Source organism: Arenibacter catalasegens (assembly GCF_002909235.1).
GTDB lineage: Bacteria > Bacteroidota > Bacteroidia > Flavobacteriales > Flavobacteriaceae > Arenibacter > Arenibacter catalasegens.
In genome coordinates this window covers 57672-115342 of record NZ_PHQQ01000003.1, presented here as the reverse complement: position 1 = coordinate 115342, position 57671 = coordinate 57672, and the positions used below count along the sequence as shown (strand labels likewise).

Genomic DNA, 57671 nt, shown 5'->3' with positions numbered 1-57671 from the left:
TAATATGGTTTTACAATCTCTGATTTATGGGAATACCAACTAGCCCTATCGTCTTCGGTAAATCTTGTTTTTCCGGTAAGCGGCATGATAGCAAACTGGCCATAATCGTTCATCCATGGTGAGGGTTGGTGGGTTTGTTTAAACCCCCTTAGTTTATCCGCTGCGTAGGTATAGGCCCAGCCATCTCCCATTTTACCAGTTTGTGGTGTCCAAAAATTCATGCCCCAAGGCATGGCTATAGCAGGGTATGTATTTCCATTGGACATGCTTGGTTTAGAATCCGTCCCCACCAATGGGTTTACATAATCCACAGGTTCCTGTGCGCTTGTTACCCATGCAAACAGTACCAATAGAGATAATACTTGATTTTTAATATTGATGTAGTTGATCATAATTAATAAATTAGAGTAATGCCTGTTGCTCATTCCATTATAAAAACAAGCCCAATGGCATCTGTTGAGTTTAGTTTTTGTTGAGGCTTCGAAATTAGCCCTTTTGACCTTGGCAAGAAAAAATATAAATACGATTTTCCACTGAATTAGCAAATCCAATTAGGTGAAATTTGTAAAATCTAACTAAAATGAAAGAAGGTCTAACATTTTGTGTCTTATCTTTGAATAGATTGCTTTTTTGAATTTTGGGACCGCCGTTTTGCAGGTGAGGGCAATTGCTGATAATCCCATGGAATAAGAATAACACCGTAGGACATATGGAAAGGAATGAATTATACCCTGTTTTTTTAAAGGTATCCCAACTCAATATTTTGATTGTGGGGGGAGGTAATGTTGGTTTGGAAAAACTGACCTTTATGCTTAAATCCAGTCCTCATGCCCAAGTGGAAATGGTGGCCCCAGAATTTTTGGAGGAAATCTTGAAACTTGCCAAGAACCATCAAGTAAAGATAACCAAGGATTTTTATAATAAAACTTACTTGGAAGGACGCCATATAGTTATTGCCACCACGGATAAAGTTGCTGTAAACGAACAAGTATATCACGATTGCCGGGAAAGGCATATCCTGGTGAATGTAGCGGATAATCCTCCTTTTTGTGATTTTTACATGGGCGGGATCGTTACCAAAGGCAACGTAAAAGTAGCCATCTCCACGAATGGTAAGTCGCCCACAACGGCCAAGCGCCTACGTCAATTCTTTGAAGACGTAATACCTGAGAATATAGATGATCTGGTGCAGAATTTAAACGAATTCCGAAAAACCATAAAAGGTGACTTTGAGGAGAAAGTAGAAACATTGAACGAGTTTACCAAAGGATTGGTAAGCAAGAAAAAGGAATGATTTTACTAGTAGGTTGAAATATAATCGGATAGAATTGGTAGTTGAATATCTACTTAGGTTCCTTAATTCTACGAAAGCGTTTTCGGAAAGTTTCGTGATGTTGCGAAAAAATTATAGCTGCTTGATTTTTAGTTGATTACACAATAAGCTTCCTAGATATTTTTATCGGTCCCTACTTTCGTTTATTGATTCCCTGTAGGTCAAAATGCTGGACATGATATAGATTTTAATATATTTGATTATATCTTCTAGGATTCTCATATTGGGAATAAATCCTATAAAATTTTGAGACATATGTATTATTTGGGTTTGGATATTGGCAGCTCTTCAATTAAGGTGGCCTTGGTGGAGGTGGCCACAGGAAAAAGTGTTGGGGTGGTACAGGAACCGGAAACGGAAATGGAAATGATTGCCTTAAAAAATGGATGGGCAGAACAAGACCCCAAAGAGTGGTGGGGATATGTCTGTAACGGCATAAAAAAAATTAAACAAAAACACGGGGTAGAGGAAGATCAAATAAAGGGAGTGGGTATTGCCTACCAGATGCACGGTTTGGTATTGGTGGATAAGCAGGGAGAGCCCGTTCGGAAATCCATTATTTGGTGCGATAGTCGTGCTGTTGAAATAGGTCGGGAAGCGTATGGTGATATAGGTGAGGAAATATGTAAGGCCCATTTATTGAATTCCCCAGCAAACTTTACAGCTTCTAAATTAAAATGGGTAAAGGAAAACGAACCGGAACTCTACCAGTTGGCGGATAAGTTGATGTTGCCGGGAGATTATATTGCCTATCGTTTTTCAAATGTGATCAATACCACTATTTCTGGATTATCAGAGGGTATCCTATGGGATTTTAAGCAGGATTCGGTGGCCGATCTTTTATTGGAGCATTATGGTATTCCCAAATCTTTTATTCCGGATATTGTAGATACGTTTGGCCTTCAATCCAAAATAGATAAACAGGGTGCAGCAGAAAGTGGCTTGGCGCCGGGAACTCCTATACTTTATAGGGCGGGGGATCAACCCAATAATGCCTTGTCCCTTAACGTGTTTAATCCAGGAGAGGTGGCGGCAACTGGTGGTACTTCAGGCGTGGTATATGCGGTTACGGATAATCTTTCTGGTAAGGAGAGCACTAGGGTGAATAATTTTGCACACGTCAATTATACTCAAAAAACTCCAAGAGTTGGCAAATTATTAAACATCAATGGAGCTGGAATTCAATACCGCTGGCTGTTGAATAATTTGGATGTGGACTCTTATGAAGAAATGAATACGTTGGCTTCAGAAATTTTGGTAGGCTCGGACGGCGTATGTCTAATACCTTTTGGTAACGGAGCTGAACGCATGTTGAATAATAGGGAGGTAGGAACCAGACTGGTGAACATCAATCTAAATAACCATAGCAAGGCACATATTTGTAGGGCCGCTCTGGAAGGCATAGCCTTTTCTTTTGTCTATGGCATGGAAATCTTGAAATCGGACGGAATATCCATACAGGTAATGCGAGCAGGAAACGACAATTTATTTCGATCCGAAATTTTCTCCAATACCATAGCAACCCTAGTATCACAGGAAATTGAAATTTACAATACTACAGGGGCAATTGGTGCTGCACGTGCCGCTGGGATCCAAGAAGGCGGATTTGAGAAATTTGGAAGGTATATAACCAATAACGACCATGTTAAGACCTTTAAACCATTGAAGGATAAAAGTGCTTATCAAAAGGCTTATGAAAATTGGAAGAAAGAATTGGAACTAATCATTAAATAATAAAAACAAAGACATGGCAATAATAGGAAACAAAGAATACTTTAAGGGTATCGGAGACATTAAATTTGAAGGAAAGGAATCTGATAATCCTTTGGCATTTAAATATTACAATCCGAAGCAAGTGATTGCTGGTAAAACTATGTCCGAACATTTTAAGTTCGCCATTGCCTATTGGCATACCTTCTGTGGACAGGGGTCGGATCCGTTTGGGCCAGGGACACAAAATTTTGCTTGGGACCAAGCCTCGGATCCAGTACAGGCAGCAAAGGATAAGGCAGATGCCGCTTTTGAATTTATCAGCAAAATGGGCTTTAATTATTTTTGTTTCCATGATTTTGATCTTATCCAGGAGGGGGCTACTTTCGCCGAATCTGAAAAACGATTGTCGATAATTACCGATTATCTAAAACAGAAGAAAGCGGATTCCGGCATTAAATTGCTATGGGGGACAGCCAATTGTTTTTCAAATCCGCGTTATATGAACGGGGCAGCTACCAACCCAGATTTTAATGTGGTGGCAAGAGCAGGAGGGCAGATAAAATTGGCCTTGGATGCCACCATTGCCCTAGGCGGCGAGAATTATGTTTTCTGGGGAGGAAGGGAAGGTTATATGTCCCTACTAAATACCGATATGGGCCGTGAGTTGGACCATATGGCACAATTCTTAGGAATGGCAAGGGATTATGCAAGAGCCCAGGGTTTTAAAGGGACCTTCTTTATAGAACCCAAACCTATGGAGCCTACCAAGCATCAATACGATTTTGACACGGCAACCGCCATAGGATTCCTTCGTGAATATGGCTTGGAGAAGGATTTCAAAATAAATATAGAGGTAAATCACGCTACTTTGGCACAGCATACGTTTCAGCACGAATTGGCGGTTGCCGCAAAAGCTGGGATGTTGGGCAGTATAGATGCTAATAGAGGGGATTACCAAAATGGATGGGATACCGACCAATTTCCGAACAATATTCAAGAAACTACCGAAGCCATGTTGGTCTTCTTAAAAGCAGGAGGACTTCAAGGTGGTGGAGTAAACTTTGATGCCAAAATCAGAAGAAACTCTACGGATTTGGACGACGTTTTCCATGCACATATTGGAGGGGCAGATACCTTTGCTAGGGCATTGATTACTGCCGATAAAATTATTTCTTCCTCAACGTATGAAAAGATGCTTGCGGATAGATATAGCTCTTTCAATTCCGGAAAAGGAAAAGACTTCGAGAACGGGAAACTTAATTTGGAGGCCCTGTACAAGATGGCCCAAGAGAATGGGGAATTGCAACTAAAGAGCGGAAAGCAAGAGTTGTTTGAAAACATAATCAATCAATACATATAACAATATAAGCTAGTTCAACAAATATTATATTTGAAGTAAAAATATTATTTTGCATATATAGTCATTTTGTTAATTTTTGCTCCTCCCTTTATTTAAAGGGAGGTGGATTCGCTTTAGCGAAGACGGAGGGATCAAGATGTTATATTTTAGTGGATAAACCTGTACTGAATTTAATGTTCAGGTTTAGTCGCTTTATCTCCCCGTCCAACGCGTTGGACACCCCTCTTTAGTAAAGAGGGGAGCTTTTATAAGAGCTAAATATGAAGAAGATGTGTATCCATAACAGGAAAGATCTAATTGAATCCAGAAAGGAATTAAGAAAGAACCTAACGCCGGCAGAGGCATTTCTTTGGAAGCATATTAAGGCAAAACAATTTGATGATAAAAAATTTGTAAAGCAGCATAGTATTGGAAACTATATTGTAGATTTTTATTTGGCATCCGACAAATTGATCGTTGAGGTTGATGGGGCAGTACATCAAAATCCAACGGCTATGGAATATGATGAAAAAAGAACTCTATTTTTGAACGAATTAGGTTTTTCAGTCATTAGATTTGAGAATAAAATGGTGTTTGAAAACTTACCATCTGTTTTAACAGAAATAAGAGAGAATTTTAAAGAAAAATAAATATTGTAATATTTAAAGGAGACGATTTACCTTGATGAATATACAGCTATTGACGGATCTAATTATTGCTCTAGTTTAAAAGGCATGAACCGATTTCTTTGATAGCATTACCATAATTCTGGCCATTTTTTAGATTTATGAAAAAAATAACCTTAAAGGAGATTGCCCAATTTTTTGATGTTTCCATTTCAACGGTTTCCAAGGCCATCAATGATAGCCATGAAATAAGCCAGGAGTTAAAGTTTAAGATTCAAACTTACGCTAAGGAACATAAATATAGGCCCAATAAGGTAGCCTTAAGTTTACTGCAGAAAAAGACTAAAACCATTGGGGTAGTGGTGCCCAATATTCTCAATTATTTTTTTACACAGGTGTTTTCAGGAATAGAAAAAGTAGCTAACGAACGTGGCTATATTTTACTTAGCTGCATTAGTGATGAATCCTATGAAAAGGAGGTGGCAACTTTGGAATTTCTAGGAGGGGGTACTGTTGATGGTCTAATAGTGTCCATGGCAGAGGAAACTCAGTTTAAAAATCAGCTAGGCCATTTTCAGAATATATTGGATGAACAGGTTCCTTTGGTAATGTTCGATAGGGTTTCGGATGAAATCTTATGTGATAAGGTTGTGGTAGATGATTTTGAGGCGGGCTATAAAACCACCAAATATTTTTTAAATCTCGGTTGCAAAACGGTTGCATTGGTTTCAGCTATTGATCACTCCAGCGTTGGTAGATTGCGGGTAGATGGGTATAAAAAAGCTTTGAAGGAAGCAGATATCCCTTATGATGATCAATTAATACTTAGGGTTGGCAAGAAAGACGAACTGGAGGTCCTATTGACCTTTATGTTGAATTATAAGCCTATTGACGGTATTATGGCTTTGGATGAAATTACGGCCGTAGAGGTCTTAAGATTGATCAAGGCAAGGGGATATAGAGTACCGGAGGACATCTCTGTTGTTGGATTTACCAATGGCAAATTATCCCGTTACGTAACACCGGCACTAACTGCGGTAAGTCAGCATGGAACCTTTATTGGTGAAACGGCGGCAAAAGTGCTCATTGAAAGGATTGAGAGCAATAAAACCTATGAAAGCACCACTCAAGTGATTAAAACCAGTCTAATTGTACGGGATTCCACCAAAAAGGTTTAATTCTTACCTTCATCCCAAAAAAAAATAATTAATCTATGGGTGTTAAGCCCTCTTTCACTACTTGAGTCATATACCCTATTTCTTTAAGTGCTTTATTGGTGAAATCGAACAAACTAAGACAACGGTCCAAATTCTGATTTTCATAGGATACCTTGTAATACTTATTGTCGTTCAAATAGTCTGTTAGGGCCCTTAATCCATGTATAAATGGCATAAATATAGCTCCCCAGGCTAGCAGGTCTATTTCTTCCTTATATAAAAAAGCACCGTTACTATCCAAGCCTTTTACAAAGGCTTCAAACAAAGGCTTTTCAAAAGTGATTTTGCTATGATCTTGTTCATCTTCAGCTGCTGTATTGGCAACAGTTCTAATGGCATCGCCAAAATCATAATAAAAATACCCTTTCATAATAGTGTCCAGATCTATAAGACAGAGGGCCTTATTTTCTTCCTTGGAGAAAAGGATGTTGTTTAATTTGGTGTCATTGTGGCATACTCGCAATGGCAACTTGGAGTTGTCCAATATTTTTAATTTTTCGAGTGTTTCCTTGGCAAAAGCTATAGCCCCTTTAGACGTTTCCAATTTTTCCTTTTTAGCGGATAAAAGGGATTCCTCAAATTGATTTTGTCGCAACCTAAGATCATGGAATTGAGGTATGGTGTCCACATAATTGTCCAATGGAGCGTCTGCCAACAATTGGTGAAATTTCCCGACTAACTTACCGGCTTGGAATGCAATTTCAGTATCAGTGGCATTGTCATAGGCAATGGTGTTGTTAATAAAGGTCATCAATCTCCAATACCCTGTTTTTTCCTGTTTATAATAGGAACTGGCCGTTTTGGTTTTTAATAGATCGATGGCCGTATAGTCTTTGTCCTGTAAATATTCAAATGCGTTTGCAATATTGCCCATTATGCCATGTACATCCTTAAAAACGTTATGGTTTACCCGTTGAAGAATATACAAGGGGTAATTGTTGTCCAAAACTAAATAAGTGTCGTTAATATAGCCTTGAGTAATCTCTTGGAATTGATATTTTTTCCCTTCAATGGTGAAATTCTCCAAAAGCTCGTTGAGCTCAACCGATTTATTATTAATCATGAATTTGCCTTTCTAATCATTATTCCAAAGAGGGGAGGTGTAGCCATTGTCGTCGGTCATACGCTGTAATTCGGAAACAGCTATTTCCTTATCGCTGGCGTAGGTTACTCCAAACCATTGACTTGCTGAAGGAATTACATCTACATCTATCAAGTTCTGGATGATCATTTCTTTTATGGCAAAAGGCAGGTAAATTTCTCCCTTGGCAATATTGTCTTTATTGCCAATAAAATCCTTGAGATAATTTGTAATGAACGGAAAAATAGAAGGTTGGCAAACCCAAAAGTTCATGCTAACCAATTCTTGGCCAGTGAACTCGGTGTCTGAATCAGTATCTATAATCACATTATCTTGAGCTTCTATTTTAGTATGTTCATGTATGGAGGTAAGTTTTCCATTTGCTGATTTACAAACGCCCCTAGAAACTGAACCGTGTTCTGATAAAGTATTCTTAAGTACATAGGCAATAAGTCCAAAGGTCTCTTTGCTACCATTATTTCTTATAAAGCTGGCGGCACTTTCAAAGGCATTTTTCCCGTAATAATCATCGGCATTGATTATGGCGAATGGGCCATTAATGACATTTCTGGCTGTCCAAACAGCATGTGCTGTACCCCAAGGTTTTGCTCTTTCTCCAGTAAAAGTTACACCTTCGGGAAGATCGGAGATTTCTTGCGCCAAAACATCCAATTTTACATTTTTTGGCAATCTACTGGATAAGTGATCCTTTAAGAATTCTACATTTTCCTTTTTCGTAATGGCAACGATATGGTCAAAACCATTTTTCAGGGCATCATAGATGCCGAATTCCATTAGAAATTCGTTCTTAGGACCCAAATCATCGAATTGTTTAAGTTTTCCATATCGGCTACCGCTACCGGCAGCCATTAAAAGTAATGTCATAATTGGTTGTTTTTTAAGATTACAAAAATATAGATTTTATCATAAAGGGACTTCTAGAACGTATTATTTAAAAAATTAGTTTCGAATTGTGGGTTTTTAACGTATTTCTCGCTTATGGGCCATTCAAATGTCTGAGTGAAAGAAGTTTATTTAGGCCTTTAAAGTGAGTAAAAGTAGCGCAAAATATTTTTGACCGATTAGGAAACCTGATAAGTGTCATATTTTAACTGGACATGTCATAGTATTTTTGTTGCCATCTCAAACAAAACTGCTTATGTCCACTTTGGTGCAAAAATATAATATTCCTGGTCCCCGTTATACCAGTTACCCTACTGTTCCCTATTGGGATTTGGATACTTTCTCTGGGCATCAATGGAAGTCTACATTAATCAGAAATTTTAATGAAAGCAACGAGGAGGAAGGGATAAGCCTGTATATTCATTTGCCTTTCTGTGAAAGCCTTTGTACTTTTTGTGGTTGCCATAAGAGAATTACCAAACGGCATGAGGTTGAAAATCCGTATATAAGTAATGTTTTAAAGGAGTGGAAGCTTTACTGTGATTTGTTGGAATCAAAACCAAAAATAAAGGAACTTCATCTGGGGGGAGGAACCCCAACATTTTTCTCCCCTGAAAATTTGACCCGACTTATCAATGGAATTTTTAAGACTGCCATCCATGCGGAGAATTACGAATTTAGTTTTGAAGGACATCCGAACAACACTACCAAAGAACACTTACAATCCCTTTACGATGTAGGTTTTAGGAGAGTGAGTTATGGCGTTCAGGATTATAATAAAAAAGTTCAGCTTGCCATTCATAGGATGCAACCTTTTGTAAACGTGAAAAATGTTACCGAATGGGCCAGAGAAATTGGATATACTTCGGTAGGGCATGATATTATTTTTGGTTTGCCCTTCCAGTCCATAGACGATGTTGCCGAAACAATTTTAAAGACCAAGGAGTTAATGCCGGACCGTTTGGCCTTCTACAGTTATGCACATGTTCCTTGGTTAAAGGGAAATGGACAACGAGGTTATAAAGATTCAGATTTGCCTAAGGCTGAGGTGAAGCGGGAGCAGTATGAGATGGGAAAGGCCTTGTTGGGCGAGGTTGGTTATTCCGAAATTGGAATGGATCATTTCTCGCTTAAGACCGATTCGCTTTATAGCGCCATGAAGAATGGCACCTTACATAGGAATTTTATGGGATATACAGCCTCCAAAACCCGTGTCATGATAGGTTTGGGAGTTTCCAGTATAAGTGATAGTTGGGACAGCTTTGCCCAAAATGTAAAAAATTTGGAAGAGTATGGTCACCTTGTTGAAAATAATATTATTCCCATTTATAGAGGACACATTTTAACGAATGAAGACAAGATTATTCGAAAGCATATCTTAAATTTAATGTGCAGATTTAGGACCAACTGGGAAAATCCAGAAGACAGGTTTAACGAATTGCCCGAGGTAAAGCACAAACTAAACGAAATGGCGATGGATGGTTTGGTGGAAATAACTTCAGATAGTATTTATGTTACCGAAAAAGGCAGGCCATTTGTGCGTAATGTATGCATGGCATTCGATTTGTTCTTGCATCGTAAAGCGCCGGATACAAGATTGTTCTCAATGACAATCTAAGCACTGGGTAAAATACGGAGTGGGAATGTATAGCAATTGCAATTGTAATGGGTTTTAAGTCATTTGTTTTCAAATATATAATAGATTTAATCTTATGAAATGAATAATTTATTAACCGTATGCCACCCTTGGTGTGCAGTGAAAACCTACATCCGACTAATAAAAATTAATTAAATACAAACAGATGAAAAAAATTATAGTACCCGTAGATTTTTCAGAACAATCCGAAAATGCACTAAAAACGGCAGCTTCAATTGCTACAAAATACGGCTCTGAGATATTCGTGCTGCATATGTTGGAATTGTCCGAGGCCCTTATTTCATCTAATGAACAGGCACATTACCAGCAGGCTGTTTTTTTAATAAAATTAGCGGAAAAAAGATTTGAAACATTTCTAGAAAAACCATATTTAAAGGGAATCAAAATTACACCTATTGTTAAACACCACAAGGTGTTTAGCGAAGTCAATTCCATAGCGGAAAAGCACGAGGCTGATCTAATAATTATGGGGTCTCATGGGACCGATGGAATCAAAGAGATTTTTGTAGGTTCCAATGCTGAAAAAATGGTAAGAAATTCTAATATTCCGGTGTTGGTAATCAAGGATTATATAGAGGGTTTCGAAGTAAAGAGATTTGTTTTTGCCTGTGATTTTGAAGAGGAAAATCTAGATGCCTTTCATAAGGCCAAGAAATTGGCCGATAAACTTGCCGCAGAATTGATTTTGGTAAACATTAATACTCCAGGTGATAATTTCTTGAGCACAAAAGATGCCTTTAAGAAAATAAATAAGTTCCTGCATTTAGCGAAAGCGAGTTTGGAGGTCGAGATTTATAATGACTATTCTGTAGAAAGGGGAATACTTGGTTTTAGTGAAGGTAGGAATGCCGATTTAATTGGTTTACCGACTCATGGCAGAAAAGGACTTTCCCACTTTCTTATGGGCAGTATTGGGGAGGATGTGACCAATCATTCCAAAATACCCGTTATCACTTTTAAAATTTAACGGCTTTTAGAGAGCTCTTGATGCTAATTAAGCGCTGAATCCAATTTGGCCATTTCGTTGTGTTCCAATAACTGGTTAAATCGAGGATGATAATTAAGGCTTAAATCGTTATATTTGAGGGGCATGGGTTTGTCGATACTAACAATTCTAAAAAATCCTCTATATGAAAATTTATACCATCATTTTTTTGTCCGTTGCCTTTATCTCTACCACAGTTAAAGCACAAGAAGATATTTTATTGAAGGATTACGATCCAGTATCCATTTATAATATTCCCAAGACCAAAATAGCCAAAGCTAAATTTCCGGTCGTGGATTTTCATTCGCATCCCAACCCACAGTCAGAACAGGAAATAAGGGAATGGGTAAAGACAATGGACAAATTTGGGGTTGCAAAATCCATAATACTTACATACCAAACCGGGAAGTCCTTTGATAGTATTGTAAACCTTTATTCTAAATATGGAGACCGTTTTGAACTTTGGTGCGGTTTCGATTTTACCGGTTATAATGAAAAGGGGTGGAGCAAACGTGCTGTGAAGGAATTGGAAAGATGCTATAAGATGGGAGCTAGGGGAGTAGGGGAATTGGGAGATAAAGGCCTTGGCTTTTTTTACTCCAAACCCACACCAACACAGGGAATGCATGCAGATGATGAGAGGATGAAGCCTCTGTGGGAAAAATGCAGTGAACTGGGTATGCCGGTGAGCATACATGTTGCGGATCCCATGTGGATGTACGAACCCATGGATGTCCATAATGATGGGTTAATGAATGCTTACAAATGGCGCATAGACACTAAAAAGGAAGGGCTATTGACCCATGGAGAATTAATTGCCACCTTGGAAAATGCTGTTAGGGAACATCCAAAGACTACTTTTATAGCCTGTCACTTTGCGAATTGTAGCCATGATTTGGAAATTCTTGGTAGTCTATTGGGTAAATATGACAATATGTATGCCGATATATCGGCAAGATTTGCAGAGACGGCTGCTGTTCCCCGTTATACAAAACGCTTTTATGAAAAGTATCAGGACAAATTGGTATATGGTACTGATATGGGCAATGATCCCGAAATGTACGAATTAACATTTCGTATTTTGGAAAGCGAGGATGAGCATTTTTACGATAAGACTATTTCTTCCTATCACTGGTCTTTTAACGGTTTGGGCCTTAGTGATGAGGTTTTGAGAAAAGTGTATAACGAAAATGCCAAAAAAATACTGGACTAGTCATATATTACTATAGACAATTTTTAGACTATTTGTTAAGCATGGGAAAAAGAACCTTGATTTCTTCATCGGTAGGTTGTTTACCGTACTCGCATATTTCAAATCCTTCTATATGTTTAGCGCTGTAAGCTTCCTTGCCGTACCATTTTTCAGCACATTTCAAGAGCGCTTCCTTGGGAGCTTGTGATCTCCAATTGGACAACATTTCAAGTCTTCCCTTATCATCCTTGGGTACTTTTTCCAAATTACCGGCGGTCCAGGGAAGCCATTCAAAGAACTGTGACTTATGTGCCGACATGGCGTAAATTTTTTGATCAAAAACAGCATCGATAATTACGGCGATATCCGGTTCGAATGGACTAGGTTTTTGAAAGCCATCTTCGGAGTATAGGAAAACTGGATTTTTTTGGAGCGGGGGTACCTCTGGGGCTACATTGGGAACAATGACCATATAGGCTGCGTCTTGTACTAAAACGCCAGTGTACCTGTGGTCTGGGTGGTAGTCATTAGGTCTTGGGGCAATAACCACATCGGCATTCCATTTTCTAATTTCACGTATCACCTTTAGACGATTTTCCAAAGTAGGCATCAATTCCCCATCATGGTTATCCAATACTGCATAATCTACCCCAAATCTTTTACCTGCTTCCTTGGCCTCGGCAATCCTTACTTTGGCAAGTTCCCCTCCGCCCATGGCATAATGCCCCGCGTCACCATTGGTAAGGGATACAAACTTTACATTGTGACCCATTTTGGCCAATAATATGGCAGTACCACCTGCGTCTATATCACAATCATCTGGATGTGCTCCAAAAACTATTACGTTGAGCTTTTCACTTTGGGAAAATAAAAGGCTCGCATTTAAAATAAGATACCAGATAAGTATAGCTCTCTTCATTGTATGTTGTTTAGTGTTTAATTGAGTCTGTCCATGGTCTAGTTGAATGCTTTAAGTCCAGAAACTTAGAGCTTCAATGCACTAGAAAATTACACTATTTTTACGTGTACTACAAATCTGTATTGAGATTGTTTTAAGTAGGGTAATGGTAGTGGTGTTAATGACAATCCATGCTGTTGCCAACAACATCCATGACCGGTTCCGGGGAAATATAGGGTATACCAAGTCCCAACCCCCTTAAAATGAACAGTAGCCCTATTATAATTACGAAAACCGGAATTAAGCGCTGTACCGATTTTTTTGCTGTGCCCTTCAACATACTACCAAAATAAACGGCGGAGGTCATTAGGGGGATTGTTCCTAGTCCAAATAATACCATAAAGAGTGCTCCAAGCCATGGACTAGCTGTGGCGATACTGCCAAAAAGTGCCATGTATACGAGCCCACAGGGCAGTAGGCCATTAAGAAGGCCTATAGTTAAAAAGGTGTCGGGGCTTTTTTTCTGTAACTCTTTTCCAAGTCGGTTTTTTACTTTGGTCAAAAGGGAATATATAGGTCTGGAGAAATTGTATTTGCTAAAGGTTTTAGAGGGTATAAGAATTACCACAATCATAATGATTCCAATCATGATGGAAAGCCTTTGTTGCATTCCAAAAACATAAAGTCCCTTGCCCAAAAACCCAAAAACCAGCCCTAGAATGCTGTAGGAGGTGAGCCTGCCCATATGGTAAAGAAAAACCTGCAATAATTTTTTTGCGGGTTTGTTGTGGTCTACCGGTAACATAAAGGCAATGGGGCCACACATTCCAACGCAGTGGAAGCTTCCCATTAGTCCCATAATTAAGGCAGATAACAACATAGTTTTGTGTGGTACTTTAGTTTCTTATTTATTGTCGTGATAGGTTATTTTTTTCTTGAACATATAGATTTCTCCTTGATATTCCCATAAAACTTTAATGTCCCAGCGACCATCCAACAAACGATTGTCAGGTATGAGCAAATAGTCTTGGGCTAGACTTAAAGGCAAGTCAAAATCCAAGTTTTTGTTAGATGGTCTGTACAGGGACACTGTACCTTTAACATCTTTTAAAATCAAGTTTTCTGGGAATAGTAATTTTAAACCTGTATCAGTAGTTTCCAATGTAAGGTCCACTTCATTGGCATGGGCATTGTTTTCGGCATCAATTTCATTCTGATACCCCAATTCGGCCTTATAGTAATTTTCGGTTACCAGATCATGATTCGCCTTGTGGTCCATGCTCATGCGGACTACAAAAAATAGAATAAAACTTATAAATGCAATAAAGGCAATTACAATTCCGGTTCCCCAATTAATTTTCATAGCTTTTGCTTCTAGTTGTGTTTTCCATAGGGTAATCCCTTAGGTTTTATTGTTTAGTGTCTACTGTTTTAATTTACTTATAGCTTCTTGGGGCCAAAAATTGGACTGTGGCCGTTTCAATTAATTTTTCACTACTATATACCCCAATTCTTAATTTGTTCTTATCTCCCTCCAGAGCTGAATTATTTATCTCTATAAATAGGGTTCCTTCGGCCCTTTCTTGGGCAGGTACAATAAAATTTTCATGTCTAACCAGGTTGATGGTGCCTTTGTGCGACAATAACTTAAAGCTCACGTCGGTAATATCCGTGGTAGTTTTGTTTACCAGCTTATAAGTGAAAACATTACTAATTATATTACCATCCTTGTGCTCGTACAGTTGTCCGGGAAGTCTTAAGATGTTTGCTTCTACTTCATTTCTCAAAAACAACATTCCAACCAAAATTCCAGTAAGAATCACAAGTACTGCAGTGTACCCTTTTAGTCTGGGTGTAAATTTAAACTTGGATTTTTTCTCAATGTTATCCTCACTGGCATAACGTATAAGTCCTTTCGGCAGGTTTACCTTTTCCATGATAGTATCGCATTCATCAATACATGCGGTACAATTTACACATTCCAGCTGTGTCCCATTTCTAATGTCTATCCCAGTTGGACAAACGTTTACACATTGGAAACAGTCTATACAGTCTCCATGTCCAAGAGCGGTTCTATCTTCTCCTTTGCGAAACTTTTTTCTGCCATTTTCCGCTTCGCCACGTTTATGGTCATAGGCTACAACAATAGATTTGTTATCGAGCAGTACACCCTGCATCCTTCCATAAGGGCAGGCTATGATACACACCTGCTCCCTGAACCAGGCAAATACAAAATAGAATACCGCCGTAAATATTAAAAGTGAGATAAGCGTGCTTACATGTTGTAAAGGACCATCAGTGATATATTGTAATAAACGGTCACTTCCTATTAAATAGGCCAGAAAAACATTGGCGATCAAAAAAGAAATAATAAAGAAAACAATCAATTTTAGGCCTCGTTTTCTAATTTTTTCCGCATTCCAAGGCTGTTTGCTGAGACGTATTTGTGCACCACGGTCGCCATCTATCCAAAACTCGATCCTTCTAAAGACCATCTCCATGAATATGGTTTGAGGGCACATCCAACCACAAAAAATACGGCCGAAAGCAACGGTAAACAGGGCTATGAAAATCACCCCGATAATCATCGAAATTACAAATAGATGAAAATCTTGTGGCCAAAATGGAAACCCAAAAATGTTGAAACGCCTTTCGAGAACATTGAACATTATAAACTGGTTGCCATTAAATTTTACAAAGGGGGCCAGTAACAGAAATGCCAAAAGGATATAACTTACATATTTGCGATATTCATAAAACTTTCCAATGGGTTTTTTAGGGAATATCCATGCTCTTTTCCCGTCGTCATTTATCGTGCCTATGGAATCCCTAAAATTATCCTGGTCCTGTGCCATTACTTTGATGTACTTTAAATTATGTTCTAGTGAGGTGTTTTTTGGTTATTTACTCCCCAGTCCAGATATCTCCTTCTGCCGCCTTCGGATTGGCAGGGGACTTGCCAGTTATTTCACTTAGAATATAGCTGGCCACTTGCGCTATTTCGGCTGGTTTAAGCGTTTGTTTCCAAGCTATCATGCCTTTTCCATCCCTACCGCCTTCAGATATAGTATGGAAAACATTTTTGATTCCACCTCCCAAGATCCAATGTTCGTCCGTAAGATTTGGACCTATGCCTCCACCGCCATCCGGCATATGGCATGCTACACAATTGGTGTTGTAGATAGCTCCTCCCGCTTTAATATCGGAGGCTTCGGTTAAAAGTTCTACGGTGTTGGCGTCAACCAAACCTTTGGCTGTTTTTTTATACGCTTCAATGGCTATCTGTGCCTCGGCCACTTCCTGGTCATATTCCATGTTCTGGGTGTAACCATCAAATACGTGAAAACGGGCTAGATAAACTACAGCGAAAACAATGGTAGCATAGAACATATACACCCACCAAGGCGGAAGATTATTGTCCAATTCACGGATGCCGTCGTAATTGTGGTCTAGGATAATCTCCTTTTCTTCTTCGACAGGTTTGTTATCGGTAATTTTTTGCCAGAATGCCTTGCCCCATTCCCACTCCCATTGCTTCGATTTGGTTTCTAAGTAGCGCTTTTGTGCTTCAGGGGATAGGGTTTGGAACATTACGTTCTCGACCGATTTTAGAATCAATTCAATGCCTATCAATATGAACAATACCATCAACATAAAAAGAAGAGTGATAGGGTATTCAATAAATGCAGGTTTGTCCCCGGAGTCAATAAAATACTCCATCAATCCGAAGATTAGGAAAAAGATTACGGGGACTCTTATCCACCAAGGTGACATATTTCTCATAATAATTCTTCTTTAGGTTGGTTTTCTGTTTCTAATGGTATTTCGCTAACTTCCTTGATATGTTCTTTAGAGGCGGTAAAAACCCACCAGAAAAGAATGGTAAAAAAGAAAAAGAAGATGAGCAGTGATAACATGGGATAGGTAGCAACACCATCTATACTTTCCATATAACCTTTTACAAATTTTAGCATGACTTATTTGTTTTGTGAAATTATTTCGTCCGTTTCCTTTATTTTTATATCAGTACCTAAACGTTGCAGGTAAGCTATCATAGCTACAATCTCCCTATCCTTCATTTCTATGAATTCTTCTCCGTTTTCTGCGGCATATTTTTTGTCCTCTTCATATCCTTTCGCAAAATCTGGATCCGAATATAGATTCTTTTCTATTTTGGTAGCTTGATTATCCATGGATTGTTTTGCATTTGCAATCTCCTCCTCGGAATATGGTACTCCTAGGGTAACCATGGTCTCCATTTTTGTCTGAATATTACCTCTATCGTGCCTATCGCGTACTAACCATGAATAGGATGGCATAATAGATCCAGAGGAGGTGCTTTGTGGGTCGTACATATGGTTCAAATGCCAGTTGTCCGAATATTTACCACCTATCCTCATAAGATCGGGACCTGTACGTTTACTTCCCCATAAGAAAGGATGGTCATATACGTATTCTCCAGCTTTGGAGTATTCGCCATAGCGCTCTACCTCACTTCGGAAAGGCCTTACCATTTGAGAGTGACAGCCAACACAGCCCTCCCGGATATAAAGATCTCTCCCCTCCAATTCTAGAGGTGTATAGGGTTTAACACTTGTTATTGTAGGAATGTTCGATTTTACCAGAATGGTGGGTACAATCTGTAGAACTCCTCCTATCAAAATGGCCAATGTAGCTAGAATGGTCAATTGAATAGGCTTGCGTTCCAACCAAGTGTGAAAAGTTTCTCCGATAGTTCTTTTCTTTGATACAGTAGTCAAGGCAGCCGCTTCGGCTAATTCATCCTCGACTTGGGTACCATGCTTAATTGTAATTACTACGTTGTAAATCATGACTATCGCACCAATAATGTACATGGTGCCTCCAATGGCACGCATCCAATACATGGGGATAATTTCATTTACGGTCTCCAAAAAGTTGCCATAAGCCAAAGTTCCGTCCGGATTAAATTCTTTCCACATTAAGGCCTGTGTAAAGCCCGCAACATACATTGGAAGAGCATAAAGTATTATTCCCAACGTACCTATCCAAAAGTGAAAATTGGCAAGTGGTAGGGAGTGTAACCTTGTCTTGAACATTTTAGGAACCATCCAATAGATCATCCCGAAGGTCAAGAATCCGTTCCAAGCCAAGGCTCCTACGTGTACGTGTGCAATAATCCAATCGCTAAAATGCGCTATGGCATTTACATTTTTGAGCGAAAGCATTGGGCCTTCAAAAGTGGCCATGCCGTAACCCGTAATCGCAACAACCATAAACTTCAAAACAGGGTCTGTCCTTACTTTGTCCCAAGCCCCACGTAAGGTTAATAGTCCGTTGATCATACCACCCCAAGATGGTGCTATCAGCATTATAGAAAAGGCAACCCCCAAATTTTGGGCCCATTCAGGTAAAGTGGAATACAACAAATGGTGAGGTCCGGCCCAGATATAAATAAATATCAATGACCAAAAATGTACAATGGATAACCTATAGGAATATACAGGTCTATTGGCTGCTTTAGGGACAAAGTAGTACATTAATCCCAAGAAAGGTGTGGTAAGAAAGAATGCCACGGCATTGTGTCCGTACCACCATTGCACCAAGGCGTCCTGAACCCCGGCGTATACCGAATAACTTTTAAAAGCGCTTACAGGTAGGGCTAAGCTATTAAAAATATGAAGGACCGCTACCGTTACAAATGTTGCCAGATAGAACCAAATGGCCACGTACAAATGCCGCTGTCTTCTTTTAAGCATTGTACCTATAAGGTTCCAGCCAAAGGCTACCCAGACCACCGCAATGGCTAAGTCTATTGGCCATTCCAGTTCCGCATATTCTTTGGATGAGGTGTATCCCAAAGGTAGGGTAATGGCCGCTGCTACTATGATGGCCTGCCACCCCCAAAAGTTAAACTTACTCAGTGCATCACTGAACATTCTGGCCTTTAACAAACGTTGGGTTGAATAATAAACGCCGGCAAAGATGGCATTGCCCACAAAGGCAAAAATAACTGCATTGGTGTGCAAGGGTCTCAAACGACCGAAACTCAACCATGATATTCCATCAGTTAAATTTGGAAAAAGAAACATTAAGGCAAGCAATAAGCCTACCGACATTCCCACAATTCCCCAAAACATAGTTGCATAAAGGAATTTTTTTACGATTTTATTATCGTAATAAAACTGTTGTACTTCCATAATTACAATTTTTGACTTTCACTTTTTTGGTTAGATATTTTTTTGGTGTCCGCTTTAGAATCTTTTACGAGTTCATCTTCGAAAAGCATGCGAACGGATGGGGTATAGGAATCATCATATTGACCATTCTTGGTGGCAATAATAAAAGCCGCAAAAAAGATGACGGCTATAACAATACTCAATGTCAGCAATAAATAAATTACACTCATACCTACCTGAATTAGGGCGTAAAACTAAACATGGGGATTATGGAATAATATGACATTTGTCAGCTTTTGATAAAATATTGAAAGTTCTTATACTCAAGAGTATATTTATCTTCCCCCTCTTTTCAAATATCCCATTTTTTATTGTAATCTTTCATTGAAATCTATAATAATATGAAGGTTATTATGATATCTCTTCAAAAGTTTGATAGATGGCGAAGTGTAGGGGTAAACCCAAAATATTGTGTTTATTGCCCGAATAATTCAATTTAAACAAGAAATTATGCGAAAGATTTTTAGTTTTGCCCAGCTCTCTTGAAAATTCGGGAATACTTACCCTACATTTTCAATCTAGATGGTAATTATAAATTTTAACTTAATTGGATATGTTTAAAAAGGCAGGCTTTATTTTATTTTCAAGTTTGAGTATTTTAAGTTGCAAACATGAGGAGGCCCCATGTACTTTAAGTACTGAGGTAATAAATTATCCTGCGTCAGATTCTTTGGCTCAGGTTTTAAACTGGCCAAAGGATTTAAAAATAACTGGATTTGCCGGTCCTGACCTAACGCCAAGTCCGGCCTGTATGGCTGTAGCTGCAACTGGGGAAGTCTTTGTAGGGGTAGACATGATGGGTTCCCTAGGTAAAGAAATGAATAAGGGATTTATAAAGCGTTTGGTAGACTGTAACCATGACGGGATTATGGATTATCATACGGAATTTGCCCAGGTAGATAACCCTCGAGGTATTTTAGCTATTGGAGATCAGGTTTTTGTGTTGCACACAACTTTTTCTCTAGAAACGGGAAAGGCCTTTAATATGGATTTGGTAGTATTTGAGGATTTGGACAAGGATGGGGTGGCCGATGGCCCCGCCAAAGTTTTGATAAAGAACTTGAGCAATTCCAAATACCTACAGGAGAGAGGGACCGATCATGCCACCAATGGCATTCAAATGGGAATAGACGGATGGATATATATTGCCGTAGGTGACTTTGGTTTCCATAATGCAACAGATCGCGATGGTACACAATTGACTATGTTGGGGGGAGGTGTTGTTAGGGTACGTCCAGATGGAACCGAAATGGAAGTGTATACCCATGGATTACGGAATATTTACGATGTAGCAATTGATCCGTTTATGAATATCTACACTAGGGGCAACACCAATGATGGTGGTGGATGGAACATTAGATTTATACATCAGATACAATCTGGGGAATATGGATACCCTGTTTTGTTCAAGCATTTTACTGAAGAGATTCTTCCTGCATTAGTAGATGTAGGTGGAGGTTCTGGAACCGGATCGCTTTATATGAACGATAGCCGTTGGCCAGAAAAATACAACAATGTTCCTATGATGGCAGATTGGGGTAGAAGCTATCTTTATTTCCATAGGCTTACTGAAAATAAAGCTAGTTTTATACAGGATGAAGAGGAGTTTATCCAGCTTCCACAAATTACCGATGTGGATGTGGATGCCGCTGGTGCCATGTATCTTTCTGCTTGGGATGGTGCTGGGTATTCTGGAAGTCCCGATAAGGGTTATGTAGTTAGGGTTGTGCCTGAAGACTATACTTACGAGCCATTCCCTAATCTTCAAGATTTTTATTGGACAGGAAGTTTGGTAGATTTATTAAAGGCAGATAATGCCAAAACGCGTTTAAGTGCCCAATACGAATTGATTAAGAGAGGAAAAGGGGCCGATAAAGTTTGGCAATTGGTAGAAGATAGCACTTTACCATTGGAAGTCCGTGCTGCGGGTATATTCACCTTTGCCCAATTGGCAGGTGCTGGTGGAATAGACCGCTTGGTGTCCTTGACAGGAGATCCACTGGTCCAGGAATTTGCCTTGAGAGCTTTATCTGACCGTTTAGGTGACATTGATAATGTGCCTTCAGAGCCATTTGTAAATGCACTTAAATCAGATTCTGATAGGGTGAAAGCCGCTGCAATTGTTGGTTTGGGTAGGTTGGGCAATAAGGAAGTCGCCCAAGCCTTATTGGAAATTCCGGTTCCAAATTCCTTTAAAGCCCCTGGAATGGGTACAGAAGGACCTCATGCCAAACCCAATGCCGAAATTATAATTCCTCATTTGGCAGTCAAGACTTTGGTAAAATTAGACGCAGTGGATGCATGTATAAATGCCTTGAATACCGATCAAAAGGATTTGGCGTTGTGGGCAATGCGCTACATGCATAGTTCTGAAGCTGTAGACGGACTTATAAAAGCTTATGAACAAACTGATGATTCCGTTTTCAAGAATAAAATCATAAATACCCTAGCGCGTATTTATCATAAAGAGGCGCCTTACGATACTTCTTGGTGGTGGAGTACCCGTCCGGATACACATGGCCCATACTATAAAACAGTTGAATGGGATTATACGCCAGTAATCCGTTCCTTTTTAAAAGGGGAATGGGAAAAAACTTCAGGGGATGAAAAAGAATTATATGCAGAATTGAACAGTAAGTACCGATTGGCGATAGATGATTTTGGCACTGTGGAAATAACTGCTCCCAAGGAAGATATGCCGGCTGTGGATCTTGAAAAGATCAAAAATAAAAAGGGACAGATTGGTGAGGCCTCCATTGAGGATATTATGATTGCACTTAAAAGCATTGAGGGCGACCCAGAAAAAGGTAAGGAAATATTTAAAACGCAGGCTTGTTTTACTTGTCATAGTGTAGCTTCAGGAGAAGTAATGAAAGGTCCGTTTATGGGGCAAATAGGTTCTATAATGAACAGGGAGCAGATTGCCGAATCTATTTTGAAACCAAATGCTTCTATTTCCCAAGGGTTTTCAACAGTGCAGATAAAGACAAATGAAGGTGATAATTATGTTGGGTTTGTTACCCAAGAATCCGCCACCGACCTCACCATAAGAAATATTGTAGGTTCGGCAACCCAACTTAAGAAATCCGATATTTCTGAAAGAAAGGAACTCGAAACCTCTATGATGCCTTCTGGGCTGGTAAATGCCCTTAGTTATGAGGAAATGGCTTCGTTGGTAGCGTATTTGGAGCAACAGAAATAAGAGATGCAACTTTCTTTGACTTAAGCAAATTAAATAACTAAAAGGCAACTGTTTTTATACAGTTGCCTTTTTATTTGTTGAAATTTGATTATAAGCTATGTTTAGACTGCCACAGTTCAATTGTGTATTATTCGTTTCCCAGCTTACGTCCCAATCTGTTCGTGGCAAGTGTAGTGAACAGTACAATACTTATAGAACTCAAGGGCATCAGGATGGCAGCAATAACCGGCTCTAATTGTCCGGTTACCGCAAAATACAATCCGACCACGTTATATAGTAAGGAAAGTATAAAGCTTAGTTTTATAATCTTAATAGCTTTCCTTGAGGCTAAAATATACTGGTATAGGAATTTGAAATTTTTAGCGTCCAGAATGCCATCGCAGGCTGGGGAAAAAACATTTACATTTTCTGATATGGCTATACCTACATTGCTTTGCGCCAAGGCTCCGGCATCGTTTAGACCATCACCTACCATCATTACTTTTTTGTTTTGATCTTGGAGCGACTTTATGAATTGGAGTTTGCTGTCCGGTTTTTGATTAAAATATAAAGGGGTACCTGCTGGCAATAATTTTGTCAGGTTTGATTTTTCACCAGTGTTGTCGCCAGAAAGGATGGCCAATTCCAAGTCTTGGGACATTGTTTTGAAGGTTTCCGATACCCCATCCCGATAGTGGTTCTGAAAAATAAAACAGCCTTTGTATTCATCGTTGGAGCTGAGATGTACAGAGGTATTTTCCGTAGTGTTTGTTTGGGTTTTGCCGACAAAGGCAGCCGAACCAATTTTAACACTATCCGTAATGGTTGAGCCTTTTATTCCCTGGCCTAAATACTCTTCATATTCTTCCAAGGGTACAATGTTTTGTTCTGCCAACATATCATAAAGCTTTCTGCTCAACGGGTGATTGGACGAACGTAAGGTGTTTTTTAATAAAGACTCTTCTTCGTTGGTCAATTCAATTCCTTCATAATATACATGTCCCTTTTCTGCAGTGGTAATAGTGCCCGTTTTGTCGAAAATAGCGGTATCTATCTGCGCCAATTGTTCAATGGTCTGGGTATCCCTTAAATAAAATTTATGACGACCAAAAATTCGAAGCATATTGCCTAAGGTAAAAGGGGCGGCCAAGGCAATGGCACAAGGGCATGCAATAATGAGTACTGCGGTAAAGACATTTACCGTTTTGCTGGGATCTATAGTTAACCATATAATGGCTGAGACAAAGGCTATCGTTAAGACGGCAATCGTAAATCTTTTGCCTATACTATCGGTCAAGGTTTGAAAACTTCCCGATTTATCGTGTTGAAAAACAGCATTGCTCCAAAGCTGTGTAAGATAGCTTTGGGATACAGACTTTATGGTCTCAATTTCAATTGCACTGCTAAGTTGGCGACCCCCGGCATAAACTTTATCGCCGGATTTTTTGTCTACAGGTTCCGATTCGCCAGTAACAAAACTGTAATCGATTCTTGCATTTCCATGGATTATAATGGCATCCACAGGAATTAACTCCCCACTTCTTATGAGGAGCTTATCCCCACTTTTTATGTCGTATACCTGAACGTTCTCTTCGGTATTTTTACTTGTGATTCTGGTCACTGCAATGGGGAAATAGGATTTATAATCCCGCTCAAAAGAAAGATAGGAATAAGTTTTTTGCTGGAAGTATTTACCTAAAAGTAAAAAGAAAACCAATCCCGTTAGGCTATCAAAAAAGCCAGATCCCCAATCGAAAATAATTTCGACTGTACTCCTTAGAAACAAAACTAGAATGCCTAGTGCAATGGGGATATCAATATTTAAAAACTTTGATCTAATTCCTTTATAAGCTGAAATAAAATAATCTTGTGCCGCATAGAATACCACAGGCAGTGAAAAGGCAAACATTAACCATCTAAAAACACCTTTAAATTGTTCCAGCCAAAATTCCCCAACCTCAAAGTATTCAGGGAAGGAAAGAAACATAACATTACCAAAGGCAAAACCGGCAATACCCAATTTATAGGACAGGCTACGGTCTATGCCTTTTTTCTTTTTATCGTAATCGTCTAAGGAAATGTAAGGCTCATAGCCAATTTTTGTCATTAGGACAACCAGTTCTTTAAGACTAATCTTGTCGGAGTTATAGTTGACCCTTACGGTCTTTTTAGGAAAATCTACTTGAGAACTGTTAACACCAGTATTTAGTTTGTTTAAGTTTTCCAATATCCAAATACAGGAGCTACAATGGATGTGTGGTATATATAGATTTATAATTTGGGTGCCGTTATCGTTAAATTCTATAAGTTTTTCAGCAATGTTTTTGGAATCCAAAAAGTCGTACTTACCTTCAATTATCTTTGGAGAGGCTCCTGCTGCGGATTCTAGGTCATAATAGTAGGACAAGTCGTTGTTGGCAAAAATCTCAAAGACAGTTTTGCAGCCAAAACAACAGAAGTTTTTATCATTATGAACTATGGGAGTGCTCCCGCAATCGTCCCCACAATGATAGCATGTAGCTTTATCCATAGATTATTCACTTAATATCCGGTTGCAAATATGGTCATGATGGTCATTTTATAACATGACAATTGTCAGTTTTTCTCCAAGATAGAACCTTTAATTTTGTCACATCAGGTAATTATGAATTTATGGGCAGATGTGAAAATTGTATTATTCGCCAATTCAATTCCTTACGAGCAATGAACAAGGAGGAATTAAAGAGGGTTTCAGATACTAAAACTACCAAATTTTTAAAAAAAGGGGAAATCATTTTTGGGGAAGGTGATAAGCTCAATGGTGTGTATTGTGTTCGGGATGGGGTTTCGAAGTTGTCCAAGTTAAGCCCCAACGGTAAAGATCAAATTGTAAAACTGGCAACAAAAGGCGCAGTTTTAGGCCAGCGTTCCGTAATTACCGAGGAAGTGGCCAACTTAAGTGCAATTGCGGTAAATGACATGGAGGTATGTTTTATTCCCAAAGACGCTATTGTGGATACCTTAAATAGCAATCCTAATTTTGCTGTTGAAGTGCTGAGACATATAGCCCATGATTTAAAGGAGGCAGATGATGTTATAGTGAATATGTCCCAAAAGACAGTTAAACAACGAATAGCTGAAGCTTTTATCTATTTGGATGAAAATTTTGGTGAGGATCAAGATGGCTACTTGGCCTTAACATTGTCTCGAGAAGATATTGCCAATGTAGTTGGGACGGCCACAGAATCCGCAATCCGTATTATTTCTGAATTTAAAAAATTGGGATTGATAAAAGCATCTGGAAAAAAATTGGCTATTGCCAATAGACAGGGTCTTAATGATGTTGTAAAGGGATCTTGAATCCTATTTTGCCAAATGTCTCCCTGTTGCCAAAATTGTCTTCCGCTAACCGGATTCCTTCAAATATCCTAAGAAGGAACATGCTTCGTTTTTATTATTTATTTTTTAAATTCGCTGTAAGCTTCCATTTAGCTCAGTTTTTCCTGCTAGCTTTTCGCTATTCTAAACCCTCCACAAAACCTGATAATTGTCATAGTACAGGCTTTTAACTTCCTATAATTTTACGCTGTAGTTTTTGCCTCTTAAAGGCATATTTAAAATCCGAAACAGTTTGAAAAAGATATTATTGCCTACAGATTTTTCGCCCAATGCGTGGAATGCAACCAAATATGCAATTTCACTATATAAGCATGAGGAGTGTGAGTTTTATATTTTAAACACCTATACCCCTACCATTGCCCATAGTAGATTTATGGCAACTGGGGCCGTGGGGAAAGCTTGTGAGGATGTGGTTAAGGGTAATTCTCAAAAAGGTCTGGATCAGCTCATGGGGCAGATTAAGGAGAAGTACCATAATCCCAAACATAGGTTTATAACTATTTCATCCTTTAGTCTCTTAGTAGATGAAGTAAAGAATATTATTGAAACCCATCAAATAGATTTAGTGGTTACCGGAACCAAGGGTGCATCTGGATTGGAGGAAGTATTTATGGGAAGCAATACCGTTCGAATAATAAAATCTATAAAAAACTGCCCTGTTCTGGCCATTCCCCAACATTTTAAGTTTAAAACACCTTCGGAAATTGCTTTTGCAACAGATTTTAACCGCTTTTATACTACTTCAGAATTAAGGCCTTTATTGGAAATGGCAAAATCCTTTAAGGCGGCCATTAGGATTGTACATGTACAATATGAAATTAAATCGCTTACGGAAGTTCAGCAATTTAACTTGAATATGTTAAGGAAGTACTTGGGTGAGGTTGAACATTATGTGCATACAATTTCTGAATTAAATTCAGTTTCCCAGACCTTAGAGGTTTTTGCAAATGAATTGGATATCCATTTATTGGCCATGCTAAATTATCAGCATAGTTATATGGAGAAAATGACTCGCGAACCTGTAATTAAAAGATTGGCCTTTCACACTCAAATACCTTTATTAGTAATCCCGGAATTGGGAATGGGAACTCCACCTCATAGTAAAAAAGGTAGGGAAGTATCAACTTCTAACTAATATAGTGCTGTATAGGTAGATCTTCATAAAAGTCCTCAAAAGCCTTGTTCGTAGTATAATTGTCCGTGAGTACTCTGAAAACCAAATACCCAAGCATTAGCTGCCCTAGAACTGTAATGCAAAAAATCCAGTTAATAGGTAAATTCATTGCGGCCATGATGGCCAGGGAAATTAAAACCATCGTTGTTGCGGCCACCCAGAACATGGCAGTAGTTTTCATCTTTTTTATTACAAGTTATTCAAAATGAAGGAGATTTGACGTTAAATGACTGCTAAATATGTTGGGTTAATAACTGGATTTTTGCCTATTAAAAAGTCATTTTTGGGTATAGCCATATATCAGAGTGTTTTATAATTGGCCCAATAGGGTTTAAAATATGCACTTTTGGTGTTTTGCAACTTATTTTTGATATTTTAGTGAATTATAGATGAAATAAAGGCTTTGGAGAATAGACGGACATATATTGCGCAGCCTAAAATACTTGTAGCAACAGATTGCATTGTATTTGGTTTTGACGAGGGCATTTTAAAGCTCTTGGTTTTTAGGAGAAGAATTGACCCGTTTAAGGGAGAATGGTCCTTGATCGGCAGTTTTGTGGATGAAGAGGAGAGTGTTTCCGATGCCGCACGCCGTGTTTTACTCCAGTTTACAGGCCTCGAAAATATATTTTTGAAGGAGTTAAGGGTGTATAGCGATGTAGATAGGGATTCTGGGGCAAGATGTATTTCTATTGGCCAATATGCCCTAATCAGAATAAACGATTACGATAGGGAGCAAGTGGAATTGCATGGCGCCAAGTGGTTTGCTTTGGAAGATATCCCAGAATTGGTACTTGATCATAATACCATGATTGTCGATGCCTTGGAGCGGCTAAAGCAAAAAACTATACGCAAACCTATTGGATTTGAACTCCTCCCTGAAAAATTTACCATTCCGCAACTTCAGTCATTGTACGAGGCTATTTGCCAGACAACATTGGATGACCGTAATTTTAGAAAAAAACTATTATCCTTCGATTTGCTTATTAAATTGGACGAAAAGGATAAATCTACCTCCAAAAAAGGCGCTTTTTTGTATAGGTTCGATTATGATAAATACAAAAAATTAGAAGAATCAGGATTTAATTTTGTGCTCTAACCAATCTAAAATGGGGCGTAAAAGGATTGTCCAAATAAGATCATCCAAACAGTGAAAATCTAAAAACCTTTATTATCTTTGTCTGGTTGTGTTGTGTCTCGATGCAAATTGAGGCAAGGTTGTATTTGTCGAACCATCCAGATGCAAATTTGGACCGACAATAACCGATGAAAGGCTTTCCATGTTGGGAGGCTTTTTTTGTTTCCACCACCTGGGAGTTGGTGCCTTTTAAGACTCTTCTTTCCTAGCTACTACAAATGATTGCGACATTACCCAGACAATTTGGGATCAAGACCAATTGTTGTGTTTATGCAAAGATTGTAGTTAGTCTATAAAGGAAGAATTCTACATTTTTCACACCCCTGAACTGTGCCCTAAAAGCTTTTATTTTTGCATTGAACGATTCTGCCGATGCATTTGTGCTTCTGTTTATAAAATAGTTCAGAATAGATCTATAGTTGAGCGATATCGTGTTTGCGATGGTGTTGAACGCCCTAAATCCTGTATTTTCTACATCCTTGTACCAATGTGCCAGTTTTGTATAGGCGGTCTCTATGGACGTTGCCGTATTGAATATGTTCCTGAGCCCTTGGACCAGGTCAAAGGCAATCTTTATATCTGGATATTGATCGAACAATATCCTGCTTCTTGTGTATTGGTTCTCTGTCCAGTTATTTGGAGCCTTGTACAGTAAATACCTGCTGCGGGCCAATAGTTGCTTTCTTGTATCCCCGTTATTGAATTCTTTTGGGACGAATGTACTGTTCTTTGCCCTGGCCTGTTTTATCTGTTCGTTCTCCAGGTCTATTGCGTCCCATCTGTGTTTGATCCGGATATCCTGAAGGGCCTCTATGGCAAGTTTCTGTACGTGGAAGCGATCGGTGACCTGTATTGCCCCGGGGAAGCACTTTTTGGCAATGGTCTTCATCGAGTTTGCCATATCCAGGGTGATCTCCTTGACCTTGGCCCTTTCCTTGGCCGATATCTTCATTAATTGTTCTATGATCGGTTCCACCTTGGTACCGGAGAATATGGCCACTATGGATCCTTTTTTGCCCTTGGCCTTTTTGTTGGTGATTATGGTATAGAGCTCCCCCTTGGAGAGTGCCGTTTCGTCAATGGACAGATATGGCCCGATATTCTCGGGAAAGATGAGCCATTGTTTGGCATGTCCCTTTTGTTCCCAATCTTTAAAATCGCTCAAGTAATCCTTGTACTGTCGCTGGAGCTTCTTTCCGTCGACCCCATAGAAATGGCCTATGGTGCGGCAGTCCGAAGCCCTAGTATCGACCAAGTACTTTTAAAAAAGCAGCGAACTCGATGGTCATCCGTGTTCCCTGTGCTACCAGATCCCAATTTCTCTGCACTATTTCGTTGGTGCGCTTATCAAGCCAACGGCGGCGCTTGATGTGGAGGTAGACCGATTTTCCCCTCAATGGAAAGTCCTGGACGACTATCTCTTTATGAAAACCATGGGCTATTAAAATGCGATGTTTTTCTTCTTTAGGGGTGTCCTTCTTTTCTTCAAAATATAGATGGAGCGTTCCATCTTCCGTTTTATGGGAGGCCAGGTCGAAGTGCGTTATTAATAGTTCTGGTAGTATAAGCTTTAATAGGTCCAAAGATAATTCCAATGCCGATCGTTTTCTTGCAAAGATCGGACGGATCATGACCAATTGTTGTGTTTATGCAAAAATTGTGGTCAATCTATAAAGGAAGAATTCTACATTTTTCACACCTCTAAACTGAGCTCTAAAAGCTTTTATTTTAGCATTAAATGATTCAGCGGATGCGTTTGTACTTCTATTTATAAAATAGTTTAGGATCGATCTATAATTGAGGGATATAGTGTTGGCAATTGTATTGAAGGCCCTGAAGCCCGTGTTTTCTACGTCCTTGTACCAATGTGCCAGCTTTGTATATGCTATTTGTATAGAAGTTGCCGTATTGAATATGTTCCTTAGCCCCTGTGCCAGGTCGAAGGCGACCTTTATATCGGGATATTGATCGAACAATATTTTGCTTCTTTCGGATTGGTTTTGCGTCCAATTGTTTGGCGATTTATAAAGGAGGTATCTACTTCTGGCCAATAGCTGTTTCCTTGTGTCCCCATTGCTGAACTCTTTTGGGGCGAATGTTCCGTTCTTTGCCCTTGCCTGTTTTATCTGTTCGTTCTCCTGGTCTATGGCGTCCCACCTGTGCTTGATCCTGATATCCTGAAGGGCTTCCAGTGCAAGTTTCTGTACGTGGAACCTGTCCGTCACCTGTATCGCTTTTGGGAAGCATTGTTTGGCGATGGTCTTCATGGAGTTGGCCATATCCAGGGTAATTTCCTTGACCTCGGATCTTTTCTTGGCCGATATCTTTAGCAGTTGCTCTATGATCGGCCCCACCTTGGTGCCGGAGAATATGGCCACTATAGCTCCTTTCTTGCCCTTGGCCTTTTTATTGGTGATAATGGTATAGAGTTCCCCCTTGGAGAGGGCCGTTTCGTCAATGGACAGATAAGGTCCTATATTCTCAGGAAATATGAGCCACTCCTTGGCATGTGGTCTCTCCTTCCATTGTTTGAACTCGCTTAAGTAATCACGAAACTGTCGCTGTAGTCTTTTGCCGTTGACCCCATAAAACCCGCCAATGGTATGACAGTCATTAGCTTTGGTACTGACCAAGTACTTTTAAAAAAGCAGCGAACTCTACGGTCATACGAGTCCCCTGTGCCACTAGATCCCAATCTCTTTGCACGGCCTGGCCCGTGGCCTTGTCCAGCCAACGGCGGCGCTTAATGTGGAGATACACCGACTTTCCCCGTAATGGAAAGTCCTGGACGACGATCTCTTTGTGAAAACCATGGGCTATTAAAGTGCGATGCCTTTCCTCTTTAGGGGTATCCTTTTTTTCTTCAAAATAAAAATGAAGCGTACCATCTTCTGTTTTATGGGCGACCAGGTCGAAGTGGGTTATTAATAGTTCGGGCAGTATAAGCTTTAATAGGTCTATAGATAATTCCAATGTTGATCGTTTTTTTTGCAAAGATCTTATTCTATTTTCATTTCACACACAACTTTTGATCTTGATCCGATCGGACTCCTATTTCAATTCACACACAACTTTTGATCTTGATCCGATCGGACTCCTATTTCAATTCACACACAACTTTTGGGATTGATCCATTTCAAGGTAACATCCTTAATTGACATAGTTGTTTTGTATGCTGTTAGACTATGTGTTTGTCTACTTTACCGTAGCATTTTTATTTGATAAGTAAACTACATAAAATATAGGTAGATTGATTATCAATTGGTTTTCAAATTTCAATTGGATTAATTTATTGTAATTATTTAAAATTATACTGATGAACTTAAATATCAAAGCCGTGTTTATCCTAATATTGGTCATAATATCTAGTTGTGGCGACGATTCCAAGCATAAAAATACTGTTAACGAAACGCCGAATATCGTCCTTATTTTTATGGATGACTTAGGCTATGGAGATATTGGAACCTATGGAGCTACGGGGTATAATACACCGCATTTGGATAAAATGTCTCAGGAAGGCTATGAGGTTTACTAATTTTTATGCTGCTCAAGCAGTGTGCAGTGCTTCCAGGGCAGGTTTATTGACTGGCTGCTATCCTAACAGGATAGGCATAAGCGGAGCTCTATTTCCTAATTCGGAAAAAGGCCTGAATACCAATGAAATTACCATAGCTGAAATGCTTAAAGATAAAGGATATGCCACTGCCATATTTGGCAAATGGCATTTGGGCGATGCCAAACCTTTTCTACCACTTCAACATGGATTTGACGAATTCACCGGTCTTCCCTATTCTAATGATATGTGGCCAGTAGATTTCGAGGGAAAAGCAATTTCCGACACGTCAAATTGGAGAAAAAAGGCGTTTCCCCCACTACCTTTGATTGAGGGAAATGAAAAGGTTAGGGAAATACAAACACTTGAAGACCAATCAGAGCTTACCACTATTTACACGGAAAAGGCAGTGGACTTTATTGCTAAAAATAAAGAGAAACCATTTTTTCTTTATGTTCCTCATTCAATGCCCCATGTTCCAATTGCAGTATCTGATAAATTCAAAGGAAAAAGCAAAATAGGTCTTTATGGTGATCTTATGATGGAATTGGACTGGTCGGTAGGCCAAATTTTAAAGGCCCTTAAGGATAATGGACTAGATGAAAATACGCTGGTAATTTATACAAGTGATAATGGACCATGGCTAAATTTTGGAAATCATGCCGGATCAAGTGGGGGATTGCGCGAGGGCAAAGGAACCAGTTGGGAAGGTGGTCAACGTGAACCGTGTATAATGAGATGGCCGAGTGTTATTCCGGAAGGTGCTATTTGTAATAATATTGCATCCACCCTAGATATATTACCTACGATTAAAACCATAACTGGGGGAAAATTGCCGAGCCATAAAATAGATGGAGTAAACATTTTTCCGTTACTCAAGGGAGAGGTGAATGCTAATCCAAGAGATCATTTATATTATTATTATGGACGTAATAATTTGGAAGCTATACGGAAAGATAATTGGAAATTAGTATTTCCACATAAACATAGGTCATATAGGGGTAGTTTACCAGGTAATGATGGTTTTCCGGGATCTACAATTCAAGCTGATTTTAATTCTATTGCGCTATATGACCTCAGGCGAGATCCAGGCGAATATTATGATGTTAAAGTGCTTTACCCTGAGGTTGTCGAAGAACTAAAACAATTGGCAGAAGTTGCCAGAAAAGATTTAGGCGATGATCTTACGGGAAGAACTGGTGAAAATATAAGACCTGCTGGAAGTTTAATAGATTAATAATATTATGATGAAGGAATTGACAAGACCACTTTTTATTGTTCTATCAATAATGGTGATGAGCTGTACAGACGTAATATCACAAAAAAAACCGAACATCATCCTAATTATGGCTGACGATTTGGGTTATGAGGCTTTGGGGGCTTATGGTGGTACAAGTTACCAAACTCCTAACTTGGACCAACTTGCCGTGGAAGGCATGAGATTTGATCATTGTTATTCCACACCACTTTGTACTCCTTCCCGTGTACAGATAATGACCGGGAAGTATAATAATCGAAATTATATCGGTTTTGGATTATTGGATCCCAAGGAAAAAACATTTGGACATTTTATGCAGGAAGCAGGATATAGCACCTATGTTGCTGGAAAATGGCAGTTGTTAGGGAATTCCCATCAACGTAAATTGGCTGGCAATAAGATTGGAACTACCCCTGAAAAAGCAGGATTTGATGACTATTGTTTATGGCAAATAGACCAGCAAGGGTCACGGTACAAAGATCCGACATTGAGTACTAAAAATCAGGGTACACAAACTTACCCTGGTAAATATGGTCCTGACATTTTCCTCGATAAAATTACCGCCTTTATTGAAAAAAATGGAGATTCTCCCTTTTTTATTTACTATCCGATGGCTCTGACCCACGACCCTTTTGTATCAACTCCAATAAATAAGGGATTCAAAGATTTCGATTCCAAATCAAAAATTAACGACCCCGCTTATTTCGGAGAAATGGTGAGTTATATGGACATGATACTCGGAAGGATTGTTAAAAAAACAGATGAACTCGGGATTCGTGAAAATACACTCATTCTTTTTGTTGGTGATAATGGTACTGACCATGATGTTAGTTCCATGGTCAACGGTGACTTATTAAAAGGAAATAAGGGTTATACTACCGATGCTGGCACCCATGTTCCATTAATAGCCAACTGGAAAGGTAAAATTGCTCCTAATAGTGTAAATGACAATTTAATAGATTTTACAGATTTCTTGCCAACTCTGTTGGACTTAACAGTAACTAAAAAGAATAAGGCCATGTCCTTGGACGGGCTTAGTTTTTATCCACAATTATTTGGCGATAATTCCATTTCACGTGATTGGATATTTTGCCATTATGATCCAAATTGGGGCAATTTTAAAGCCAGAAGATATGTTCAGAATAAAAAATGGAAGCTTTATGACAATGGCGAACTTTATGATTTGGAACAAGATATTTTAGAGCAAAATCCACTCCAAATAGCCTATCTCTCAGAAGAGTCCAGAACAACATTGAAACAATTTAAGGAAGTACTAAATAGTTATAAATGATTGCCAGTTTGCACAAATAATATTTATATGCCCTGAATTGTTTAAAAAGCACAGCAGTATAAATCATTTTAATTCCTGATTTAAAAGATATAGTAATTTGAGTTAGTTTAGTTGATAAAGGAACAATGGGAAACTGTTGTTCCTTTTTTTATACCATTAAATGGAATGAGCGTACTTGAAGTAAAACACCACAGGTGCACCACACCCTCACCACAGGTGCACCATAGCTGCACCACACCCTCACCCTCTACCTAAGTAATGTCATAATTTTGTAATTACCTGGTAATCATTGTATTGTTGGATTTTTAATATTTAAGATGTTGGTTTAACCACAATTGGTTCAGAGAAATTCACCACAGGTGCACCACACCCTCACCATAGGGTGCACCATAGCATAATATAAAAAAAAGAGTCTTTTAAAGGGTCATTAAAATGAAATTTCAAAAAGAGAATCCACCAACATTGCGATTTTTCTATTGACCGGGTTTGTTTAAGTTCCATTCAATTGGATTCCTTATAGAACTACATTTTAAAAAGGGTTTAAGGAAAGGGTTGTATAATAAGTCTTCGGTAATTTGAAAATTTAGTTCGTAGAGCATTTACCATGGGAGTGGGTCCATATCTACCGATTCCAAATGGATGTAATATTTAATCCAATTTTTTGGATTCAATTCAAGATTTGGGATAGTATAAATAGGCGGTTTGAAATAAGGACTTCCAACTAGTTCAAACTCCTATCCCACAACTTGTTTTTCGGTCACAAAAGGCTGATGATAATGCCGTTGGCCGGTTGCTTTGTACAGGGCATTGGCCAATGCTCCAATAGCTGGCGGAAGACCCGGTTCTCCTAACCCAGTGGGGTCTATTTCATTTTCAACAAAGAACACCTCAATTTCTTTTGGCGCTTGTGAATGCCTAATCAACTGATATTTGTCAAAATTCATTTGGTTGGGTGTGCCATTTTCAAAAGTAAGTTGGCTATACATGGAGTGACCAAGACCATCTATTACACCACCTTGAATTATATTCTTGGCGGAATCCCTATTGACTACAATGCCACAATCCACGGCGCACCAAACCTTTTCCACTTTTGGCTGCCCATTTATCACAACCATGTCAAAAATTTCAGCAACATAGGTGGAATGACAAAAATACGCAGCTACCCCGCGATGAATGTTAGGTTTTGTTTCTCCCCAATTGGCCTTCTCCTTGACCAGTTTCAATACCCCTGCATAACGGTCTGCTTCATATTCATATTTTTCGCCTACAGGGTTATTTATTGCGCGATCAAATAATTCCAAACGGAAATCAATTGGATCCTTGCCAGCTGCTTCTGCCACTTCATCAAGAAATGACTGTTCGGCTCCAGCGGTAAAATTGGATCTAGGTGCCCGCCATGCACCAGTAGTAACATTGGTAGGCGCTTTAATTTTTTCGGCCGAATAATTCTCAACGGCCCCAGCTGGGAATCGGTTTGGAAATACAGGACCTTCCGGCAATCCAGCACCTTTTACCGTGAAAGCGATCAGATTGTTATTCTCATCAAGACCGGCCTTGTACACTGAACGATAGGTTGGGCGATAGGTTCCCTGGGTCATATCATCTTCTCGGGTATAGATAAGTTTTACCGGTCCACCTATCTTTTTAGAAATGGCGGCCGCTTCAACACCAAAATGTACGTAGAGCCTTCTGCCAAAACCTCCTCCAATCCGAGTCATATTTACGGTTACTTTATCTAGCGGTAAGTTCAATAATTTAGCAACTGAACCCTCCAATGCTTCGGGCGTTTGTGTTGGTCCTATTAGTTCTGCGGAATCCTCAGTAACGTTTGCAAAAAAGTTCATGGGTTCCAAAGTATTATGGGCTATAAAAGGGGCACTATAAGTTCGTTCAATGATTTTAGCTGCTTTTTTAAAGGCGGCCTCCGGATTACCATCCTTTCTGCTTTCTTGTACTTCACCTGATACCAGGGCTTTTTCCAACCGCTTCAAATGCATATCGGAACTTTCCAACTCCCCGGTAGTTTCCCAGTTGGCCTTAAGGGCTTTTTTGGCCTGTATTAATTGCCAGGTAGAATCCCCAACGATGGCAATGAGTTGTTTAAACCCTTTTTCATCAAATCCGCCAGGTTCTTCAATGGTAGTGTCTATAATAAAGGCATCGTTAACGCCAGGCATGCTTTTGATCTCTTCTACATTGAAATCCTTTACTGTCATGCCAAAAGCGGGAGGATGTTGGATCATGGCAAGTTGCATACCATCCCTATGAAAATCCAGACCAAATAAGGGTTGACCGGTAACTATTTTCTTGCCGTCTACGTTTTTTTTACTGGTACCTATCAATTTGAAATCCTTAACACCCTTTAGTTCAACTTCTTTAGGTACTTGGATGCCAACAGCCTTGGAAGCCACTTCACCATATGTAATTGTTCTCTCGCCATTAATTTCCTTGATGACTCCTTCACTGGCCGTTACATCGGACACTTGTACGCCCCATTCATTAGCTGCAGCTTCCATCAGCATTCTTCTACCTGTAGCGCCGGCCATTCGCAATGCATTCCAACTTAAGCGAATGGAAAGACTTCCACCTGCAAATTGGTTTTGGTACCACCCGGTGTTTAGGGGCGCCTGTTCCACAACAACATTTTCCCAGGGAACATCTAACTCTTCCGCCACTATCATTGGCATCGAAGTACGAATGTTTTGACCAATTTCGGGATTGGGCGAATATATAGTAACCATTCCTGTTTCCCCAATTTTGATATAACCGTTAATTTCGAACCATTCTTTTGGCACCGCTACTCCGGTCTCTAATTCTGGAGCATTTGGCTTACATGCATTTAGCCAGCTAAATCCTATTAGCATTCCGCCCCCTGCAGCCGCGGAAACCGTGATAAAGGAGCGACGATTATATAGAGTTTTTATCTTTGTCATGATGTTTCTTTTTTTGATGTACCTATCAATTTTTAAACGGTTTCGGAATTTGCAGCGGTTTTAATGGCCTTCTTGATTCGTAGGTAAGTGCCACAGCGACAAATATTTCCGTTCATAGCCCCTTCGATTTCTTCATCGGTCGGATTCGGATTCTTTTTAAGGAATGCACTCGCGTTCATGATCTGGCCTGCCTGACAATATCCGCATTGATACGCATCTTCCTCTAGCCAAGCTTGTTGCACGGGATGGTCACCGTTTTCGGATAATCCTTCAATGGTCGTAATCATCTGTTCACCTACGGCCGAAATAGGTAATTGGCAGGAGCGCACTGCATTATCACCAAGATGTATGGTACAGGCACCGCATTGCGAAATACCACAACCATATTTTGTACCGACCAATTTCAGATGGTCTCTCAAGACCCAAAGCATCGGAGTAGTGGGGTCTACTTCTATTTGTTGGGTTTTTCCGTTGATTTTTAGATTGAAGTTTGCCATGATTCTAGTGTAAGTGAATGAACTGGTTTAAGTTACAAAATAATTGCTTTATTTTAACTATTCAATTTTTAATATTAAAGCCTAATTCAAATGTTATGGCTATAAGATTGCCAATTGTGATATTCTGTACCATTCTTGGTTCTTTTTTGGAAGAATTGAAACTAAAAGCACAAGAGATTAAGCAGGAAAAGGCAGAGGCATTTTTTTTAATGTAGACGATTTGGGATGTTTTCCAACCTTATCAGAAATTGTACAGGTATCGGTTCCAAACAATATTTATGGCACTTCTTTTCTGCCAACCCTTTTACCTAACCGGAATAAAAAGCAACATGATTATCATTATTGGGAATTTCAAATGGAACTTTATAATTTGTCTAAGGCTTAAGGAGAAGAAAACAATTTGGCCCAATCCCACCCAGAAGTAGTTAAGGAAATGCAATCAATTTTTGAGACTGCACGCACGGATTCGGATGTTTTTACATTTTCTTCTGAAACCTATCTTTCCACGCAATAATATGAGTTGAGTTAGTTTAGTTGCAAAAGGAACAATGGGAAACTGTTGTTTCTTTTTTGTTCTAGCACGTTGGAGTCTGATTCTGAAATGTCAACCACAGGCTAACCACACCTTAATCACACAGTAGTTGTAGGGAAGTAATATATTAACTATTTGTAAATCAATATATTAATTAAATTAAAATACATGGCAACTACGGGGAAGATACCCATTTTAAACACATGCCAACCACGGCAAAGTCTCCTTTTAAACCACAGAGTAACCATAGGTTAACCACAGCGAAACTACCTGTTTAAAATGGTGTTTTTTATGGTGATTGGCCGCTAAGAATGGCTAATCTTACAATCCTTTGTTGAATTTTGGTTTTAGCTAAGTTCTTTATTACCGATAATATTTTGCCTATTCAGTAACTTATCTGAAACCTTATATGTGGCTGAATACTGAAGGTTAGGTTGTTGTTTTTTGAATTCGGAAAATGCCTTTTTATACCATTTTGGGTCAGTCGCTTTTTTCCTATAGTCTTCATTTGGTTTTGCATCTAAGGCTTCCCCTTCCAAACGAGGTTTAATTTCATGGATTCCAATTCCTAACTTTTCTATTCGCTCTAAAACTATCTCAAAATCGGACTCTGAAAAATAGTGTAGTGAATCAGTGTCAAATTCATCATTAAGGTTTTCCAAGTTTAGAAAGATATTTTTTTCAAGAAATTCTGTTTTTTCCATATTGTATATTGTTGACCATTGGGTATCCTCATTGGGGATATACAATTATCTGGCTAATTTAGTAATACTTTATTTAAACTTTTAAAGTAATAAGTTACATTACCTTTTTGGCCAAATATTTTTGGACTTCATATACATCTATGCTTTTGTTGAATTTATTACTTACACTGGGTGTGTCCTCACTGGAAATCCAAATCTTCAGATCTGCGTCCAAATCAAATGTTCCTGATGTTTCCAGGGAGAAGCGGGAGATGTTTTTATAGGGCAACGATTTATACTCTATTTTGCTTCCCGTCAAGCCCTGAATATCTACTAAAATCAACCTTTTGTTGGTGAACATAAATACATCCCTGAACAAGGCAAATCCGAGTTCGATTTGTTCATCGTCGATAAGTAATCTAGCATACTTTTGATTAAGTTTTTCTGATGATACCTCATTCACGTTTCCTAATATTTTATTTAATAGACCCATATGTGATTTATTATTAATCCTTCTCAGTTACTTTCCGATACAGAAAGTAACGAATACCTATTTTACTGGGGTTACCGCGCTTTGAGGTACACATGGGGTACAAAACTAAAAAACGAGATACAAATTTGTTCTAAGTTAATCCTTCTTTTTAAGAATTTCAATGAGTTTTGTATCTCTTGACCCTATTTGAGATCTACAGTCTTCCATCCATTTTTTGCGTTTCGTTATAAGTTGGAAAATTAGCCGTTGGTTTTAGACTTTTCATTGGAAGTTATTGAGTGGACATTATTGAAAATTGATTAAGCTACATATACAATGCAACTAAAGTTATCAGCACTTATTAAAATATGTCCAGTTTTTTAACTAATAAACTGGACATATTGAATATCTTTGTATAAACAGTTTCCAATGAAAACCTCTGAATACATAGAAGATAAGATTAATAAGTTGCCCAAAGGTTATGTATTCACCTATATGGATTTTATGAACGAGGTGGATAGGAGAGAAGCCATCATTAAACATCTGAATAGAATGGCTACTTCCGGTAAGATTAATAAACTATCTAAAGGTAAATACTTCAAGCCGCAAGAAACTGTATTCGGTACTTTGTTGCCAGATCAACACCAAATTGTAAAAGATTTGTTGGAGGAAGACGGCAAACTAGTAGGGTATATTACAGGGTATAGCGTTTATAATTCCCTAGGACTTACCACACAAGTAAGCAGCACGATACAGATAGGCAAACGTGAGATACGACCTTCTTTTAAAAGAGGACGTTTTAGAATTTCGTTCATCAAACAAAAGAATACTATCAATAAGGAAAATATTCCACTATTACGATTGTTGGATGCCATACGTTATATTAAGAAAATACCTGATACCACCGTTGAAAAAAGTTGTATTCGATTTATGGCATTATTGCGCGAATTGAAAACTAGCGAACATATAAAACTTATAAAATTGGCCTTTAAATATTCCCCCGCAACCAGAGCTTTATTGGGTGCATTGCTAAGAGGGATTAATTGCAAGGCAGAGACTGAAATAAGAGAACTTCAAGATAGTTTAAACCCAATAACGGTTTATGATTTTGATATTTCTAAAAAAGTGTTGTCAAATGCTAAATATTGGAATATAAAATGAAGCTGCACGAGAACGAACAACTTTTCAGACAAGCTGTGCAAGTAACTGCAGAACGGATGGGTATTTTAGATATCTATATCGAGAAGGATTATTGGGTATGCCATGCCCTAAAACTGATCTTTGATAGCACTATTAAAGATGAAGTCATATTTAAGGGAGGCACGGCTTTGTCAAAGTGTTATAAATTCATCGAACGTTTTTCTGAGGATATTGATTTAGTTGTAATACGAAGAGAAGAAGAGACAGGGAACCAATTAAAGGCTAAGCTCAAAAAAATAACTAAGGAAATAACTACACCATTCGTAGAAATAGAAATGGAAGGGATTACCAATAAAATGGGAATGATTCGAAAGATAGCCTATAACTATCCCAAAATTTTTAAAGGAAATTATGGACAGGTAAGAGATGCCATTATCATAGAAGCAACTTGGCTGGGCTATTTTGAACCTCACACTAAGAGAGTCCTGAATACCTATATCTATGATATGATGAATGCCACCAACCAAACGACATTGGCGGAAGAATATGATCTATTGCCTTTTGAAGCACTTGTATTGGATTCTCGAAGAACGTTTTGTGAAAAGATAATGAGTTTGGTTCGGTTCTCACATACGGAAAAACCAATTATTGACCTGAATGCTAAAATCAGGCATGTATATGATATTCATCAGCTACTGAAAGACGAAACGGTTCAAGAGTTTTTTACTTCAGATACCTTTGATACGATGCTCCTAAAAGTAGCCCATGATGATGTACAAAGTTTTAAGAATAACAACGACTGGTTAAAGTACCACCCGAAAGTAGCATTGATTTACAATGAACCTGAAGAAACTTGGAAACAACTTAAAGACACCTATCAGAATGACTTTAAATTTTTGGTGTATGGGGAGTTGCCCAAGGAAGAGGATGTATTAGCGACGATTATTGAAGTGTCAAGGCGATTGGCCCAGGTAAAATGGGAGATCGTATTTTAGATATGTACGTCCCAAATCCTTACCCAAAAACTTTGCGCTTGGTTCCTGTGCCGTTTTTGTAGTGTTCCGGCAGATAAGCGTGAAGCAAAAACAGCATAGGGCGCAACCTACTTTAGATCTGAATTTACTTCTTTTTTGGACCATTCCAAGAATGTTTTATAGGCCTCTGGATGTTCTACAAAGTACCCCTTCAATTCGGTTGAAATATATGCACTTCCCTCTTCAAAAGCCTTCTCTTTTTCTTCCCCGAACTGTGCCACCTGATAGCCCAAATAGCCAGAAATGGATAGGGACAGGATAAGTACCATACAGACCAGGAACAATAACCATTCAGGGATTATTTGCGACTTCTTCAATTGTTCCTCTATTTGGATGGTTCTTGTATCCTGCCTTTTAAAATGATCCTCCTGTGTTTTATTTAGTTCCTTCAGTTCGTACCGTATCGAGGAAATATCCTTTACCGTTTCCGAACCGGTCAGTTCTTTAGTCAGTGTTTTTAATTGTACCAACATCTGTTTTAGTCCTTCTAATTCGTCGGTCAACAGTTCCGTAATCTCATCTAGCTTTGCCATAGTATTTTGGTTTAAATTTTAATATCCTATTTCCATTCCTACACCTTTTTGAATCGCTTGTTTGATGACTGATTTAGCCAGTTTTATAGCGATATTCCCACTGAGCTGAGTGGCCTTTCCCATGAGGCTTACAGTATTGCTTTGGCCTTGCAGGAAGCTCCTCTCCACATGTTTTTCTATTCCCATCACCAATCTGCTGCCGGACATGGAACGGTGTACCTCGCTTCCTTTTAGGTTGTGGCCTTTGTATTGGAACCGAAATCCTTGCAGTTGATTGGACTTATTGATGCTGGGGATGACTACTACGTTTTTTTCCTTCATAAGCTTGATATAGTTATCCAGGTCTTTGGGGCGTTGTTCGTTCATCACTTTTTCATGAACATTTTTAATCTCCTGTCTTATATTCAGTAACTGTTCCAATCTTTCCAGTTGAACTTCCCGTACCGTGGTTAGCCCCATTTTCTCTGCTACCCGTTCCGCGGCTAGCTGACTTCTCTTCCCGATAAAACTGTCGTTATAGGCAGTGCCGTTAAAATCGATCCGGTTTACGTACACATGAACATGGGTATGCGGTTGGTTCCTATGTACAAAGGCGATGGCCTGATGTTCCTGTAATTTCATTTCCTTGAGAAACTTTGCAGTCATCTCGTTGAGCTCTTTGGCTTTTAGCTGTTTTCCATCTTCAATCGTAGGGCTGATGACAAAACTCAACGTATTCTTTTTGCATTGATAGTTCTGGGATTGGATGATGTTGAACTCTTTGGTAATCTGGTTTGGGGTTTGCCCAGCCACGTGATTGGAGTATACGACCTCTGCTTGTTTCTCCTTGTTCCAGCCATAACTCATGGAATTTCCGGTATGCGATATTGATTTTCCTATGCCTATCATTTTTTGAAATTATAAAGGTGGTTCCGTATTTCTTCTGCTAGCTTTGTCACCTCGGCCGTCAGTTTGGGATCCCGTTTTCGGTACATGTTCCCGATGAGTTTAAAGTTGGTCCCGTACCTTGCCAACATCTTATAGAGTTCAATTTGTTCCTCGGTCAACCGTTCAATAATTTTATCTCCAAAAGCTGCACGCCGGCAATATTCGCTCACGCTCAGACCGCTCTTTTTGGCCTTGATCCGGAGCAACTTCTTCTCGAAGAGGGAACATCGAAATTTAACATAGGTACGTTTCATTTTTCACGTCTTTGCGACCTTCGGGAGCAAAGCAAGATCGTCTTTGTGGCAACAAAGACACATCTTGAATTACATCACTATCAGATTATTTCTTTTATGTGTTAAAATTGTATTTATTAATAGGTTATTTATTTTTCGGTATAAAATATCATTATCATCAGATCATTTCTTTTGAGCGGTCCACCATCCATTTACGTCTTTAAAATTCTCATATAATGTTGATCTGTCTGTACATTTTGACTGTTGTTGCATCATTATTTTAACGGCATTTCTTCCTGCACGGTCATTGTCTAGATAAAGCGCAATTGATTCATAGGGGTCAAACATTTCAAGCGTTTTTTCTATAAAACCCAGGGAGTTCAATATCAGAAGATCGTTCCTCTCCCTTAGTTCATTGTCCCGTTCCATTAGGCTCAACATATCGAACATTCCTTCGGTAACCATCAGCCTACTGTTTGCGTTCTGGAGGTGAGTGACATCTTTTGGGGAGCTGGAATTCTTATAATATTTGTTCCGTAATTCCCAACCTCCAGAATTGTTCGCTAATCCTAGGGCGAAATACATCTTGTCCTTAAACCTATAGTGGACTTCCTTGCACAGTTTTCTGGCAGTCAATATTGAAATCCCTCTTTTCATTACATATTCCTCTAGAGCAAAATGGGCCAGTTCCTTGAAATACTTTATCTCGATCTTATCTTGATTGTCCTCTTTAAAAAGTGGCGGCTGAAAAGAAAAAGAAATCTTACCGTTTTGTAGCCAATCCAATGTTTCCTTTACCGATGTTTTGTTGATTAGACAAATCAGATCGATTACATTTCCCCCTTTCCCAATACCGTGGTCGTACCATCGGTTCAGTTTCTTGGACACCTTGAAAGAGGCTTGCGTTTCTGAGCGGAACGGACTCAGGAACCAAGCTTCTTTATTAGATTCTTTTGTTGGAAAGTGCCCGAGTTTTGCCAACGCTTTTTCGATGGGAAAAGCTCGGGCTCTTTCGCACGTCAGCTTAATAGTTCTTTCTTTTTTCATCAGTTAATTCTTTTTTGGCATTTTCTCCTACCTTCTTACCTAAGTCCCTGTTTATAAGGGTTGATCACTTAGGTGGGTTGTTTTTTGATCTTACCTATCTAATCCTAATAGGTAGGATAGGTAATACCTAGGTAACTAGTGGTTAATGTATCTTACCTATGGTAGCTCCCGCAGTTAGAGCGGTTCTGGTTCGTTAGGTAAGTAGGTAGGTGCAATGGCACTTTTCTACGATTCTATTTCCCAAGGGCTCTTGGCAAATACCGATTTGGCCAGATACCCATACACCTGCCGTTTGGGATGTTTCACCCGTTGGAAGTTAAATCCGGAGAGCGCACGTCCTAGGTTAACTTGGCTCAATCGGAGGTTAAGGCTACTTAGCTTTACCAATACATCCGAGGCGGTCACGAAGTCGTTCATATCATTCGATTTTTCAAAGTATTTGGAAACAAGTTCTTCCTCGGTAGTTAATTTGGTATATTTTTTATTGCGCTCCTCGTTCTCCATAATATCCGTCAGCGTAAGTTCTGGATTGAAGTTAGGGTCATGATAGGCGAGGTGATAAGCTTGGATCCAGACGTGCTTGATTTCCATTTCCTTGGAGTAGGAGAAATCTATTTTATCCTTTAGCTCAAAGCACAACCAGCGTACGGACCCAGTCTCATCGTTTAGAAATGACGACATATTGGTGGATCCCAAAAACGAACAGATTCTGGGTAGTGTAGTGTTCTTTCGGTCATACGGCAGACGTTCGTTGATGAAGGTCTTGGAAAAAAAAGCTTTTAGTGCATTCACGTCCTTTTTGGTCAGCACGGCCAATTCGTCCAGGTTGTATAGGAAGTTCCGGCATAATTGGATCCTGGCATCCTTATCATTGCTAATGTCCTCTGCCATATATTCGGCAAGTTCTGGAGGACAGATAAACCGACACCAGGTAGATTTTCCCGAGCTTTGTCCCTTATGGCTGATAATCAAGGCTTGTTTGTTGAAGTAGCCGGGTTCCAGTGCACATTTTATGGCACGTACCAACCATTTTTTAAAATGGTAAAGAAAAGCCTCATCATCATAGGTGGGAACGTAGGAGGTCAGTTTTTGGATATGGTCTTCCCCGTTCCATTTGGGGAGGGATTGGAAGTATGCCTTTATTGGATTGTATTTGGGAATGAGTTCTGACCGAATTAGGATTTCCAGTTTTCCTGTACTGATATCAATACCTGATTTGGCAAGTTCAATGATCAGGGAATTGAGATTCAAATAGGACCATTCAGCTCTTTGTTTGAACGATATCTGGAAATCATGGGATATCTCATTGTACATGATATCATACTTCCCTTCCAAGTATTCAATGGTATAATCGTAGATAGTCTTTTTTTTGGCATCCTTTACCTTGTAAAGTTGACCTCCGTGGTCACCGACTATCATGGCCGTCTATTTTTGAGCGTATGTCTTAGGGCCTCTTTTTCGATATCGGCCTTGGATTTTCTACTGTTCTGTAGGAGCCAATTGTTCAGCTTTCTTTTTTCAAAGAAAATCATTTTCCCATTGGGCTTGGAGTGGGGGATAGTCCCGGAGGAAGTCAATTTGTAAAGATAGCTTCTCGATATTCCGGTGTAGTCACAGGTTTCCTCAAAAGTCAACACCTCTTTATGGGCGGTTAACAGTTTCTCCAAACGATCTAAGCGATCAAAGATTAAAATAGTGTCCATTTGTTTCTCTTTTAAGATTAAGAAATGAACAAAAGCGCTTTTGTTTACCTTCTATAGGTTTGTTAAAATAAAAGTAGAAAATAGCTAGGCTGAAAGTGATGAGAAACACAAATAGTTATCCACAACTATCTGGATAATAGAGCGATGTGTTATATGATGCCAATTGATAGTAAAGGTATTTTCATCAAATTTTATTTGATATCATAAAACATCAAATGGGACCAAATGTTATATTGGTCAAATTGATGTTTTTAGGTAAAAAACAGAGTTATTAACAATTGAAAATGAATAGGTTGGGAATTTGGGACTGAAAAAAGGCAGATTTCTTTGTTTGGGTTTGTCTGAATACGTACTTATCCAAAAATTATTTTAAAGCCATATTCTTTATTCGGTAAGCTGTCCCATCTTAAGAATAAACAGAACTGGTTGGGGTGTATTGATTTAGTACGAGCGTGACGCTCGCACTAGCGGGGAGCATTTTTGTTGTTGGAAATATATAAGCTGTCTATAGCTTTATTCCATTCCCGCAGTTATAAATTTAATAATAGTGACCTGTCCCTATTTACATAATCTTGGAAATATCCCATTCTTCATTGGATGGCTCCTTAACGATTGATTCTGTTTCCGGTAGTCCATTGACTTTCATGTTTTTGGCATCCCACTGTATCCGAGCACCATTCAGGCGAAGAGACATTACCCCCAGCAGGGTTAATTCGGTAAGCCGACTTCCATAATCAAGATTGGCACTGGATTGCCCTCCGTTTTTGATGGCATCTACCCAGTCGCGATGATGACCTTTCGATCGCAGAATCCGTTCCACGGGTGGTTGATAAGATCGTCTCAAGGATTCGGGGAATATCTGAGGAAAACGATCACCGCCATCGGTGATAATAACCCCTTTATCGCCCACGTACATGGCGCTCCTCCCTCCGAATTTGTAATCTGGTGGCAAATGGGGATTCCAATCCGGTTTTAAGCCTCCGGAATACCAGTGTAATTTGAGTGCAGCCTGGCCCTTCCTTTCAGGAAAATGATAAGTGCCGGCCTCTCCATAAGGAGCAATTTCACTATTACTTTGTCCGGCAGGGTAAATCTGAACCTCGGACGGGCTCGATAGATCGAAGGCCCAAAAAGGTGCATCCATATCATGACATCCAAAGTCTCCCAATGCACCGCAACCATATATCCAAAAATCCCGCCAAGTGACTGGCGAAAAAAGATTGTTATAGGGCCGAAATGGTGACGGTCCCAACCATTCCTCCCAATCAAAATCATAAGGAAGTGGATTGGTATTTTGAGGAAGACCTGTAATACCCAGGGTCCAGCGACCTGCAGGAACCCACGCATGGATTTCGCGTACAGTTCCGATAGCACCATCCTGCAGATATTCGACCAATGAACGCATGCCGTCCCGACTATGTCCCACGTTACCCATCTGAGTGGCGAGTCCCGTTTCTTGTACTACTTTACGTACCATCCTGGTTTCCCATATATTGTGAGCCATGGGTTTCTCGCAAAAAACATGCAGTCCTGCCTTAAGGGCAGCGATGGTGATAAAGGCGTGGGTATGGTCAGGGGTAGCGCAAAGAATGGCATCGATATCTTTTTTCTTATCCATCATTTCACTAAATCGTTTATATCGACGAACCACTTTGTTCTCTCCTTTTTTCTGATAATGATCCTCAATCATTTCACTGACCGGTTCCCGTCCGGCAATGGACTTGTAATAGAATCGATTCAAATCCCAATAACGACCCGGATCTGTGACCGAGGTAATCTGTACGTCGTCCAGTTGAAGTAAATTACGAACATTACTCTGTCCCTGACCCCCCGCTCCGACAATGCCGATATTTACTTTGTCACTGGGTGCGGTATATCCTTTGCCTCCAAGAACATACCTGGGAAGTATCACAAAACCCCCTACTGCGGCTGTTGTGTTTCGGATAAATTGTCGTCGGCCGGCAGAAGGGGTATTTGGATTCTTCATCATGCTAAGTTTTTAATTTGAAATTCAAGGTAAGGATTTATTTTGAAAACGAAGATGTTTGTTGTTTAACGCATTGGGGAAGGATTAAACTAGAAATCCGGGTGTAAAACCCTCGTTCCCGCGCGATTGTATCGCGTTGCACATAAACTAGACCGCTACGCTTATGGAACCAAGAACCAAGACCATGCCTATGCATGGAGCAGAACTCGTAAATGTGGTTGGGCAACAGCACAGAAGCTTATTTTAGGCACGACCATTACTTTAAAACGCTTAAAAACGCGAGGCTATCAATCATTAACCGATGTTTACTTAGAACTCAACCCATCTTTTTGCGAACCGCCGTATATTTACCCGAATTAGATAGGCGGGCCTTCCCGTACCATTCGGGAGGGCGAGACCCGCACGTACCTTGGTGGGAGGGGTACACTCCATCATTTAATGGCGGAGCCATCCACTCGATTACAAACAGTATTTTATCGTCTGTTGCTTTTCACTTGCTTTATTTTCCTTCCATTCAATTATTGAATTTTTTGCATCTTTTTTGTCGAATACTATTCTTTTTCCGTATTTATTTGGGATAAGTTCAAATTCGTTTCCACTCTTTTTTATGGTGTAAATGTATGTGCTTTGGCAATAAAGAAACTTGTCCACGAAATTCGCTTTAATTCCATAATTCACAGATTTTAAATCGGAAGCTACACTTGGATATATTAAACAGTCAATACATTCATTTTTCAAGAGAATATTACTAAAAGCGATACTCGGTTTGTATTTATATTCTTCGCCTTCAGCAACTTTATCTTGAAATTTTGATGAGACATATTCCTCAATTATTTTGTCGCTTTCGCTTATATACTTGTAGCCTTTTAATTCCGAATTTTCTTTAGGGTTTGTTTTTAGTGCTTCAATACCTGCATATTGAGAACGTATTTTAGTCTCAGGAAATTTTTTGTGGAATATTCCAATAATTATTAAATCCCCATTTTTAGGATTTAATTCTTTTATAACAGCTTCTAAATAATTAGAAGAGTAGAAGAAATTCTGTCCGATATCACTACATCTATTTAACTGATGATATTTTTGGTCAATTTCCCTAAAATTTGGATACCATATTGATTTTGTTGTCTGTAAATCGTCCTCTTTTGTATTGGTTATTATTCGAGCTCTAAAAAGTCCGTCAGGTGAAATATTAATAGTTGGTCGAGTATGACCTAGTATTTCTTTAGAGAATATTTTCTCGATTTCTTCTACAGAACTGTGTCGAAAATCCAAATTTGCCAATTTATCCTTTAATTTGCGGGTCATCAAATTATTGTTTGTTACGGATGGATATGGGTTTAAATTGCTATACCCAATTTTATCGGTAATTAACATAGACGTTAATTACCAGAACATCATGTTGATTATTAAAAAGTAGTTAACAATCAGATGTTTATAAATAAACAGTATTGCGAAAAATTTGGAACAGCAGAGTACGAAATTGCATTGGAGTTAGAACCCTATTCTATCAACCAAGTGATATTGGAACCTTGAAAGAGTACTACAACAAATCCAAATTCAACTTAGGAAGTAGGTTCGCAGCTTCCTTCATTTTTTGATCTATGATTTTGGCATATATTTCTGTAGTTCTGATTTCACGATGTCCGAGACGTTTTGAAACGGTATAAATATCGGCGCCATTTTCTAAAAGTAATACTGCGTTAGTGTGCCTTGCGGAATGGAAGGTTATATGTTTTTTTATTCCAGCAAACATACACCAGCGGAGCAATTGTAGGTTCATGTGGGCACTATAGCGCAACCCTTTGAAAACACGTTCCTCAGAATCCTTACGTTCACCTAAAAGCACCCTGGCCTGTTGTGATATATACAAATATTCTACACCCTCCGTTTTCTTTTGCTGAAACACAATTCGGAAAATAGGAATTCCCATATTGTCAATGCCTTCTTCGCGGACCTCCGACCATTTTAATTTATTGACATCCGACCATCTTATGCCAGTTAGGGATGAAAATAAAAAGGCTCGTTTAAGAAGTGGGATATGGCAGGGGGTCTGTGACAATTTTTGAAGTTCATCAGATGTGAGGTATTCTCGAGTAGATTCCCCCATTGTAAAACCTTTGACTTTTTTAATGAGGTTTTCTTTTAGGTAGCCTTCATCGAAAGCTGCATTAAGGCAAGCCTTAAATTTGTTAAAATAGGTATGTTTCGTGTTTTGGGAAAGGTTCTTACTACTTTTTGTTACGGCTACAGTATCCAGGTATTTTTTAAACCCTTTAATGAAATCAACATCTAAATCGTTTAGAGTGATGTGGGCAGGACAATAGGCTTCTATGTGCTTTTGTGCGGCATCCCAGTTGTCATAATTGCCTTTGGTCTGGTAGCGTTCCTCTTTCTTCTGGACGTAAAAGTCTAATAAACTAACTTTTCCTTTTGTGTCGTTTTTAAGGTTATACTTCCCCTGATAGACTTCAGCCTTTCTAATGGCCAGTATTTGTTCGGCCAATTCAAGATGTTCTTGATTCTTTTTCTTTTCATCCGTCGTTTTGGGATCTTCTATTAAATAGAGTTGTAGGTATTCGTAATTTCTAAGGTGTTTAACCTTTCCATTACTAAGAGTTTTAATTCCTTTATAGAACTCTAAATAAAGGCTCTGTTTCCCAGTTTTTAATTTCTTCTTCCTTAAGTGAACTTTCATCATAGCGACACATTTTTTGTGTCTCGTCTTATACAAAGGAGAATGCGACACACATGAGACACAATAAAAGTACGAATATCACCTTATCAAAGGAAAAGAAAATCTATAGAGTTATCAACAATCATTTGATTTACAGTCATTTGCAACCATATGATATCATATGAATCCACTGTCTATTTCCCGATACAGAAATTAGCAAAAATATTTCCCAAAAGTTCGTCATTGGTCACTTGCCCTGTAATTTCCCCCAAATGGTAGAGTGCTTCCTTTACATCTATGGCCAAGAGGTCACTGGGAGTGTCATCCGTCATTCCAAATTGCACCTTCTCTATTTCCTCCAATGCCTTGAGAAGGGAGCTGTAATGTCTTGTATTGGTTACAATGGTTTCGCTGTTTCTCAGCGCCCCTGTATTTACAAAATCCAATAAACGCGATTTTAAGGTTTCCACTCCTTTTCCTGTTTTGGCGGATAATAAATAGAGATCCGATATTTGGGATTGTAGATTCATTATTTGAACTTCATCTAACATATCTACCTTATTGGCAATTACAACTAAGGGTTTGTGGGGATATTTATTTTTAATTTTTCCCAGTTCCCTTAAACTGAACTTCAGTTTAACAGGATCAGTTGCAATCTGCCAACCATCTACCAATAACACGACTACTTGAGCCTGTTCTATTTTTTCAAAAGTCTTTTTTATCCCAATACTCTCCACAACATCTTTGGTATCCCGGATTCCAGCAGTATCAATGAACCGAAATCCTATACCACCTATTACAATCTCATCTTCTATGGTATCCCTGGTAGTTCCTGCAATATCGCTTACAATGGCCCGTTCCTCATTTAAAAGTGCATTAAGCAAGGTAGATTTGCCAACATTGGGTTCTCCTACAATGGCAATTGGAATGCCATTCTTGATCACATTTCCCACGGCAAAAGAGTCTATCAATCGTTTTAAAATCCGTTGTATCTTGGTCAGTAGAATTTTGAACTGAGTTCGGTCCGCAAATTCTACATCTTCCTCTGCAAAGTCGAGTTCCAATTCCATGAGCGAAGCAAAGTTCAAGAGCTGGTCCCTCAATTTTTTTATTTCGTTACTGAACCCACCACGCATTTGTTGAATAGCGATCTGGTGGCTGGCCTCATTATCAGAAGCAATAAGATCAGCCACGGCTTCGGCCTGACTCAAGTCCATTTTTCCGTTTAAGAAGGCACGCAGTGTAAATTCGCCTGCTGTGGCCATTCGGCAACCATTTCTCAGGAACAATTGAATTATTTGTTGTTGAATATAGGGCGAACCATGGCAGGATATTTCAACAACATCTTCACCTGTGTACGAATTAGGACCTATAAAAAGAGATAATAAGACTTCATCCAACACCTTTTCGTTCTCCGTAATATGCCCCAAATGAATGGTATGGCTCTTTTGTTTCTTTAAGTCCTTCCCTCTAATCGATTTGAAGAAAGGATTGGTCAAGGCAATGGCCTCTTTCCCGGAAATTCGGATAACGGCTATGGCACCCGCCCCTGAAGGAGTGGCCAAAGCAATGATGTTGTCGTTGGTAATCATAGATTTAAATTGGTGGTAAAAATACGATTTATAATTTTTAATCCTGTTCCGATTTCTAATTGTTAGTAGCTATGATTTACTTTTCGGGAACTTGGGAAGGACAGGTATGAACACTTTGTGAAACGGTTGGAAACCACTAATATGATAATGGTTTAGAACTTCTATTTTAGGAATAGTAAAGTTTAATATTATGATTTAAATCATAATTAATTCCGGTTAAATAATCTAATTTTGATAGTGTCCTAAATACGATAGCGAATGGAGTACAATTTACTTTTGGAGGCTGGTGTATTCGGAAATTCAACTTAAAACGACTATATGAAATCAATCAGAATTATTACATTATTGGCAATAGCTTTTTTCTGCCAAATCACCTTGGCACAAGAAACAGAAGTTCCGGTAACTCCAAATGAAAATACCGAACAAATGGAGCAAGCTAGAATTTTACAGGAAGCCAAAGAAGCTAAGGAAATTCAAAAAAGGGTAGATAAGGCGGAAAGGGATGCCATGAAGGCTGAAAAAGCCCAAAAGAAGGCTGAAAAGGAATTGAAAAAGCGGGAAAGACTTTCATCAGACATAGATTCCAAGAGAAGGTCTATTGCCAAAGATTCAAGAAAAATAGAAAAGCTTCAGGAGAAAATGACCAAGGATCAGAAAAAGGGTAAATTGTCACCAATGGCGATCGAGAAGCTGAACCAGAAAATTGATAAATTGCAAAACGGAATTGAAAAAGATATGGAGAAATTGGAAAAATTGGAACGAAAACAATAATTGTTCCAGCCGGTCTTGAAAACTATGTTACGCTTTTTATGTAACAAAAGCTGAATTTAGTAGTCCTATAATTATAGTAACTTATGTATGGAGGTAAGTCAAGCTGTTATACCAATGTCCTACAACATAAACGGACTCTAATTATAGAACACGATGAAATCAGAAAACAGACAATTATTGGTGTTGACCCATTTAAGTCAGCTATTGGATATCGTAACCGGATTTGGGGGATTTATCGTTCCCTTGGTACTGTGGTTAACACAAAGGGATTCCATTATAAATATGGATGAAAATGGAAAATCGATAATAAATTTTCAAATAAGTATGTTTTTATATATCCTAATTTGTATTCCGTTGATTTTACTTTTTGGTTTGGGAATATTCGGGATTATAGGAGTGGCCATTCTTTGCTTTGTGTTTCCCATTATTAATGCCATTAAGGTATCCAACGGGGAAAAGCCGCATTATCCCTTGAGTATAAAGTTTGTGTAGTTAATAAACATAATTGTTTAAAGCAAAAAAGCCGTATCTCATATGAAATACGGCTTTTTTATTGTAAAAAAGTGGGGTGTATTTTGAATTCAACTTTAAAGTCAATTACCTCAGGGCAAGCCCATGAGGAATCGAAAGGAAACAACTTACAATATACAGACGCAAGCGTCGGAGCATTCAAATCTCACTTAGTGAGTAAAATTGAATCTTTTTATCTAACTATTGAGCATTACGGGCATTACCAACATAGTAACATTTTCACCTTCATCCAAACCGTCAATAGGAGTAAGGATACCTGCTCTGTTGGGTAGGCTCATTTCCAATTGTACGTCATCTGAGGTAAGGTTGTTCAGCATTTCTACCAAGAACCGCGAATTAAACCCTATCTGCATATCATCACCTTGGTATGAACAAGTTAAACGTTCTTCAGCTTTATTGCTATAATCTATGTCCTCAGCAGAAATATTTAATTCGGCCCCTGCAATTTTTAATCGTATTTGGTGGGTAGTCTTATTGGAAAATATAGAGACCCTCCTAACGGAACTTAAAAGTTGGGTACGGGCAATGGAAAGTTTATTTGGATTTTCCTTTGGAATCACCGCTTCGTAATTTGGATATTTTCCGTCTATCAGTCTACAAATCAAAATGGTATTTTCAAAACTGAATTTAGCGTTGCTTTCGTTGTATTCTATAAGTACTTCAGTTTCACTGCCAGCTAAAATCCCTTTTAATAAATTTAAAGGTTTTTTTGGCATTATGAATTCAGCAACCTTCGAGGCCGTTACATCATTACGTTGATATTTTACCAATTTATGGGCATCGGTTGCGACAAAGGTTAAACTCTCTGGAGAAAATTGAAAAAAGACACCACTCATTACCGGTCTAAGATCATCATTACCTGCGGCAAAAATAGTTTTGTTGATAGCCGTAGCCAATATGTCACCAATTAATGTAGTGGAGGATGGGCTGGACAATTCTACGGATTTTGGAAATTCCGCGCCATCAGCATAGGCCAAAGCGTATTTACCATGGTTAGAACTGATTTCAACCGTATTGTTATCCTCAACAACAAATGTAAGTGGCTGCTCTGGAAAGGTTTTTAAGATTTCCAATAATAACTTTGCAGGCACAGCTATAGTTCCCTCATTGTCCGAATCCACTTCTAATACGGAACTCATGGTGGTTTCCAAATCGGAGGCTGAAACGGTTAGCTCTTTCTGATTTAAATCGAAAAGAAAATTGTCAAGTATGGGCAAGGTGTTGCTATTATTAATTACTCCACCTAATACTTGGAGTTGTTTTAGTAAATAAGTACTAGATACTATAAATTTCATTGGTTTATATTTTTTAAGGAATCTACATAGTTGTACAACCTAAAACAGTGTTTAAATATCTGTTTGAATCTGCAATATCCCTTGAATCACAGTCAAAACAAAGATATTTTAAATGTCCTTTTTAAGGAAACAAACTTATTAACACTTATCCCCATATTTTTTCTTTCTTATAGTGTGAATTATGAATCCAAAAATAAGGGTCAAACATAGTGGCAGGCCAATATTAATCAACTGCCATTTGGTTTTTTGATTATTAATTTTTTCTTCATCCAAGAAAGGGATGGTTACTTTCTTATTCCGAATGTTTATAAGTCCAGAATCGTCCAAGAGGTAATTGAGGCAATTTATGAGGAATTCTTTGTTGCCAAAAAAGTTATTTGTCCATTTGTCGTAACCTAGTTCCAAGGGTCTCCCATTTCGGATCTGGTTTCTAATTAAGTCTCCGTCCGAAAGTACGATCATCTTGTTTTGTGGACCTTGATCTTGTGTTTTATTTAGATGAACTGGTTTAACGCGGTTCTGGAATGTAGACGTAAAGGTGCCTTCGATTAGAACTCCCAATATCTTATTACCGTCCTTAAATAGGTCTTTGTTCGGTGGGGTATTTATGATGTCTAGTTGAATTGGTTTTGGTACTCCGTCCGCCCTGGATAATGGCGAACTTTCCAACAATATATGTTTCTTATAATCACTGGCAAGGGTGTCTATACTACTGGTAAATTGAAACCTTAAGGCTTCCAAATTATTATTAATTGGATGGTTGTTTTTGGAGAAGACCATGGGATTATAGTACCAAGGAACGGGGTTGTATTGTGAGCTGTTTCCATCTCCTGTTGCCAAAACTATTTGGGTAAAATAAAGATCGCTTACCAGGTCCGCATTTAGTCGTACACCATATTTAAAGAAAAAATCATTTAGGTTAAGTTTGCGTGGCAAAGCCATGGCAGTACCATTTTCGTTGAAGAGGCTATCCAGTTCCATAGCAACCTGATCAATGAGCCATAATGATTTTCCGCCGCCAGTTATATATTGATCCAAGATGAACTTTTCGGCATCGGTAAAGGCCTCTGTGGGTTTGGCAATTATTGCTAGATCAAACCCTTTTAATTGTTGCAAAACCCCTTCAGGATTGGTTGCAACGGAATCTAAGGTAATGGGACCAATATTGTAATAGTCTTTTATGGTAGTTAAATAATCGGCCATTAAAAGGTCTTCTAGTTCGCCATTGCCCTTAATGATGGCTATATTTTTCTTCTCCTTGATATTCAATTTGGTAAAAGCATCGCCAAAAGCATATTCCAAATGTTGCACCGAATTGTTTACACGTTCTTCCGTAGTTGATCCTAGTTTGTTTTTTAGTAGCGGTACTTTGACCGTACTATTATTATAATTGACCATGGCCCAAGGAAAAATAATTTCTTGGGAAACCTTTCCATTTTGTTCAACGGTGACATTTGTGGGAGTAAGGCCTAAACCTTGCAGATCTTGGATAACAGCGTCAATTTGGGAAGCTCCTTCAAGTGGATTTACAAAATTGAACTTGATATTTTTGTTTTCAGCGGCAAACTCCTCCAAGAGTTGGCGGGTCTCCATTTTTAGTTTAATAAATTCAGGAGGTAGATTTCCATCCAATAAAATATCGATAATAACAGGTGTATTAAATTCACCTGCAGCATTCAACGCAGCTTTTGAAAGGGTATATCTATTGTCTTCGGTCAAATCTATTCTACTATAGATATAACTGCCCACAATATTTACAATCAGCAATAAGGAAATAGCCTTTATTATAGATAACAAACTCTTTTTCATTATCTATTTTGATTTTTAAGTTGAATTATGGTCAAGTAAAGAAAAAATATGCTGAGACTTATAAAATATATAACGTCCCTAGTGTCCAGTACTCCCCTGGCTATACTTTCAAAATGGGCTTTCATTCCAAGGTTTTCAACAAAAAATATCATTGGGCCTGCAGGCAATATGGTCGACAAACTTTCAAAACCATATAACATAAGAAAACACAGAACCATACCAATAATAAAGGCTACAATTTGGTTTTCGGAAAGGGTGGAAGCAAATAATCCAATTGCGGTATAACTGGCAATTAACAACAAGAGCCCAAAATAGGATCCCACTATCATTCCCATATCCAAATTACCTACGGTAAGACCTAATTGGGAAATCGTGTACACATATAGAAGCGTGGGTACAATGGCAATTAGAGCCAAGCAGAATGTACCTGAAAATTTTCCTAATACCGTTTCCCAGAGAGAAATGGGCTTGATAAACAGAAGCTCCAAAGTACCTAGTTTTTTTTCTTCGGAAAAACTTTTCATGGTAATGGCTGGAATCAAGAAAAGAAATACCCAGGGGGCAAGTAGAAAGAAATTGCTTAGATCGGCAAAGCCGTATTCAAATATATTAAACGGTCCCTTAAAGACCCATAGAAACAATCCATTGAGCACTAAAAATAATCCAATCACCAAATAACCAATGGGCGAAGTGAAGAATGATTGTATTTCTCTTTTAAATATGGCAAGCATATAAGTTAATTAACGGTTTCCTTCTTTGTGAGGCTCCAGGCTTCTGGTTTGTCCTCAAATAATAGTTTAGTCTTCTTCCAGACTAACTTGAAAAATTCCGAATTTCTATAGTTTTCTAGATCATTAGAGCTGTTCCAATAACTATAAGTGAAAAATATATTTTTCGCTTCTTTGCTCTGTAACAATTCTAAAAAGGTACAGCCTTCTACCTGTCGGATTTTCGTTTTATTTTTTTCAAAGATGGCCTCAAAACTAGCAATATTTTCCTTTTTGAGAGTTAATTTTACAATTCTTACCAACATTTGTTAATTTTCTTTTAAGTAAAATTAATTAACACTGTATCCCTATAATCTAGACCCAAGAGGGTAGAGGCCCCTCCAACAGTATTTAGGTCACTTTTGTAGATGGCAAT

Annotated in this window: 55 protein-coding genes (2 of these 55 cut by a window edge); 19 read left to right on the top strand and 36 right to left on the bottom strand. The window is 38.8% G+C overall.

The window, feature by feature from the left end:
- Positions 1 to 392, bottom strand: the 5' portion of a protein-coding gene (locus CWD90_RS04250) for a GH92 family glycosyl hydrolase (protein WP_192877983.1). 1894 nt of this gene lie to the left of the window's left edge; 392 of the gene's 2286 nt are visible here — the first part of the coding sequence; it begins with the start codon at positions 390 to 392; the stop codon falls past the left edge of the window.
- 317 nt (positions 393 to 709) lie between these two features.
- Between CWD90_RS04250 and CWD90_RS04245 the strand changes: the two genes are divergently transcribed.
- The 5 genes from CWD90_RS04245 to CWD90_RS04225 all read left to right on the top strand — a co-directional run bounded on the left by CWD90_RS04245 (position 710) and on the right by CWD90_RS04225 (position 6189).
- The gene (locus CWD90_RS04245) at positions 710 to 1294 is read left to right on the top strand and encodes a precorrin-2 dehydrogenase/sirohydrochlorin ferrochelatase family protein (protein WP_103474808.1); all 585 of its coding nucleotides are present in this window, start codon (positions 710 to 712) and stop codon (positions 1292 to 1294) included.
- A 294-nt stretch (positions 1295 to 1588) separates the two neighbouring features.
- Positions 1589 to 3067 (top strand): xylulokinase, encoded by a 1479-nt coding sequence (locus CWD90_RS04240; RefSeq protein ID WP_103474681.1) that lies wholly within the window; start codon positions 1589 to 1591, stop codon positions 3065 to 3067.
- Positions 3068 to 3080: 13 nt separating this feature from the next.
- Positions 3081 to 4406 carry a xylose isomerase gene (gene xylA, locus CWD90_RS04235; protein WP_103474680.1) on the top strand — a complete coding sequence of 442 codons (1326 nt, stop codon included), beginning with the start codon at positions 3081 to 3083 and terminating at the stop codon, positions 4404 to 4406.
- Positions 4407 to 4666: 260 nt separating this feature from the next.
- A complete protein-coding gene (locus CWD90_RS04230) occupies positions 4667 to 5035 on the top strand; it encodes an endonuclease domain-containing protein (protein ID WP_103474679.1) in 369 nt (122 codons plus the stop codon).
- A gap of 137 nt (positions 5036 to 5172) precedes the next feature.
- The gene (locus tag CWD90_RS04225; protein ID WP_103474678.1) at positions 5173 to 6189 is read left to right on the top strand and encodes a LacI family DNA-binding transcriptional regulator; all 1017 of its coding nucleotides are present in this window, start codon (positions 5173 to 5175) and stop codon (positions 6187 to 6189) included.
- Between the two features lie 28 nt (positions 6190 to 6217).
- On the opposite strand, the gene CWD90_RS04220 is transcribed toward CWD90_RS04225, so the two are convergent.
- Positions 6218 to 7291: a phosphotransferase enzyme family protein gene (locus CWD90_RS04220; RefSeq protein ID WP_103474677.1), complete on the bottom strand. Its 1074-nt coding sequence runs from the start codon at positions 7289 to 7291 to the stop codon at positions 6218 to 6220.
- A 12-nt stretch (positions 7292 to 7303) separates the two neighbouring features.
- On the bottom strand, positions 7304 to 8194 hold the full coding sequence (locus CWD90_RS04215; RefSeq protein WP_239986454.1) for a nucleotidyltransferase family protein: 891 nt from the start codon (positions 8192 to 8194) through the stop codon (positions 7304 to 7306).
- Positions 8195 to 8468: 274 nt separating this feature from the next.
- On the opposite strand from CWD90_RS04215, the gene hemN reads away from it, so the two are divergent.
- The 3 genes from hemN to CWD90_RS04200 all read left to right on the top strand — a co-directional run bounded on the left by hemN (position 8469) and on the right by CWD90_RS04200 (position 12067).
- Complete coding sequence (gene hemN / locus CWD90_RS04210) at positions 8469 to 9830, top strand: oxygen-independent coproporphyrinogen III oxidase (protein ID WP_103474676.1); 1362 nt, start codon at positions 8469 to 8471, stop codon at positions 9828 to 9830.
- Between the two features lie 184 nt (positions 9831 to 10014).
- Entirely contained in the window at positions 10015 to 10836 is an 822-nt protein-coding gene (locus tag CWD90_RS04205) for a universal stress protein (protein ID WP_103474675.1), read from the top strand.
- A 163-nt stretch (positions 10837 to 10999) separates the two neighbouring features.
- On the top strand, positions 11000 to 12067 hold the full coding sequence (locus tag CWD90_RS04200) for an amidohydrolase family protein (protein WP_103474674.1): 1068 nt from the start codon (positions 11000 to 11002) through the stop codon (positions 12065 to 12067).
- Between the two features lie 28 nt (positions 12068 to 12095).
- Here the strand turns inward: CWD90_RS04200 and CWD90_RS04195 are convergent, their stop codons facing one another.
- The 8 genes from CWD90_RS04195 to ccoS form a co-directional block, all read right to left on the bottom strand.
- On the bottom strand, positions 12096 to 12965 hold the full coding sequence (locus CWD90_RS04195) for a PIG-L deacetylase family protein (RefSeq protein WP_103474673.1): 870 nt from the start codon (positions 12963 to 12965) through the stop codon (positions 12096 to 12098).
- 157 nt (positions 12966 to 13122) lie between these two features.
- Complete coding sequence (locus CWD90_RS04190; protein WP_103474672.1) at positions 13123 to 13824, bottom strand: sulfite exporter TauE/SafE family protein; 702 nt, start codon at positions 13822 to 13824, stop codon at positions 13123 to 13125.
- Between the two features lie 24 nt (positions 13825 to 13848).
- Positions 13849 to 14307: a FixH family protein gene (locus tag CWD90_RS04185; RefSeq protein ID WP_103474671.1), complete on the bottom strand. Its 459-nt coding sequence runs from the start codon at positions 14305 to 14307 to the stop codon at positions 13849 to 13851.
- Positions 14308 to 14380: 73 nt separating this feature from the next.
- Positions 14381 to 15799 carry a cytochrome c oxidase accessory protein CcoG gene (gene ccoG / locus CWD90_RS04180; RefSeq protein WP_103474670.1) on the bottom strand — a complete coding sequence of 473 codons (1419 nt, stop codon included), beginning with the start codon at positions 15797 to 15799 and terminating at the stop codon, positions 14381 to 14383.
- 49 nt (positions 15800 to 15848) lie between these two features.
- Complete coding sequence (locus CWD90_RS04175; protein WP_103474669.1) at positions 15849 to 16727, bottom strand: cbb3-type cytochrome c oxidase N-terminal domain-containing protein; 879 nt, start codon at positions 16725 to 16727, stop codon at positions 15849 to 15851.
- Positions 16724 to 16918, bottom strand: coding sequence for a CcoQ/FixQ family Cbb3-type cytochrome c oxidase assembly chaperone (locus CWD90_RS04170; RefSeq protein WP_103474668.1), 195 nt, complete (start codon positions 16916 to 16918; stop codon positions 16724 to 16726). The genes CWD90_RS04175 and CWD90_RS04170 overlap by 4 nt, the downstream gene beginning before the upstream one ends.
- 3 nt (positions 16919 to 16921) lie before the next feature.
- Positions 16922 to 19123: a cytochrome-c oxidase, cbb3-type subunit I gene (gene ccoN / locus CWD90_RS04165; RefSeq protein WP_103474667.1), complete on the bottom strand. Its 2202-nt coding sequence runs from the start codon at positions 19121 to 19123 to the stop codon at positions 16922 to 16924.
- Positions 19124 to 19125: 2 nt separating this feature from the next.
- Positions 19126 to 19332, bottom strand: coding sequence for a cbb3-type cytochrome oxidase assembly protein CcoS (gene ccoS, locus CWD90_RS04160; protein ID WP_103474666.1), 207 nt, complete (start codon positions 19330 to 19332; stop codon positions 19126 to 19128).
- 383 nt (positions 19333 to 19715) lie between these two features.
- Between ccoS and CWD90_RS04155 the strand changes: the two genes are divergently transcribed.
- Positions 19716 to 22364 (top strand): DUF7133 domain-containing protein, encoded by a 2649-nt coding sequence (locus CWD90_RS04155; protein ID WP_103474665.1) that lies wholly within the window; start codon positions 19716 to 19718, stop codon positions 22362 to 22364.
- A 127-nt stretch (positions 22365 to 22491) separates the two neighbouring features.
- On the opposite strand, the gene CWD90_RS04150 is transcribed toward CWD90_RS04155, so the two are convergent.
- Entirely contained in the window at positions 22492 to 24873 is a 2382-nt protein-coding gene (locus CWD90_RS04150; protein WP_103474664.1) for a heavy metal translocating P-type ATPase, read from the bottom strand.
- A 173-nt stretch (positions 24874 to 25046) separates the two neighbouring features.
- On the opposite strand from CWD90_RS04150, the gene CWD90_RS04145 reads away from it, so the two are divergent.
- A complete protein-coding gene (locus tag CWD90_RS04145; protein WP_103474663.1) occupies positions 25047 to 25682 on the top strand; it encodes a Crp/Fnr family transcriptional regulator in 636 nt (211 codons plus the stop codon).
- Positions 25683 to 25953: 271 nt separating this feature from the next.
- Positions 25954 to 26856, top strand: a complete 903-nt coding sequence (locus CWD90_RS04140) for a universal stress protein (RefSeq protein ID WP_103474806.1) — start codon at positions 25954 to 25956, stop codon at positions 26854 to 26856.
- On the opposite strand, the gene CWD90_RS04135 is transcribed toward CWD90_RS04140, so the two are convergent.
- A complete protein-coding gene (locus tag CWD90_RS04135) occupies positions 26849 to 27076 on the bottom strand; it encodes a hypothetical protein (protein ID WP_103474662.1) in 228 nt (75 codons plus the stop codon). The genes CWD90_RS04140 and CWD90_RS04135 overlap by 8 nt on opposite strands.
- 222 nt (positions 27077 to 27298) lie before the next feature.
- On the opposite strand from CWD90_RS04135, the gene CWD90_RS04130 reads away from it, so the two are divergent.
- Positions 27299 to 27994, top strand: coding sequence for an NUDIX hydrolase (locus CWD90_RS04130; RefSeq protein WP_103474661.1), 696 nt, complete (start codon positions 27299 to 27301; stop codon positions 27992 to 27994).
- A 307-nt stretch (positions 27995 to 28301) separates the two neighbouring features.
- Here CWD90_RS04130 and CWD90_RS04125 read toward each other — a convergent pair whose 3' ends face one another.
- The 4 genes from CWD90_RS04125 to CWD90_RS04110 are packed head-to-tail and all read right to left on the bottom strand — an operon-like array spanning position 28302 to position 31006.
- On the bottom strand, positions 28302 to 29288 hold the full coding sequence (locus tag CWD90_RS04125; RefSeq protein WP_103474660.1) for an ISAon1 family transposase: 987 nt from the start codon (positions 29286 to 29288) through the stop codon (positions 28302 to 28304).
- Positions 29275 to 29664, bottom strand: coding sequence for an ISAon1 family transposase N-terminal region protein (locus CWD90_RS04120; RefSeq protein WP_394335816.1), 390 nt, complete (start codon positions 29662 to 29664; stop codon positions 29275 to 29277). Before CWD90_RS04120 ends, CWD90_RS04125 begins: the two co-directional genes overlap by 14 nt.
- A gap of 15 nt (positions 29665 to 29679) precedes the next feature.
- On the bottom strand, positions 29680 to 30666 hold the full coding sequence (locus tag CWD90_RS04115; RefSeq protein WP_103474659.1) for an ISAon1 family transposase: 987 nt from the start codon (positions 30664 to 30666) through the stop codon (positions 29680 to 29682).
- On the bottom strand, positions 30647 to 31006 hold the full coding sequence (locus tag CWD90_RS04110) for an ISAon1 family transposase N-terminal region protein (protein WP_103474658.1): 360 nt from the start codon (positions 31004 to 31006) through the stop codon (positions 30647 to 30649). Before CWD90_RS04110 ends, CWD90_RS04115 begins: the two co-directional genes overlap by 20 nt.
- A gap of 343 nt (positions 31007 to 31349) precedes the next feature.
- On the opposite strand from CWD90_RS04110, the gene CWD90_RS23415 reads away from it, so the two are divergent.
- Genes CWD90_RS23415 through CWD90_RS04100 form a run of 3 tightly spaced genes read left to right on the top strand, consistent with a single transcriptional unit; the run spans position 31350 to position 34135 of the window.
- On the top strand, positions 31350 to 31568 hold the full coding sequence (locus tag CWD90_RS23415) for a sulfatase-like hydrolase/transferase (RefSeq protein ID WP_239986453.1): 219 nt from the start codon (positions 31350 to 31352) through the stop codon (positions 31566 to 31568).
- Positions 31555 to 32823 (top strand): sulfatase family protein, encoded by a 1269-nt coding sequence (locus CWD90_RS04105; RefSeq protein ID WP_239986452.1) that lies wholly within the window; start codon positions 31555 to 31557, stop codon positions 32821 to 32823. Before CWD90_RS23415 ends, CWD90_RS04105 begins: the two co-directional genes overlap by 14 nt.
- Before the next feature lie 7 nt (positions 32824 to 32830).
- Entirely contained in the window at positions 32831 to 34135 is a 1305-nt protein-coding gene (locus CWD90_RS04100) for a sulfatase-like hydrolase/transferase (RefSeq protein ID WP_239986451.1), read from the top strand.
- Positions 34136 to 34869: 734 nt separating this feature from the next.
- Here the strand turns inward: CWD90_RS04100 and CWD90_RS04095 are convergent.
- The 4 genes from CWD90_RS04095 to CWD90_RS04075 all read right to left on the bottom strand — a co-directional run bounded on the left by CWD90_RS04095 (position 34870) and on the right by CWD90_RS04075 (position 39273).
- Complete coding sequence (locus CWD90_RS04095) at positions 34870 to 37068, bottom strand: xanthine dehydrogenase family protein molybdopterin-binding subunit (RefSeq protein ID WP_103474657.1); 2199 nt, start codon at positions 37066 to 37068, stop codon at positions 34870 to 34872.
- Positions 37069 to 37100: 32 nt separating this feature from the next.
- The gene (locus CWD90_RS04090; RefSeq protein ID WP_103474656.1) at positions 37101 to 37565 is read right to left on the bottom strand and encodes a (2Fe-2S)-binding protein; all 465 of its coding nucleotides are present in this window, start codon (positions 37563 to 37565) and stop codon (positions 37101 to 37103) included.
- Between the two features lie 879 nt (positions 37566 to 38444).
- On the bottom strand, positions 38445 to 38801 hold the full coding sequence (locus CWD90_RS04080; protein WP_103474803.1) for a hypothetical protein: 357 nt from the start codon (positions 38799 to 38801) through the stop codon (positions 38445 to 38447).
- 94 nt (positions 38802 to 38895) lie between these two features.
- Positions 38896 to 39273 (bottom strand): PH domain-containing protein, encoded by a 378-nt coding sequence (locus tag CWD90_RS04075; RefSeq protein WP_103474654.1) that lies wholly within the window; start codon positions 39271 to 39273, stop codon positions 38896 to 38898.
- Positions 39274 to 39681: 408 nt separating this feature from the next.
- On the opposite strand from CWD90_RS04075, the gene CWD90_RS04070 reads away from it, so the two are divergent.
- Both CWD90_RS04070 and CWD90_RS04065 read left to right on the top strand, forming a co-directional pair.
- Positions 39682 to 40413 (top strand): DUF6088 family protein, encoded by a 732-nt coding sequence (locus CWD90_RS04070; RefSeq protein WP_103474653.1) that lies wholly within the window; start codon positions 39682 to 39684, stop codon positions 40411 to 40413.
- Positions 40410 to 41387 carry a nucleotidyl transferase AbiEii/AbiGii toxin family protein gene (locus CWD90_RS04065; protein ID WP_103474652.1) on the top strand — a complete coding sequence of 326 codons (978 nt, stop codon included), beginning with the start codon at positions 40410 to 40412 and terminating at the stop codon, positions 41385 to 41387. Before CWD90_RS04070 ends, CWD90_RS04065 begins: the two co-directional genes overlap by 4 nt.
- 107 nt (positions 41388 to 41494) lie before the next feature.
- On the opposite strand, the gene CWD90_RS04060 is transcribed toward CWD90_RS04065, so the two are convergent.
- From CWD90_RS04060 to mnmE, 10 genes are all read right to left on the bottom strand, one after another.
- The gene (locus CWD90_RS04060; protein WP_103474651.1) at positions 41495 to 41959 is read right to left on the bottom strand and encodes a DUF6730 family protein; all 465 of its coding nucleotides are present in this window, start codon (positions 41957 to 41959) and stop codon (positions 41495 to 41497) included.
- Between the two features lie 18 nt (positions 41960 to 41977).
- The gene (locus CWD90_RS04055) at positions 41978 to 42847 is read right to left on the bottom strand and encodes a relaxase/mobilization nuclease domain-containing protein (protein ID WP_103474650.1); all 870 of its coding nucleotides are present in this window, start codon (positions 42845 to 42847) and stop codon (positions 41978 to 41980) included.
- A complete protein-coding gene (gene mbpA, locus CWD90_RS04050) occupies positions 42844 to 43140 on the bottom strand; it encodes a mobilization protein MbpA (protein ID WP_103474649.1) in 297 nt (98 codons plus the stop codon). Before mbpA ends, CWD90_RS04055 begins: the two co-directional genes overlap by 4 nt.
- Before the next feature lie 162 nt (positions 43141 to 43302).
- Positions 43303 to 44166 carry a toprim domain-containing protein gene (locus CWD90_RS04045; protein ID WP_103474648.1) on the bottom strand — a complete coding sequence of 288 codons (864 nt, stop codon included), beginning with the start codon at positions 44164 to 44166 and terminating at the stop codon, positions 43303 to 43305.
- Positions 44167 to 44391: 225 nt separating this feature from the next.
- Complete coding sequence (locus CWD90_RS04040) at positions 44392 to 45585, bottom strand: VapE domain-containing protein (RefSeq protein ID WP_103474647.1); 1194 nt, start codon at positions 45583 to 45585, stop codon at positions 44392 to 44394.
- Positions 45582 to 45869 (bottom strand): helix-turn-helix transcriptional regulator, encoded by a 288-nt coding sequence (locus CWD90_RS04035; protein WP_103474646.1) that lies wholly within the window; start codon positions 45867 to 45869, stop codon positions 45582 to 45584. Before CWD90_RS04035 ends, CWD90_RS04040 begins: the two co-directional genes overlap by 4 nt.
- A 562-nt stretch (positions 45870 to 46431) precedes the next feature.
- Entirely contained in the window at positions 46432 to 47856 is a 1425-nt protein-coding gene (locus CWD90_RS04030; protein WP_103474645.1) for a Gfo/Idh/MocA family protein, read from the bottom strand.
- 459 nt (positions 47857 to 48315) lie between these two features.
- On the bottom strand, positions 48316 to 49230 hold the full coding sequence (locus tag CWD90_RS04020; RefSeq protein ID WP_103474644.1) for a hypothetical protein: 915 nt from the start codon (positions 49228 to 49230) through the stop codon (positions 48316 to 48318).
- Between the two features lie 166 nt (positions 49231 to 49396).
- The gene (locus CWD90_RS04015; protein ID WP_103474643.1) at positions 49397 to 50551 is read right to left on the bottom strand and encodes a site-specific integrase; all 1155 of its coding nucleotides are present in this window, start codon (positions 50549 to 50551) and stop codon (positions 49397 to 49399) included.
- A 173-nt stretch (positions 50552 to 50724) separates the two neighbouring features.
- On the bottom strand, positions 50725 to 52122 hold the full coding sequence (mnmE, locus tag CWD90_RS04010) for a tRNA uridine-5-carboxymethylaminomethyl(34) synthesis GTPase MnmE (RefSeq protein ID WP_103474642.1): 1398 nt from the start codon (positions 52120 to 52122) through the stop codon (positions 50725 to 50727).
- A gap of 318 nt (positions 52123 to 52440) precedes the next feature.
- Here mnmE and CWD90_RS04005 point away from each other — a divergent pair, with 318 nt between their 5' ends.
- A complete protein-coding gene (locus CWD90_RS04005) occupies positions 52441 to 52893 on the top strand; it encodes a hypothetical protein (protein ID WP_103474641.1) in 453 nt (150 codons plus the stop codon).
- Between the two features lie 153 nt (positions 52894 to 53046).
- Positions 53047 to 53385, top strand: coding sequence for a DUF4870 domain-containing protein (locus CWD90_RS04000; protein WP_103474640.1), 339 nt, complete (start codon positions 53047 to 53049; stop codon positions 53383 to 53385).
- A gap of 215 nt (positions 53386 to 53600) precedes the next feature.
- Here the strand turns inward: CWD90_RS04000 and dnaN are convergent, their stop codons facing one another.
- The 5 genes from dnaN to CWD90_RS03975 form a co-directional block, all read right to left on the bottom strand.
- Positions 53601 to 54719, bottom strand: a complete 1119-nt coding sequence (gene dnaN, locus CWD90_RS03995) for a DNA polymerase III subunit beta (RefSeq protein WP_103474639.1) — start codon at positions 54717 to 54719, stop codon at positions 53601 to 53603.
- 138 nt (positions 54720 to 54857) lie between these two features.
- Positions 54858 to 56528 carry a gliding motility-associated ABC transporter substrate-binding protein GldG gene (gldG, locus tag CWD90_RS03990; RefSeq protein ID WP_103474638.1) on the bottom strand — a complete coding sequence of 557 codons (1671 nt, stop codon included), beginning with the start codon at positions 56526 to 56528 and terminating at the stop codon, positions 54858 to 54860.
- Positions 56528 to 57259: a gliding motility-associated ABC transporter permease subunit GldF gene (gene gldF, locus CWD90_RS03985; protein ID WP_103474637.1), complete on the bottom strand. Its 732-nt coding sequence runs from the start codon at positions 57257 to 57259 to the stop codon at positions 56528 to 56530. The genes gldG and gldF overlap by 1 nt, the downstream gene beginning before the upstream one ends.
- A 5-nt stretch (positions 57260 to 57264) precedes the next feature.
- The gene (locus CWD90_RS03980) at positions 57265 to 57561 is read right to left on the bottom strand and encodes a putative quinol monooxygenase (RefSeq protein WP_103474636.1); all 297 of its coding nucleotides are present in this window, start codon (positions 57559 to 57561) and stop codon (positions 57265 to 57267) included.
- Between the two features lie 14 nt (positions 57562 to 57575).
- Positions 57576 to 57671: the final stretch of an SAM hydrolase/SAM-dependent halogenase family protein gene (locus CWD90_RS03975; RefSeq protein ID WP_103474635.1), read on the bottom strand. 735 nt of this gene lie beyond the right edge of the window; the window shows 96 of its 831 coding nt (coding positions 736-831); its start codon lies beyond the right edge, outside the window — the gene reads right to left on this strand; it ends in the stop codon at positions 57576 to 57578.

What these genes read in the sequence shown, in the direction of transcription:
- CWD90_RS04245 (WP_103474808.1), top strand. Translation starts at nt 710, where the DNA reads ATGGAAAGGAATGAATTATACCCTGTTTTTTTAAAGGTATCCCAACTC.
- CWD90_RS04240 (WP_103474681.1), top strand. Translation starts at nt 1,589, where the DNA reads ATGTATTATTTGGGTTTGGATATTGGCAGCTCTTCAATTAAGGTGGCC.
- xylA (WP_103474680.1), top strand. Translation starts at nt 3,081, where the DNA reads ATGGCAATAATAGGAAACAAAGAATACTTTAAGGGTATCGGAGACATT.
- CWD90_RS04230 (WP_103474679.1), top strand. Translation starts at nt 4,667, where the DNA reads ATGAAGAAGATGTGTATCCATAACAGGAAAGATCTAATTGAATCCAGA.
- CWD90_RS04225 (WP_103474678.1), top strand. Translation starts at nt 5,173, where the DNA reads ATGAAAAAAATAACCTTAAAGGAGATTGCCCAATTTTTTGATGTTTCC.
- CWD90_RS04220 (WP_103474677.1), bottom strand. Translation starts at nt 7,291, where the DNA reads ATGATTAATAATAAATCGGTTGAGCTCAACGAGCTTTTGGAGAATTTC.
- CWD90_RS04215 (WP_239986454.1), bottom strand. Translation starts at nt 8,194, where the DNA reads ATGACATTACTTTTAATGGCTGCCGGTAGCGGTAGCCGATATGGAAAA.
- hemN (WP_103474676.1), top strand. Translation starts at nt 8,469, where the DNA reads ATGTCCACTTTGGTGCAAAAATATAATATTCCTGGTCCCCGTTATACC.
- CWD90_RS04205 (WP_103474675.1), top strand. Translation starts at nt 10,015, where the DNA reads ATGAAAAAAATTATAGTACCCGTAGATTTTTCAGAACAATCCGAAAAT.
- CWD90_RS04200 (WP_103474674.1), top strand. Translation starts at nt 11,000, where the DNA reads ATGAAAATTTATACCATCATTTTTTTGTCCGTTGCCTTTATCTCTACC.
- CWD90_RS04195 (WP_103474673.1), bottom strand. Translation starts at nt 12,965, where the DNA reads ATGAAGAGAGCTATACTTATCTGGTATCTTATTTTAAATGCGAGCCTT.
- CWD90_RS04190 (WP_103474672.1), bottom strand. Translation starts at nt 13,824, where the DNA reads ATGTTGTTATCTGCCTTAATTATGGGACTAATGGGAAGCTTCCACTGC.
- CWD90_RS04185 (WP_103474671.1), bottom strand. Translation starts at nt 14,307, where the DNA reads ATGAAAATTAATTGGGGAACCGGAATTGTAATTGCCTTTATTGCATTT.
- ccoG (WP_103474670.1), bottom strand. Translation starts at nt 15,799, where the DNA reads ATGGCACAGGACCAGGATAATTTTAGGGATTCCATAGGCACGATAAAT.
- CWD90_RS04175 (WP_103474669.1), bottom strand. Translation starts at nt 16,727, where the DNA reads ATGAGAAATATGTCACCTTGGTGGATAAGAGTCCCCGTAATCTTTTTC.
- CWD90_RS04170 (WP_103474668.1), bottom strand. Translation starts at nt 16,918, where the DNA reads ATGCTAAAATTTGTAAAAGGTTATATGGAAAGTATAGATGGTGTTGCT.
- ccoN (WP_103474667.1), bottom strand. Translation starts at nt 19,123, where the DNA reads ATGGAAGTACAACAGTTTTATTACGATAATAAAATCGTAAAAAAATTC.
- ccoS (WP_103474666.1), bottom strand. Translation starts at nt 19,332, where the DNA reads ATGAGTGTAATTTATTTATTGCTGACATTGAGTATTGTTATAGCCGTC.
- CWD90_RS04155 (WP_103474665.1), top strand. Translation starts at nt 19,716, where the DNA reads ATGTTTAAAAAGGCAGGCTTTATTTTATTTTCAAGTTTGAGTATTTTA.
- CWD90_RS04150 (WP_103474664.1), bottom strand. Translation starts at nt 24,873, where the DNA reads ATGGATAAAGCTACATGCTATCATTGTGGGGACGATTGCGGGAGCACT.
- CWD90_RS04145 (WP_103474663.1), top strand. Translation starts at nt 25,047, where the DNA reads ATGAACAAGGAGGAATTAAAGAGGGTTTCAGATACTAAAACTACCAAA.
- CWD90_RS04135 (WP_103474662.1), bottom strand. Translation starts at nt 27,076, where the DNA reads ATGAAAACTACTGCCATGTTCTGGGTGGCCGCAACAACGATGGTTTTA.
- CWD90_RS04120 (WP_394335816.1), bottom strand. Translation starts at nt 29,664, where the DNA reads ATGATCCGTCCGATCTTTGCAAGAAAACGATCGGCATTGGAATTATCT.
- CWD90_RS23415 (WP_239986453.1), top strand. Translation starts at nt 31,350, where the DNA reads ATGAACTTAAATATCAAAGCCGTGTTTATCCTAATATTGGTCATAATA.
- CWD90_RS04105 (WP_239986452.1), top strand. Translation starts at nt 31,555, where the DNA reads ATGAGGTTTACTAATTTTTATGCTGCTCAAGCAGTGTGCAGTGCTTCC.
- CWD90_RS04100 (WP_239986451.1), top strand. Translation starts at nt 32,831, where the DNA reads ATGATGAAGGAATTGACAAGACCACTTTTTATTGTTCTATCAATAATG.
- CWD90_RS04095 (WP_103474657.1), bottom strand. Translation starts at nt 37,068, where the DNA reads ATGACAAAGATAAAAACTCTATATAATCGTCGCTCCTTTATCACGGTT.
- CWD90_RS04090 (WP_103474656.1), bottom strand. Translation starts at nt 37,565, where the DNA reads ATGGCAAACTTCAATCTAAAAATCAACGGAAAAACCCAACAAATAGAA.
- CWD90_RS04080 (WP_103474803.1), bottom strand. Translation starts at nt 38,801, where the DNA reads ATGGAAAAAACAGAATTTCTTGAAAAAAATATCTTTCTAAACTTGGAA.
- CWD90_RS04075 (WP_103474654.1), bottom strand. Translation starts at nt 39,273, where the DNA reads ATGGGTCTATTAAATAAAATATTAGGAAACGTGAATGAGGTATCATCA.
- CWD90_RS04070 (WP_103474653.1), top strand. Translation starts at nt 39,682, where the DNA reads ATGAAAACCTCTGAATACATAGAAGATAAGATTAATAAGTTGCCCAAA.
- CWD90_RS04065 (WP_103474652.1), top strand. Translation starts at nt 40,410, where the DNA reads ATGAAGCTGCACGAGAACGAACAACTTTTCAGACAAGCTGTGCAAGTA.
- CWD90_RS04060 (WP_103474651.1), bottom strand. Translation starts at nt 41,959, where the DNA reads ATGGCAAAGCTAGATGAGATTACGGAACTGTTGACCGACGAATTAGAA.
- CWD90_RS04055 (WP_103474650.1), bottom strand. Translation starts at nt 42,847, where the DNA reads ATGATAGGCATAGGAAAATCAATATCGCATACCGGAAATTCCATGAGT.
- mbpA (WP_103474649.1), bottom strand. Translation starts at nt 43,140, where the DNA reads ATGAAACGTACCTATGTTAAATTTCGATGTTCCCTCTTCGAGAAGAAG.
- CWD90_RS04045 (WP_103474648.1), bottom strand. Translation starts at nt 44,166, where the DNA reads ATGAAAAAAGAAAGAACTATTAAGCTGACGTGCGAAAGAGCCCGAGCT.
- CWD90_RS04040 (WP_103474647.1), bottom strand. Translation starts at nt 45,585, where the DNA reads ATGATAGTCGGTGACCACGGAGGTCAACTTTACAAGGTAAAGGATGCC.
- CWD90_RS04035 (WP_103474646.1), bottom strand. Translation starts at nt 45,869, where the DNA reads ATGGACACTATTTTAATCTTTGATCGCTTAGATCGTTTGGAGAAACTG.
- CWD90_RS04030 (WP_103474645.1), bottom strand. Translation starts at nt 47,856, where the DNA reads ATGAAGAATCCAAATACCCCTTCTGCCGGCCGACGACAATTTATCCGA.
- CWD90_RS04020 (WP_103474644.1), bottom strand. Translation starts at nt 49,230, where the DNA reads ATGTTAATTACCGATAAAATTGGGTATAGCAATTTAAACCCATATCCA.
- CWD90_RS04015 (WP_103474643.1), bottom strand. Translation starts at nt 50,551, where the DNA reads ATGAAAGTTCACTTAAGGAAGAAGAAATTAAAAACTGGGAAACAGAGC.
- mnmE (WP_103474642.1), bottom strand. Translation starts at nt 52,122, where the DNA reads ATGATTACCAACGACAACATCATTGCTTTGGCCACTCCTTCAGGGGCG.
- CWD90_RS04005 (WP_103474641.1), top strand. Translation starts at nt 52,441, where the DNA reads ATGAAATCAATCAGAATTATTACATTATTGGCAATAGCTTTTTTCTGC.
- CWD90_RS04000 (WP_103474640.1), top strand. Translation starts at nt 53,047, where the DNA reads ATGAAATCAGAAAACAGACAATTATTGGTGTTGACCCATTTAAGTCAG.
- dnaN (WP_103474639.1), bottom strand. Translation starts at nt 54,719, where the DNA reads ATGAAATTTATAGTATCTAGTACTTATTTACTAAAACAACTCCAAGTA.
- gldG (WP_103474638.1), bottom strand. Translation starts at nt 56,528, where the DNA reads ATGAAAAAGAGTTTGTTATCTATAATAAAGGCTATTTCCTTATTGCTG.
- gldF (WP_103474637.1), bottom strand. Translation starts at nt 57,259, where the DNA reads ATGCTTGCCATATTTAAAAGAGAAATACAATCATTCTTCACTTCGCCC.
- CWD90_RS03980 (WP_103474636.1), bottom strand. Translation starts at nt 57,561, where the DNA reads ATGTTGGTAAGAATTGTAAAATTAACTCTCAAAAAGGAAAATATTGCT.